The sequence below is a fragment of the Marinobacter sp. SS8-8 genome, assembly GCF_030540945.1.
Lineage (GTDB): Bacteria > Pseudomonadota > Gammaproteobacteria > Pseudomonadales > Oleiphilaceae > Marinobacter.
The window spans coordinates 287,858-345,528 of sequence record NZ_JASSVN010000003.1; the positions used below are offsets into that span (position 1 = coordinate 287,858).

50 protein-coding genes and 1 pseudogene (2 of these 51 running past the window's edge) are annotated in these 57,671 nt (G+C 59.5%); 18 read left to right on the plus strand and 33 right to left on the minus strand.

All coding sequences use genetic code 11. The annotated features are described in order from the left end of the window. The 4 genes from QPL96_RS05165 to ald all read right to left on the minus strand — a co-directional run. A protein-coding gene (locus tag QPL96_RS05165) for an alkaline phosphatase (RefSeq protein WP_303286032.1) crosses the window boundary here: on the minus strand, positions 1–1,230 show its 5' portion. It extends 516 nt beyond the left edge of the window; 1,230 of the gene's 1,746 nt are visible here — the first part of the coding sequence; it begins with the start codon at positions 1,228–1,230; the stop codon falls past the left edge of the window. Between the two features lie 479 nt (positions 1,231–1,709). After that, on the minus strand, positions 1,710–2,321 hold the full coding sequence (locus QPL96_RS05170; protein WP_303286034.1) for a Yip1 family protein: 612 nt from the start codon (positions 2,319–2,321) through the stop codon (positions 1,710–1,712). Between the two features lie 185 nt (positions 2,322–2,506). Then, complete coding sequence (locus tag QPL96_RS05175) at positions 2,507–3,079, minus strand: glutathione S-transferase family protein (RefSeq protein WP_303286035.1); 573 nt, start codon at positions 3,077–3,079, stop codon at positions 2,507–2,509. A 22-nt stretch (positions 3,080–3,101) separates the two neighbouring features. Further along, the gene (gene ald, locus QPL96_RS05180; RefSeq protein WP_303286036.1) at positions 3,102–4,220 is read right to left on the minus strand and encodes an alanine dehydrogenase; all 1,119 of its coding nucleotides are present in this window, start codon (positions 4,218–4,220) and stop codon (positions 3,102–3,104) included. Positions 4,221–4,377: 157 nt separating this feature from the next. Here ald and QPL96_RS05185 point away from each other — a divergent pair, with 157 nt between their 5' ends. Continuing rightward, the gene (locus QPL96_RS05185; RefSeq protein WP_303286037.1) at positions 4,378–5,181 is read left to right on the plus strand and encodes a dienelactone hydrolase family protein; all 804 of its coding nucleotides are present in this window, start codon (positions 4,378–4,380) and stop codon (positions 5,179–5,181) included. A 58-nt stretch (positions 5,182–5,239) separates the two neighbouring features. Here the strand turns inward: QPL96_RS05185 and QPL96_RS05190 are convergent, their stop codons facing one another. The 6 genes from QPL96_RS05190 to cysZ all read right to left on the minus strand — a co-directional run bounded on the left by QPL96_RS05190 (position 5,240) and on the right by cysZ (position 13,158). Further along, on the minus strand, positions 5,240–5,935 hold the full coding sequence (locus tag QPL96_RS05190; RefSeq protein WP_303286038.1) for a lysophospholipid acyltransferase family protein: 696 nt from the start codon (positions 5,933–5,935) through the stop codon (positions 5,240–5,242). Between the two features lie 169 nt (positions 5,936–6,104). Then, the gene (locus QPL96_RS05195; protein ID WP_044389091.1) at positions 6,105–6,311 is read right to left on the minus strand and encodes a cold-shock protein; all 207 of its coding nucleotides are present in this window, start codon (positions 6,309–6,311) and stop codon (positions 6,105–6,107) included. Positions 6,312–6,550: 239 nt separating this feature from the next. Beyond that, positions 6,551–6,931: a fluoride efflux transporter CrcB gene (gene crcB / locus QPL96_RS05200; protein ID WP_303286041.1), complete on the minus strand. Its 381-nt coding sequence runs from the start codon at positions 6,929–6,931 to the stop codon at positions 6,551–6,553. Positions 6,932–6,949: 18 nt separating this feature from the next. Continuing rightward, positions 6,950–9,400: an acyl-CoA dehydrogenase gene (locus QPL96_RS05205; RefSeq protein ID WP_303286043.1), complete on the minus strand. Its 2,451-nt coding sequence runs from the start codon at positions 9,398–9,400 to the stop codon at positions 6,950–6,952. A gap of 130 nt (positions 9,401–9,530) precedes the next feature. Continuing rightward, positions 9,531–12,392: an RNA polymerase-associated protein RapA gene (rapA, locus tag QPL96_RS05210; protein WP_303286044.1), complete on the minus strand. Its 2,862-nt coding sequence runs from the start codon at positions 12,390–12,392 to the stop codon at positions 9,531–9,533. Between the two features lie 16 nt (positions 12,393–12,408). Then, a complete protein-coding gene (cysZ, locus tag QPL96_RS05215; RefSeq protein ID WP_303286145.1) occupies positions 12,409–13,158 on the minus strand; it encodes a sulfate transporter CysZ in 750 nt (249 codons plus the stop codon). Between the two features lie 97 nt (positions 13,159–13,255). Between cysZ and QPL96_RS05220 the strand changes: the two genes are divergently transcribed. The 6 genes from QPL96_RS05220 to QPL96_RS05245 all read left to right on the plus strand — a co-directional run bounded on the left by QPL96_RS05220 (position 13,256) and on the right by QPL96_RS05245 (position 18,751). Next, positions 13,256–13,660 (plus strand): VanZ family protein, encoded by a 405-nt coding sequence (locus tag QPL96_RS05220; protein ID WP_303286046.1) that lies wholly within the window; start codon positions 13,256–13,258, stop codon positions 13,658–13,660. Positions 13,661–14,169: 509 nt separating this feature from the next. After that, on the plus strand, positions 14,170–15,273 hold the full coding sequence (mnmH, locus tag QPL96_RS05225) for a tRNA 2-selenouridine(34) synthase MnmH (RefSeq protein WP_303286048.1): 1,104 nt from the start codon (positions 14,170–14,172) through the stop codon (positions 15,271–15,273). Between the two features lie 140 nt (positions 15,274–15,413). After that, positions 15,414–16,247, plus strand: coding sequence for a mechanosensitive ion channel family protein (locus tag QPL96_RS05230; RefSeq protein ID WP_303286049.1), 834 nt, complete (start codon positions 15,414–15,416; stop codon positions 16,245–16,247). Positions 16,248–16,408: 161 nt separating this feature from the next. Continuing rightward, positions 16,409–16,966, plus strand: coding sequence for an aminoacyl-tRNA deacylase (locus tag QPL96_RS05235; RefSeq protein ID WP_303286050.1), 558 nt, complete (start codon positions 16,409–16,411; stop codon positions 16,964–16,966). A gap of 82 nt (positions 16,967–17,048) precedes the next feature. Then, the gene (locus QPL96_RS05240) at positions 17,049–18,344 is read left to right on the plus strand and encodes an FAD-dependent monooxygenase (protein WP_303286051.1); all 1,296 of its coding nucleotides are present in this window, start codon (positions 17,049–17,051) and stop codon (positions 18,342–18,344) included. Positions 18,345–18,385: 41 nt separating this feature from the next. Then, positions 18,386–18,751, plus strand: coding sequence for a histidine triad nucleotide-binding protein (locus QPL96_RS05245; protein ID WP_303286052.1), 366 nt, complete (start codon positions 18,386–18,388; stop codon positions 18,749–18,751). A gap of 105 nt (positions 18,752–18,856) precedes the next feature. On the opposite strand, the gene phoU is transcribed toward QPL96_RS05245, so the two are convergent. From phoU to QPL96_RS05270, 5 genes are all read right to left on the minus strand, one after another. Further along, positions 18,857–19,579, minus strand: coding sequence for a phosphate signaling complex protein PhoU (phoU, locus tag QPL96_RS05250; RefSeq protein WP_303286053.1), 723 nt, complete (start codon positions 19,577–19,579; stop codon positions 18,857–18,859). Between the two features lie 33 nt (positions 19,580–19,612). After that, positions 19,613–20,500, minus strand: coding sequence for a phosphate ABC transporter ATP-binding protein PstB (gene pstB, locus QPL96_RS05255; RefSeq protein WP_303286055.1), 888 nt, complete (start codon positions 20,498–20,500; stop codon positions 19,613–19,615). Positions 20,501–20,510: 10 nt separating this feature from the next. Continuing rightward, positions 20,511–21,785, minus strand: coding sequence for a phosphate ABC transporter permease PstA (gene pstA / locus QPL96_RS05260; RefSeq protein ID WP_303286057.1), 1,275 nt, complete (start codon positions 21,783–21,785; stop codon positions 20,511–20,513). Further along, positions 21,778–23,166 carry a phosphate ABC transporter permease subunit PstC gene (gene pstC / locus QPL96_RS05265; protein ID WP_303286058.1) on the minus strand — a complete coding sequence of 463 codons (1,389 nt, stop codon included), beginning with the start codon at positions 23,164–23,166 and terminating at the stop codon, positions 21,778–21,780. The genes pstA and pstC overlap by 8 nt, the downstream gene beginning before the upstream one ends. Before the next feature lie 135 nt (positions 23,167–23,301). Further along, entirely contained in the window at positions 23,302–24,345 is a 1,044-nt protein-coding gene (locus tag QPL96_RS05270; protein WP_303286059.1) for a substrate-binding domain-containing protein, read from the minus strand. A gap of 193 nt (positions 24,346–24,538) precedes the next feature. Here QPL96_RS05270 and QPL96_RS05275 point away from each other — a divergent pair, with 193 nt between their 5' ends. Then, positions 24,539–24,943 carry an acyl-CoA thioesterase gene (locus QPL96_RS05275; protein WP_303286060.1) on the plus strand — a complete coding sequence of 135 codons (405 nt, stop codon included), beginning with the start codon at positions 24,539–24,541 and terminating at the stop codon, positions 24,941–24,943. A gap of 35 nt (positions 24,944–24,978) precedes the next feature. Here QPL96_RS05275 and QPL96_RS05280 read toward each other — a convergent pair whose 3' ends face one another. The 8 genes from QPL96_RS05280 to QPL96_RS05315 form a co-directional block, all read right to left on the minus strand. Further along, positions 24,979–25,143, minus strand: coding sequence for a hypothetical protein (locus QPL96_RS05280; RefSeq protein WP_303286061.1), 165 nt, complete (start codon positions 25,141–25,143; stop codon positions 24,979–24,981). Positions 25,144–25,330: 187 nt separating this feature from the next. Next, a complete protein-coding gene (corA, locus tag QPL96_RS05285; protein ID WP_303286062.1) occupies positions 25,331–26,404 on the minus strand; it encodes a magnesium/cobalt transporter CorA in 1,074 nt (357 codons plus the stop codon). 83 nt (positions 26,405–26,487) lie between these two features. Continuing rightward, positions 26,488–27,657 carry an MFS transporter gene (locus QPL96_RS05290; RefSeq protein ID WP_303286063.1) on the minus strand — a complete coding sequence of 390 codons (1,170 nt, stop codon included), beginning with the start codon at positions 27,655–27,657 and terminating at the stop codon, positions 26,488–26,490. 23 nt (positions 27,658–27,680) lie between these two features. After that, positions 27,681–28,478: an iron export ABC transporter permease subunit FetB gene (gene fetB, locus QPL96_RS05295; RefSeq protein WP_117618687.1), complete on the minus strand. Its 798-nt coding sequence runs from the start codon at positions 28,476–28,478 to the stop codon at positions 27,681–27,683. After that, positions 28,465–29,103: an ATP-binding cassette domain-containing protein gene (locus tag QPL96_RS05300; protein WP_303286066.1), complete on the minus strand. Its 639-nt coding sequence runs from the start codon at positions 29,101–29,103 to the stop codon at positions 28,465–28,467. The genes fetB and QPL96_RS05300 overlap by 14 nt, the downstream gene beginning before the upstream one ends. Positions 29,104–29,122: 19 nt before the next feature. Beyond that, positions 29,123–30,340 (minus strand): organoarsenical effux MFS transporter ArsJ, encoded by a 1,218-nt coding sequence (gene arsJ, locus QPL96_RS05305; RefSeq protein ID WP_117618689.1) that lies wholly within the window; start codon positions 30,338–30,340, stop codon positions 29,123–29,125. A gap of 1 nt (position 30,341) precedes the next feature. After that, positions 30,342–31,346 carry an ArsJ-associated glyceraldehyde-3-phosphate dehydrogenase gene (locus tag QPL96_RS05310; protein WP_303286068.1) on the minus strand — a complete coding sequence of 335 codons (1,005 nt, stop codon included), beginning with the start codon at positions 31,344–31,346 and terminating at the stop codon, positions 30,342–30,344. Between the two features lie 46 nt (positions 31,347–31,392). Beyond that, positions 31,393–32,157 (minus strand): metalloregulator ArsR/SmtB family transcription factor, encoded by a 765-nt coding sequence (locus tag QPL96_RS05315; RefSeq protein ID WP_303286070.1) that lies wholly within the window; start codon positions 32,155–32,157, stop codon positions 31,393–31,395. Positions 32,158–32,250: 93 nt separating this feature from the next. Between QPL96_RS05315 and arsB the strand changes: the two genes are divergently transcribed. Next, entirely contained in the window at positions 32,251–33,318 is a 1,068-nt protein-coding gene (gene arsB, locus QPL96_RS05320; RefSeq protein ID WP_303286071.1) for an ACR3 family arsenite efflux transporter, read from the plus strand. Positions 33,319–33,446: 128 nt separating this feature from the next. After that, positions 33,447–34,244, plus strand: coding sequence for an undecaprenyl-diphosphate phosphatase (locus tag QPL96_RS05325; protein ID WP_303286072.1), 798 nt, complete (start codon positions 33,447–33,449; stop codon positions 34,242–34,244). A gap of 71 nt (positions 34,245–34,315) precedes the next feature. On the opposite strand, the gene uvrD is transcribed toward QPL96_RS05325, so the two are convergent. Together uvrD and QPL96_RS05335 are read right to left on the minus strand one after the other, a co-directional pair. Beyond that, the gene (gene uvrD / locus QPL96_RS05330) at positions 34,316–36,481 is read right to left on the minus strand and encodes a DNA helicase II (RefSeq protein ID WP_303286073.1); all 2,166 of its coding nucleotides are present in this window, start codon (positions 36,479–36,481) and stop codon (positions 34,316–34,318) included. 239 nt (positions 36,482–36,720) lie between these two features. Next, a complete protein-coding gene (locus tag QPL96_RS05335) occupies positions 36,721–38,172 on the minus strand; it encodes an NAD-dependent succinate-semialdehyde dehydrogenase (RefSeq protein ID WP_303286074.1) in 1,452 nt (483 codons plus the stop codon). Positions 38,173–38,367: 195 nt separating this feature from the next. Between QPL96_RS05335 and QPL96_RS05340 the strand changes: the two genes are divergently transcribed. Then, positions 38,368–39,381, plus strand: coding sequence for a histone deacetylase family protein (locus QPL96_RS05340; protein ID WP_303286075.1), 1,014 nt, complete (start codon positions 38,368–38,370; stop codon positions 39,379–39,381). Between the two features lie 3 nt (positions 39,382–39,384). Here QPL96_RS05340 and thiI read toward each other — a convergent pair whose 3' ends face one another. Continuing rightward, positions 39,385–40,839 carry a tRNA uracil 4-sulfurtransferase ThiI gene (gene thiI / locus QPL96_RS05345; protein ID WP_303286077.1) on the minus strand — a complete coding sequence of 485 codons (1,455 nt, stop codon included), beginning with the start codon at positions 40,837–40,839 and terminating at the stop codon, positions 39,385–39,387. Positions 40,840–40,949: 110 nt separating this feature from the next. On the opposite strand from thiI, the gene ppnN reads away from it, so the two are divergent. Next, on the plus strand, positions 40,950–42,332 hold the full coding sequence (gene ppnN / locus QPL96_RS05350) for a nucleotide 5'-monophosphate nucleosidase PpnN (RefSeq protein WP_303286078.1): 1,383 nt from the start codon (positions 40,950–40,952) through the stop codon (positions 42,330–42,332). 26 nt (positions 42,333–42,358) lie between these two features. Here the strand turns inward: ppnN and QPL96_RS05355 are convergent, their stop codons facing one another. Then, positions 42,359–42,694 carry a c-type cytochrome gene (locus tag QPL96_RS05355; RefSeq protein WP_303286079.1) on the minus strand — a complete coding sequence of 112 codons (336 nt, stop codon included), beginning with the start codon at positions 42,692–42,694 and terminating at the stop codon, positions 42,359–42,361. 233 nt (positions 42,695–42,927) lie between these two features. Between QPL96_RS05355 and QPL96_RS05360 the strand changes: the two genes are divergently transcribed. Beyond that, entirely contained in the window at positions 42,928–44,031 is a 1,104-nt protein-coding gene (locus tag QPL96_RS05360; protein ID WP_303286081.1) for an enoyl-CoA hydratase/isomerase family protein, read from the plus strand. A gap of 16 nt (positions 44,032–44,047) precedes the next feature. Here the strand turns inward: QPL96_RS05360 and QPL96_RS05365 are convergent, their stop codons facing one another. The 3 genes from QPL96_RS05365 to QPL96_RS05375 all read right to left on the minus strand — a co-directional run bounded on the left by QPL96_RS05365 (position 44,048) and on the right by QPL96_RS05375 (position 47,166). Then, on the minus strand, positions 44,048–44,545 hold the full coding sequence (locus tag QPL96_RS05365; protein ID WP_303286083.1) for an ankyrin repeat domain-containing protein: 498 nt from the start codon (positions 44,543–44,545) through the stop codon (positions 44,048–44,050). 72 nt (positions 44,546–44,617) lie between these two features. After that, complete coding sequence (locus tag QPL96_RS05370) at positions 44,618–46,789, minus strand: tRNA(Met) cytidine acetyltransferase TmcA (RefSeq protein ID WP_303286085.1); 2,172 nt, start codon at positions 46,787–46,789, stop codon at positions 44,618–44,620. Beyond that, complete coding sequence (locus QPL96_RS05375; protein ID WP_368388904.1) at positions 46,789–47,166, minus strand: DUF2237 family protein; 378 nt, start codon at positions 47,164–47,166, stop codon at positions 46,789–46,791. The genes QPL96_RS05370 and QPL96_RS05375 overlap by 1 nt, the downstream gene beginning before the upstream one ends. 250 nt (positions 47,167–47,416) lie before the next feature. On the opposite strand from QPL96_RS05375, the gene QPL96_RS05380 reads away from it, so the two are divergent. Together QPL96_RS05380 and QPL96_RS05385 are read left to right on the plus strand one after the other, a co-directional pair. Next, entirely contained in the window at positions 47,417–49,690 is a 2,274-nt protein-coding gene (locus QPL96_RS05380) for an ATP-dependent helicase (RefSeq protein ID WP_303286089.1), read from the plus strand. 159 nt (positions 49,691–49,849) lie between these two features. Beyond that, entirely contained in the window at positions 49,850–51,058 is a 1,209-nt protein-coding gene (locus QPL96_RS05385) for an OmpA family protein (protein WP_303286090.1), read from the plus strand. Between the two features lie 691 nt (positions 51,059–51,749). Here the strand turns inward: QPL96_RS05385 and QPL96_RS05390 are convergent. Continuing rightward, entirely contained in the window at positions 51,750–53,021 is a 1,272-nt protein-coding gene (locus QPL96_RS05390; protein WP_303286091.1) for a D-amino acid dehydrogenase, read from the minus strand. Positions 53,022–53,332: 311 nt separating this feature from the next. On the opposite strand from QPL96_RS05390, the gene QPL96_RS05395 reads away from it, so the two are divergent. From QPL96_RS05395 to QPL96_RS05405, 3 genes are all read left to right on the plus strand, one after another. Then, the gene (locus QPL96_RS05395) at positions 53,333–54,142 is read left to right on the plus strand and encodes a TatD family hydrolase (protein WP_303286092.1); all 810 of its coding nucleotides are present in this window, start codon (positions 53,333–53,335) and stop codon (positions 54,140–54,142) included. After that, on the plus strand, positions 54,139–55,347 hold the full coding sequence (locus QPL96_RS05400) for an HD-GYP domain-containing protein (protein ID WP_303286094.1): 1,209 nt from the start codon (positions 54,139–54,141) through the stop codon (positions 55,345–55,347). The genes QPL96_RS05395 and QPL96_RS05400 overlap by 4 nt, the downstream gene beginning before the upstream one ends. A gap of 70 nt (positions 55,348–55,417) precedes the next feature. Continuing rightward, complete coding sequence (locus QPL96_RS05405; protein ID WP_303286096.1) at positions 55,418–57,034, plus strand: Na/Pi cotransporter family protein; 1,617 nt, start codon at positions 55,418–55,420, stop codon at positions 57,032–57,034. Between the two features lie 163 nt (positions 57,035–57,197). On the opposite strand, the pseudogene QPL96_RS05410 reads toward QPL96_RS05405, so the two are convergent. Together QPL96_RS05410 and QPL96_RS05415 are read right to left on the minus strand one after the other, a co-directional pair. Next, positions 57,198–57,401 (minus strand): annotated as a pseudogene (locus QPL96_RS05410) (hypothetical protein); the annotation flags it as partial. Beyond that, on the minus strand, positions 57,395–57,671 hold the 3' portion of the coding sequence (locus QPL96_RS05415; RefSeq protein WP_303286098.1) for a hypothetical protein. 95 nt of this gene lie beyond the right edge of the window; 277 of the gene's 372 nt are visible here — the last part of the coding sequence; its start codon lies off the right edge, out of view; the stop codon is at positions 57,395–57,397. The pseudogene QPL96_RS05410 and the gene QPL96_RS05415, both read right to left, overlap by 7 nt.

Consider the following 57,671-nt stretch of genomic DNA (forward strand, 5'->3'; position numbering starts at 1 on the left):
CGCCCGCAGCTTGAGCTGCGCCAGTGCCGCGAGGTTTTCCGGCAGGCCTTCAAACTGTTCGTTGGCAATCGCCACCAGCAACTCGGCGGGCAGATTCATCCGGCCCATCAGTACCTGCTGGCCCAGCACCTGCCAGGTGGCACTGGAATAGCCCAGGGAAGCCTGCAGCCAGAGCAGCTGCTCGGCGCCAAGCAGGGTTCGGTTCTGGCTGCCGACATCGGCAGTAAACCGGGCTGCATCCAGTCCTTCACCCGTAAAGTAATCCAGGTAGTCCAGTTGCTGATCACGGCCGATGATACGGGTATCCAGCATATGCAGGTCCACCAGGTTACCAAACCGGAAGGTACGGAAAATGGCCTCGTCGCTGCCCTCAATCACCGGGCGGATCGGCAGCCATTCGAAATACGCCTTCAGGGCACTGAGTTTGCGCTCGGCAAAGTCTCCTTCCCCGTCATTGTGATTCTCTGCCCCTTCCTTCCAGGCGTCGTTGGCGACTTCGTGGTCATCCCAGACCACGATGAACGGCACCCTGGCGTGCAGCGACTGAAGGTCCTCATCCGCCCGGTAAATGGCATAGCGCCGGCGGTAGTCCTCCAGTTCAATCAGCTCCAGGTTGTTGTTATCCGGAAAGGTTCTGCCCAGGGCGTCGGCATCGCCGGCGCCGTAGCTGCTGCTCTCGGAGCTGTATTCGTAGATGTAGTCACCCAGATGCACCACGGCATCGAGATCACTCAGTTTGCTGACCTCCCGGTAGACGTTGAAGTAACCAGCCGGGTAGTTGGCACAGGAGACTACCGCAAGGCGGACAGATTCAACGCTACCTTCCGGAAGTGTCCGGGTCATACCAACCGCGGAACGGCTGTCAGTGGTCTGAAAACGGTAGTAGTAGATCTGCCCGGGCGCCAGTCCGCGGACATCCACCTTGACGGTAAAGTCATTGGCCTTTGCAGCGTCCGCCGTACCTGAACGGACAAGGTCCTCAAAGGCCTCATCCGTGGCCACTTCCCAAGTCACCCCCACCGGGCGCTCCTGCCCCGTCGCTGGCACCGCGCGGGTCCAGAGCACGACGCTGTCGGCGAGCGGATCACCACTTGCCACACCGTGAGTAAAACTGGTGGCCCGTTCATCGGAGCTGTCCAGCACACAGCCTGCCAGGCCGGTTGAAACCACCACCGCCCCCATGCCCATGGCCGATGCCTTCAGAAAATCCCGTCGTGTCAGTCGTTTCATTGTTATGTCATCCCCTGCCTTAGTCCTGTGTAGCCTCGGCTTCCTGTGATAACTGCCGTTACTACTCCAGCAGAAGAACCTAGTCGGGCTTCGTTAACAATGCATTGCCAAATTACGACAGGGGGATGGCAAATAACGACAAGAGCGCAGTATGTGAACAAAACCACAAAAACATTGGCTTGTCTGCTGGCCGGCGGGTGATTTTATGGGCCAAAGTAAATGGCCATTGACAAATGCCGTGTCTGCCTACAAAACGCCCGGAAAGACTTTGTCGTGGTACCGATCAAACCGAGGGTGGCTGCCCCGCGTAATCACCGCATTGCTGTAGCACTCGTTCTTGAACTGGCGGTACTTCTGGTGAGTTGAGCGCCACGAACAGTGTTGGCGTCGTTGGCATTGGTGAAAGTCCCATTATATCAATGAGATAGGCAAGGCTCGCCTTTTCTACTTATGAATAATTCGGGCTGGGCTGAACCGGACTATCCGCTGATGAAGACCGGCCCTACGCCAAAGTTCCAGAGAATGACCGAACCCACCCGGGTGGACACAAGGATCACCAGGGCAACGGTCAGCAACGCGCCGCCGTACATCACCGCCCGTTCCTTTTCGATACCCATGACAATCGGCAGGCCATCGTACATGAGCCAGGCGCCATAGCAGGCGGCAATCAGGAACACGATGGCGTTGAACCAGGGCACCGGATACAGCAGGGCGAAACCCGCCAGGAACAGCGGTGTGCAGGAGTACGCCGCCAGGGCAATGCCGTTGGACGGCACGTGCTCTTCCCTGGCGCCATAGGTTTTCGCCATCCAGTTGATGGCGTACCCCAGCGCAAAGACACCGACGAGCATGGCCAGATAGGTCAGCACGCTCAGTTGCAATGCGCTGATTTCCGTCAGCTTGATCAGCCTCTCGTTGCCTACCGTCCAGCCGAAATAGGCCGTCGATATATAGGCACTGACAGGCGCAATGGCCGCCAGGATCAGGACATAGGCAACATAGACCCGGCGCGGTGTTTCATGTTCTTTTCGTATGGAAGCCCACTCTTCACCAGGATGGGTAAAGAGACCGAATGCATGTGACAGGAGCATGGACACCCCCCTTTCCTTGCCTTTGTTGGTATTTTGAGATACGAAAACCGGAAACGGTCGGATCAGCGACCGCCCCCTGTTCTTAACTATAGTCAAGAATGAAAGAGTGCAAAGGAGAATTGACGAAAAAATCGGCCTGGTGATCAGGCCAGTCGGGGCGACCAGCAGGCACCGGCCGCCGGACATCAGGAATTGCGAGGGTCGGTCTCGGCAACCCAGGGGTAATCCTTGCGGCTGTCGCGGAACGCCAGGAGGCCTTCAACGCCCGTGAAATCCACAAGATCACGGAAATCCAGCCAGTCCACCATGCAGTAGAGGCAGATCGCCGGGTAGTTCCAGGTCTCGAACTGACCGTCTTCCACCATCGCCGCCAGAGTGCGAAGCGTGGTCATGATCCGCTCGCGCTGGAGGTTGTAGAACATCAGGTCCTGACTGGTATCAATCCCGGAACGTTCAGACAGAAGCATGGTAACCGCGGAGTCATTGGCGCCGTCGATCATGGTCAGCTGGTTCTGCTGATCCCAGGTCAGCGGATCCCGGCCCTGCCTGGCACTGATGTAGCGGGCGATGATCCGGGAATCGTAGACTTCCTGGTCACCGTCTTCGAGAACCGGAATTCTCAGGGTCGGGTTGCGGCGTCTGAGTTCGTCCCGGTCTTCACCATAGATGTCGAGATTCAGGAATTCATAGCGCTCTTCATCCAGCAGAATCCGGATGCGCCTGACATAGGGCGAGGTGGTGGAGCCGATCAGTTTCATGGTTTCTCCGAGTGTTTCCCGCTCAGGATCCCAGCAGGGATTCGGGGTTTGTGTATGAGTGCCCGGTAGCTTCAGCCACTTCCCTGTAGGTCACCTTGCCTGCCGCCACGTTGAGCCCGGCCCTCAGGTGCGGATCTTCCTTCATTGCCCGGTCCGGGCCCTTGTTGGCCAGCGCCGCTACGAACGGCAGGGTCACATTATTCAGGGCCAGGGTCGACGTACGCGCCACGGCGCCGGGCATGTTAGCCACGCAGTAATGTACCACACCATCAACGATATACGTGGGGTCATCGTGGGTTGTTGCCCTGGAGGTTTCGGCGCAGCCACCCTGGTCTATGGCCACATCCACGATCACGCTGCCCTCCGGCATACGCCGGATCATATCGCGGGTAATCAGCTTGGGCGCCGAGGCACCGGGGATAAGAACACTGCCGATAACCAGATCCGATTCCGTCACCGCCAGGTCCAGCGTCTGTGCCGTGGAAAACAGGGTGGTTATCCGGTTGCCATAGAGACGATCCAGAAGCCGCAACACCTCCATGTTGCGATCCAGCACCGTGACCTGGGCACCGAGCCCGACGGCCATGGCCACTGCATTCTCGCCAACAACGCCACCACCTACGACCGCAACCCGTGCCGGGCCGACCCCGGGTACGCCACCGAGCAGCACACCCCGGCCTCCCATGGCTTTTTCCAGGCAGTGAGCCCCGGCCTGAATCGACATCCGGCCCGCCACTTCCGACATGGGCGCCAGCAAGGGTAAATGGCCGGCGTGGTCGGTCACGGTTTCATAGGCAATGCAGGTGGCGCCGGATTGCACCAGATCATCGGTCTGTGGCTTGTCCGGGGCCAGGTGCAGGTAGGTAAACAGTGTGTGATCCGGGCACAACATCGCCCGTTCTTCGGCCTGGGGTTCCTTGACCTTGACGATCAGTTCCGCGGTATCGAAGACGTCCTTTGCGGTATCCAGAATCCTGGCCCCCGCCTGCCGGTAGTCGTCATCGGTAAACCCGATCGCAATGCCGGCCCCGGTCTCCACGAAGACCTCATGGTTATGGCCGCAAAGCTCATGCACCGCTGCTGGCGTCATGCCTACCCGGTATTCACGATTCTTGATTTCCTTCGGCACACCGATTTTCATGCACTGCCTCCAACGCATCCGCCGATTTGCACGTGTGTGCATGTAGTGTAGTCAAAAGATCCTATACTGGTTTGGCAACTGATTGCATCGGTTTACCGGTTCCAGGCGTAGAACTCCGGACAAAAACCAACCCGATCCACAAGGAGCAGGAAACATCATGATTACTCTGAAAAAAGCGGCCGCAGCCGCAACCCTGTCACTGACTCTCGCAAACACGCAGGCACTGGCGGAAATGCAGACCAAAACCGTCGAATACGAGGTCGGTGACACCACCTTCACCGGTTACATGGCCTGGGACGATGAGTTCGAACAGAAGCGCCCCGGGATTCTGGTGGTTCACGAATGGTGGGGCCATAACGAGTTCGCCCGTGACCAGGCAGAAAGACTGGCTGCGGCAGGCTACACCGCATTTGCCCTGGACCTGTATGGCTCCGGCAAGCAGGCGGACCACCCGGATACCGCCCAGAAGTTCATGCAAGAAGCCACCAGGGACATGGACCAGGTCAAAGCCCGTTTCATGAAAGCCATGGAGATTCTGCAGAACCATGAAAGCGTTGATGCCTCACGCATTGCCGCACAGGGCTATTGCTTTGGCGGCGCTGTGGTCCTGAACATGGCCCGGATGGGCGTGGATCTGGATGGCGTCGTCAGCCTTCACGGCGCTCTTGGCAGTCCTATTACCGCTGAGCCCGGAGTGGTGAAGGCACGGGTTCAGGTCTACACCGGTGGCGCTGACCGGATGGTGCCCTCCGAGCAGGTCGCCGCCCTGGTCAAGGAAATGCAGGATGCGCAAGTTGACCTCACGCTGGTGACTTTTCCCGGCGTTCTGCACTCGTTCACCAATCCTGGCGCAGATAGGATCGCCGAAGAGTTTGGCATGCCGATTGGCTATGACGAAGAGGCCGCTACCCGCTCCTGGAAAGGTACCATGGCGTTTTACGAGGAGATTTTCGCCCTGTAAATCACAGATACCCCTTCGGGAGCTCAAAACCCGGCAAAGTTGTCGGGTTTTTTATGGCTCAGAGTGACGACGCGATGCTGTTTCGAACATCCGTCATCAGGTCATCGAGGGGCAGATCCCCGGTGGCCACCGGAGGATGGATCACGATTTCAATCTCACCGGGAGTGAAAGTAGCATGCCCCTTGGGAAGCCGTTGGTGAGAGCCCCGGATGGTGACAGGGAGAATCGGAAGCTGACCATCCTTGGCGATCACAAAGCCACCTTTCTTGAACGGCAGCAGCTTCCCGTCCAGGGAGCGTGTGCCCTCCGGAAAAATCAGGATGCCGGTGCCATTGGGCAGTTGGGCAACACCCCGCTTGATACTCTCCAGCGCATCAGCGCCCCTGGACCTGTCGATAAACAGGTTGCGGGACGTTTCCAGTGCCAGCCCGAACAGGGGCACCTTGCGCAATTCCTTCTTGATTACCCAGCGGTACTGCAACCGCAGCGCCAGCACCAGGGCCGGAGGATCAAAGTAGGAGGCATGATTGCTCAGAATCACATAACGCTGGCCGGGCTGAATGTTTTCCCTGCCACGGACCCGCAGCCGGATACCGCAGACTTTCAGAATCCCCCAGGCAAAGATCTGGGTACCGTGAAACGCCGCATCACCGCGTTTTCCGCACAGAGCAGCGATCACGATCGGCAAAAACAGAATCAGGGTGAGCAATATGGCCCAGAACAGAATCCAGGCAGCTTTGAGCATTCGGAGCATGAAACGATTCCTGTAGGTCTCGACTTCCGTTTTAACGAGCAACAGGGAAACAAAGATTACACAGCGCGGGGAAAATCACAAAACGGATAGCCGCGGAAGGACGATTTCAAGGATCAAAAAAGGCAGCCGAAGCTGCCTTTCTGGCGATTATTCCCGAATCCCTCAGGGATTACAGCGGAACAACATTCTCCGCCTGGGGACCTTTCTGGCCCTGGGTAACGGTGAACTCAACCTGCTGGCCTTCTGCCAGAGTCTTGAAACCGCTGCCCTGAATAGCGCTGTAGTGAACAAAAACGTCCGGGCCGCCTTCACGAGTGATAAAGCCAAAGCCTTTTGCTTCGTTGAAGAACTTAACAGTACCGGTAGTAGTAGACATACTTAAACTTCCTGAAATCAATCATATTATCTGCCGCCGCACACTCTCGTGGTGCAAGGTCGGCGTTTTGCGGAAATACAGAACTCGCGGAATCAAAAACAGGACGGTCACTACGAACTGCGGAGGTACGTCTTATTCATGAAATGCTTTGCTGAATCTTTCCTACCAGCCCAACTCTACTCCTGAATCCGAAGCTTGCCAAGGGTATTTTCGAGATTTTATGTAGGTAGTGGTACCCATCACCCCTTCAACAGGCTAAAGGTGTAAATTCCCAGCGCAGTCATGAGGATGGAGCCGACCACATGAGCCAGGATACCGATGATGGCCATGGCCCATTTACCGTCCTGAATCGCGGCAAACATCTCGAGAGAAAAAGTGGAAAAAGTCGTCAGTGCACCACACAGACCGGTGATGGCGAACAGCCGCCATTCCGGCGCCAATGTGGTGCCATGACTGAAGTAGCCAATCATCAGGCCGATCAGCCAGCCACCACTGAGGTTGGCGACCAGCGTACCGTAAGGAATTGCATGGTAGGTGGTATTCAGCCACAACCCCAGGGCCCAACGAAGGTTGGCGCCGATCACGGCGCCAACACTTACTGCAAAAAAAGACAACCACATGTCAGGGCATGTCTCCGGTCAGGCAGGGTTGTGGTCAATCACAGACTTCTTGTTGTGCGCAAAGGCATCAAACGGGAAGTCGTCCACAGTCAGCATTTCCAGCACCACGGCTTCGTACTGGCGCATGAAGTCGGCCTCTTCCCCGGTGTAGACACCGGCTTCCAGGGCGGCTTCAAACCGCTCTTCGGGGTGCAGCGCCGTCATAGGCAGCTCGCCCCTGGCGTAGGCCTTGGTCACCTTCCGGTACAACTGCTCTGCCTTGTCGTAGTCCTTCAACAGACCATTGTAGCGGGCAACCGGGTTTTCCACGGTACCCTCACCATTGCTGGTCCATACGCCCGCTATCAGCTTGTTACGGATCGGCGTGTCAGTTGAGATTGCCCGGGCCAGCTTGCGGGAGAGGTCGTCATGGGGGCTATCCCAACGGCGACCCAGCGGCATGGTGACGCCCCGCAGAACCAACGCCACTGCGCGATTCGGCAGGTTCTGCAGAAACTCATCCAGAGCGTTTTCAGTACGGTGCATCAGCAGACTGAGGCTGTACTCCATCACTTCCCTCTCGCCCTGCACCGGCTGAGTCTCGTGCCAGCTCTTCAGCACCATGGAGGCCAGGTACAGGTTGGACAACATATCTCCCAGCCGTGCCGAGATCAGTTCGCGCATTTTCAGCTCGCCGCCCAGGGTGGTCATGGCGGCATCGGAGCAAAGGCCGAAGGCTGCACTGAAGCGGGCCACCGCCTGGGCGTATTTGCGGCTGGCAGTGTCGAACGGCACATCCGCACGACCAAGACCCAGCGCCTGGGTAAAGGCGCGGGCGGCATTGCCGAAAATCAGGCCGGCATGGCCGAAGATAGCATCGTCAAACGCCTTGATATCATCGTTATCCTTGGCCGCCAGCTCCCTGAGCACGTAGGGATGACAGCGGACCGCACCCTGCCCGAAGATCATCAGGCTGCGGGTCATGATGTTGGCACCCTCAACGGTGATCGAAACGGCTGCACCGCTGAAACCGATACCCAGATAGTTGCGGGGGCCGAGGGTCACCGTCTTGCCGCCGTGGACATCCATGGCATCAGTTAGGACACTCCTCTGGAATTCGGTCAGGTGATACTTGAGAATTGCAGACGGCACCGCCGGCTTCTCTCCTTTATCGATCATGTTGGCGGTGTGGTTAACCGCCGCCTGAGCGATATAGGTCTTGGCGGCAATGCGGGCCAGAGGCTCCTGCACACCTTCCATATCCGCAACCGGCGCGTTGAACTGGCGGCGGATCCGGGTAAAGCCACCGGCGGTTCCGACCGAGTAGGCAGCCGCACCGGCGGCACCGGAAGGCAGGGTAATACAGCGGCCAACCGACAGGCACTCAACCAGCATGCGCCAGCCCTGGCCCGCCATCTCCACGCCGCCGATGATATAGTCCAGTGGGATGAATACGTCAGCACCCTTGATCGGTCCGTTCAGGAACGGGCTGCCGATCGGGCAGTGGCGGCGTCCGATTTCCATACCCTTGGTGTCCCGGGGGATCAGGGCGCAGGTAATACCATAGTCTTTGGTGTCGCCCAGCAACCCGTCCGGATCAAACATCCGGAAGGCCAGGCCGACAACCGTGGCGATGGGTGCCAGGGTAATCCAGCGCTTCTCGAAATTGAGCCGGATTCCCACCACTTCCTTGCCGTCCACTTCCTGCTTGCACACGATGCCAGTGTCCGGCAGTGAGGTTGCATCGGAGCCGGCGCGGGGGCCGGTCAGGCCGAAACAGGGAATCTCACGGCCATCGGCCAGGCGAGGCAGGTAATGCGTCTTCTGTTCGTCGGTCCCGTACTTGACCAGCAACTCACCCGGGCCGAGAGAGTTGGGTACGCCTACCGACACCATCAGGGATTCGTTCGCAGCCAGTTTTTGCAGAACCGCTGTCTGGGCCTTGGCCGAGAATTCCAGGCCGCCGTATTCCTTCGGGATAATCATGCCGAAGAACTTTTCCTTCTTGAGGAAATCCCACAGCTCCTTCGGCAGGTCTGCCCTTTCAAAGGCCACATCCCAGGCGTTGCACATGGAGATTGCCTGGGTGCACTGATTGTCCACGAAAGCCTGCTCTTCCTCGCTCAGGCCGGTATAGCGGTTAACCAGCAGGTTGTGCCAGTCCGGACGACCGGTAAACAGTTCGCCATCCCAGCCCACAGTGCCCGCTTCCAGGGCGACTTTCTCGGTATCCGAAACCTTGGGCGCGACTTTCTTGAACATCGCGAAAATGCGGGGTGTCAGCCAGCTCTGGCGGAAGCCTGGCAAGCCTGCGGCCGCTGTTGCCGCAGCACCGATAAACAGCACCAGCGCCAGCCAACCGGAGGCAAGGATCAGGGACAGCAAACCAACCCCTGCCATCACACCAATGGCGGACGTTGCACCGGACTCGCGCCGCATCACAATCAACAGGCCGGCCAGTGCCACTACAAGCAGAATGAAAGTCATCATAGGTTCTCTCTGTCATCCATGGTTCAGGAATGTTGAAGACTACAATTTGTTAGGTTCACCGTACCGCATCAGCGGATGGCTGACCAGCAAATGCCGCACAGTCAGCCAGTTACGCCTGTCACAGGCTGACTCAGGCGGTTACGATCACCCGAATACCTTCCAGCGCCAGGCTGGCATGGCCTATGGCATCCCTCGCCGCCCCGAACTGGTTTCGGAAAAAGTCGATTTCCTCTGCCCGGATCGCCGGATTCACTTTCTGCAACGCTTCCAATCTGCGGATTTCCGGCCCGAAGCTGGCGGCGAGCTGCTCAAGCGCCTGGGCCTTCAGGGGTTCCAGATGAGGCTCCGAAAGCCGTTCCACATGATCCACCATGGTTTCAACCTGCGGACGAATCTGGGGCACGATGGCCTGGGCCGTGCGCCGGCGAATGTTTGAGCACAGGTCGTTCAACCGGTCGTGGGGCAGCGCACCCGACAGCTCCTTGCCGTTCACGTCCACCAGCAACCGCAATGGCGAGACCGGCAGATAGCGGGTCAGCTGCAGGGCTTCCGGTGCCGGACAGTGCACGGTAAACAGCGCCTCCATCAGCAGGGTACCCGCAGGCAGCGCCTTGACCGAAAGACTGGCGAGCGCTGCCTTGCCCAGGCCGGAACTGGTGACCGAATCCATCACTCCGGTCACCATCGGGTGTTCCCAGCTCATAAAGGCCAGATCTTCCCGTTCCAGGGCATTCCGGCGATCCCAGGTCACCGTTATGCCGTCTTCCGGCAGTTCGGCCACGTGACCGGCCTGATATTGCTCACCCGGGCGGAGAATGTCGGAATGATCAGCGTGGTCTTCCACATCCACCCCGAGAATGTCGAAGGCCTCCATCATGTAATCACGAACCCGGACCTCGCCTTCTTCTTCCTCAATGGCGGCAATCAGATCTTCAGCCACATCCCGGCGGCAGGAATTGAGTTCAATCAGCGCATCACGGCCGTTCTGGAGCAGCGTTTTCAGACGCTGCGACTCTTCAGCCGTGGCCCTGACCAGCTCATCAGTGGCATCGGTGTCACCCTCGATGGCCTTCTGCCATAGACTCCGGACAGCCTCCTGAACCGCCACGCCAACCGCACAGCTTTCGGCAAAGGCATTCAAACCTTCGTGGAACCACCGGAACTGAACTTCCTGGCTGGTCCCTTGCAGGTAAGGAATATGGATATCAATGGCGTCGGTCTGGCCGATCCGGTCCAGACGCCCGATGCGCTGTTCGAGCAGATCCGGATTGGCGGGCAGATCAAACAGCACCAGATGATGGGCGAACTGGAAGTTCCGGCCCTCACTGCCTATTTCGGAACAGATCAATACCTGGGCGCCCTGTTCACTGTCGGCAAAGTAGGCGGCCGCCCGGTCGCGCTCAATGAGGCTCAGATGTTGGTGGAAGGCGGCACTGCGGATACCAGCACGCAACTGAAGATAGCGCTCAAGGGCCATGGCGGTTTCGGCGCGGGCACAGATGACGACTGCCTTGGCGGGGCGCAGGCTGGCCAGTTTTTTCTCCAGCCAGGCCACCCGGGGATCGTTTGCCAGCCATCGTTCCTCAGACACCAACTGCTCGGGCGCCAGTCCCTGCATTCCGGAGACCTGACCCTCGTAGATATCCGGGCATGGCAATGGCGTAGGGGCCGGACGACGCTCGGGGAACCCTTGAATCGCCGCCCGGGTATTCCGGAACAGCACCCGGCCGGTGCCATGGCGATCCAGCAGGGCATCGATCACCGACTGGCGCGGATCGTCACCGGCCAGCAACTGGTCCAGTTCATCCCCCAGCCAGTTCCGCAGCCGCTTCCGATCCTCGGCACTGATATCAACCCCTTCGTCCTGAAGCCGACACACCACGCCGTTGATGGCCTCATACTGCTGCTCTTCCTTCCGGAAGGCTTCCAGATCGTGAAATCGGGCGGGGTCCAGTAATCGCAACCGTGCAAAGTGACTGGCGACGCCAACCTGCTCCGGTGTCGCCGTCAGCAGCAACAGGCCACGACTGATCGCCGAAAGTTCTTCCACAATCTGGTATTCGGGGCTGGCTTGCCCTGGGGCCCAGGCCAGATGATGAGCCTCGTCCACCACCATCAGGTCCCATTCAGCCCGCAGGGCATCTTCCCGGGCCTGCGGGCTGTCCATCAGAAAGTCGAGACTGCACAGCACCAGTTGGTCGCTTTCGAAGGGATTGACAGGGTCATCGCCGCCGAAGATGTGGTTCACCAGCGCATCGACATCGCTTTCCTGCTCTTTCAAGGCATCGTAGCGGCCCTGGTCCACAATCGAAAAACGCAGATTGAAGCGCCGGAGCATTTCCACCAGCCACTGATGCGTCAGGGAGTCCGGCACTACGATGAGTGCGCGCTTTGCCCGCCCGGTGTGAAACTGGTAGTGCAGGATCAGGCCAGCTTCGATGGTTTTGCCGAGACCCACCTCGTCTGCCAGCATAACCCTCGGCGCATGGCGCCTCGCCACCTCATGGGCGATGTAGATCTGGTGCGGCAGATGCTGGGTACGGGCACCGATCAGCCCCCGGGCCGGGGACCCCCGCAGGCGATTCATATGCTGGAGTGTGGCGAACCTCAGACGAAAGGCGCCGTTTCGGTCGAACTGACCCGCAAACAGCCGCTGGTGCGGGGCCGAGAAGTTCACTGATCCGGCCAGCTTCACTTCGGAGATTCCGTGCACATCAGTGCCATTCTCCGCGTGATACATCAGCACACCGCCGAGATCCTCGACCGCGCGCACGATATAACGCTCACCCTCAAAGGTCTCAATTTCCTCCCCGACCTGATAAATGATGCGGGAAAGCGGCGCGTTATCAATTGCGTAGGTGCGCTCTTCATCGGCAGCAGGGAATCCCAGGGTAACCCTTCGGCCAGAGATGTCCGTGACAATCCCCAACCCCAGGCCGGTATCACTGTGGCTGACCCAACGCTGACCGATAACAAATTCCGATGTATCCAAGAAACCTCCAGACCAATTAATTTCTGGTCGCGCCGTTCTCGCGAACCCAGTAAGCCGCGGCCCCACACACCGCCGCCGGCACCACAAACAGGTTCAGAACCGGCACCATGGCCGCCAATGCCACCGGCAGGCCAAAGCCCAATGCCGTCAACCGGGTATCACCCAGTAAGCGGCGCAATGCCGGGAAACTGACCTTATGATTGTCTGCGGGATAGTCCACATACTGCAGCGCCATCATCCAGCTGTTGAAAAGAAACCACAGAACGGCTGCAATCAGGTTAACCACCGGGATCAGACCGATGATAAGCAGGCCGATGGCACGGGGCAGGTAGTAGAGAATTTTCTGTACCTCGCGCCAGAGCGTGCGTGGCACGTCTTTGATGATCGTCGCCCAACTGTCGTCGGTGTTGACCTCCTGACCGGTCAGGTGTTTTTCGGTCAGTTCGGCAAGGTATCCGTAGAATGGGGAGCCGATGAGGTTGGCAACAATCACAAAACCGTACGCCAGCATTAACAGAATGACAGCGCCATACAGAATCCAGAACAGCCAGTCCATTGCCTGGAGCCAGGCCCAGTCCGGCAGCCAACCCATGGCGGTGGCAACCAGGCCGGCAAAAAGCTCGCCCAGGAAGAAGAACAGCAACCCAAAGAGCAGGATATTGATAACCAGTGGAATAATGACAAATAGCCGCAGGCCGGGCTGACGAATCAGGCGGAAACCTTCACCCAGGTAGCCCAGTCCACGAAAAAAATTACCCTTGAGCATCGCTGGCAGGACCTCCGCTTCCATGACAATGACGGGGCGCAAAGCATATCATGTTGGCAACATTCCCACAGCCCGGCAACTCCCAGGGACTTCCCCGATGGCAACACTGAAACACCGACTGACCAGCCTGCTGAACTATCGCGCACTGTGGCGGGTAGCCTTTGTGATATCCGTGCTGGCCATCGGATTCCTGGCGACAACGGATGACCCTTACCCCGTGCCCTCTTCCTCCAGCGACAAGGTGAACCACCTGATCGCCTTCCTTGAGCTCACCATCCTGACCCGCCTCTCCTGGCCGGGTCTTCGGGCCATCTGGTTTGCGCCGGCACTGCTGGGCTTTGGCCTGGGCATCGAAATCATCCAGGCACACCTGCCATACCGGGAATTTTCCCTGGCCGATCTGGCTGCGGACGCCGCCGGCATCGCCATCGGGCTCTTCCCCTGGCCCGGCATCCGGAAGGCTGGAAAACCGGATTTGAGAAATTCACCCGAATCGTTGTGAGATATTTCCTACAGGCGCGTGCGATCTTGCAGTGGCATCGCGTGCGCGGGGGCATTAGCCGACCCTCTGGGAAAACCTAACCCACTGATAAACATATTTTATTGCCGAACACCCTTCCCGAGCCATTTATCGCGGGTTATCGCGGGCGCGCAGTTCACACGATTGTCATCATTCAATTGGTATAGTCTTTTCTTCAAGGATGACAGGGAAAGGGATGGCGCACCGGATGCACCCCGGCATGGAATGCAGGGAGAGGCAAGGACACAGGGACGCCTCGCTTAAGGGATAATTATTCGGATAGCTGGCTCGGATGCCGGCACCATGGAGTGGCGCAGGGATCTGGCAACACGGTTGTTGTCCAATGCGCAAGGATGCGCCGACCTGTTCCGAGAAAGGGCAGCCCCAGGGTTGCCCTTTATTTTTGTGGGCCGGAAACAGGGCCCGACAAGCAGAAAACACCCACTTCCGCTATACTGCCGCCTCCATTCGACAACTGACTTATCGCTGAAATGGCAAGCAGACCCGACACCGACGACTACCTTTCCCTGTTCCTGAATGACCTGCCCCTGATGGACGTCCGGGCACCGGTGGAGTTCGCCCGGGGCAGCTTTCCGAATGCGGAAAATGCGCCTCTGATGAATGACGAGGAGCGCCATCGGGTCGGCATCTGTTACAAGGAAAAGGGCCAGGGCAAGGCCATTGAACTGGGACATCAATTGGTCTCAGGTGACACCAGGGCTCAGCGCATTGAAACCTGGAAACACTTTGTCGCCCGCCACCCTGAGGGCTACCTGTTCTGCTTCCGGGGCGGCCTGCGCTCCCGGCTTACCCAGCAATGGATCCGCGAGGCCGGCATTGACTACCCTCTGGTAAAAGGCGGCTACAAGGCCCTGCGCCGCTTCCTGATCGACAGCCTGGAAGCCCGGATCGAATCCAGCGAATTCCGCATCCTCAGCGGTCGTACAGGGACCGGCAAGACCCGGGTTCTGAAGCAGCTCTCCAATCCGGTGGACCTTGAAGGCCTGGCCAACCATCGAGGCTCCAGTTTTGGGGGGCAGGTTACTGCGCAACCCTCCCAGATCGACTTTGAGAACCGGCTCACCGTGGCCATGCTTAAGGCTCATCATCTCATTGGCGGGTCTGTTTATCTGGAAGACGAGAGCCGTCTGGTCGGTCGCTGCGCCCTGCCCGAATCGCTCAGGGCAAGGATGGCCGAATCCCCCCTGATGATCCTGGAGCAACCGCTGGAGGAGCGCATTACCATCATCCGCGAAGACTATGTTGAGGGTATGGTCGCGGATTACGTCAACCGGGATGGCGCCGAGGCCGGCTGGCTGAATTTCCGGGACTATCTGCTCAGCGCCCTTGATCGCATCCGTAAACGTCTGGGAGGCGAGCGACACCAGCAGCTTCGCAGCCTGATGGAACAGGCGCTTGCAGAACAGCAAGCCAGTGGCCGGACAGAAGCCCACAATGCCTGGATTCAGGCGTTGCTGCAGGATTACTACGACCCCATGTATGACTACCAGCTAAGCCGGAAAGAGGGTCGAATTCTTGTCCGCGGGGGCCCGGAAACAATTCTGGACTGGGCCAGAGCCGGTTCGGTTGCGTAACCCTCTACCAGAAAAGGCCGGTTGCGATACACGCCCGCCCGGTTTTTCTGTCATGTGAGATACAGACGAATCAGGTTGTCGCCGGATTTTTCCGATAATCCGACACTTGTGAAAAACTACCAATGAACAAGGAGTCCACTATGGAAGACCTGCTTGGGGCTGATGGACGCGCTGCAGAGCTGATCAATCAGGCGATGACCCTGATTATGACTTATGCACCAAAAGTGGTGCTGGCCATCATCACCCTGGTGGTCGGCCTCTGGCTGATCAACCGGTTTGTCGGTGTGCTCGACAACAAACTGGGCAAAAAGGATCCGACACTTAATAAATTCCTTTGCGGCCTGATTGGCGCGATCCTCAAGATTCTGCTGTTCATCTCTGTTGCCTCCATGGTCGGCATCGCCACGACCTCGTTCATTGCCATCATCGGTGCGGCCGGCCTGGCGGTGGGTCTGGCCCTTCAGGGCAGCCTTGGCAACTTCGCCGGCGGCGTGCTGATCCTGATCTTCAAACCGTTCAAGGTTGGAGACACCATTGATGCTCAGGGATATCTCGGTGCCGTGCGGGAAATTACCATCCTCTACACGATTGTCGACACCTTCGATAATCGCCGCATCGTCATTCCCAACGGCAGCCTGTCCAACGCTACGCTGGTGAACGTCAGCTACTACGACACCCGCCGTTGCGACATGACCTTTGGCATTGCCTACGGCGATGACATCGATAAGGCCCGGGCCGTGATCAAGCAGCTTCTGGACGAGGACGAACGGGTACTGCCTGAGCCGGAGCCGAGAATATCGGTGGGTTCGCTGGGCGACAACTCGGTCAATATCATCGTCCGGCCCTGGACCAAAACCGACGACCTCTGGCCGGTTTACTGGGACATGCACGAGCGGGTGAAGAAAGCCTTTGACAGGGAAGGCCTGACAATCCCATTCCCACAGCGCGACGTTCATCTCTACAAGAACGAGTGAACCGGTTCGCACTGATACATCCGGTTACTCGCAAACTGCGCAGCCTCAACTAAGCTGACCATTAATGGCGGGGTTTTCCGGCCCCGCCAGGCCATCGGGGCCCGGCAAGCCAACAACCGCAGGCTCCGGAACGCTGTCATTGCTGGTAGGAGGTGGTCACTATGCCGGTACAGCAGTTGAAGGAGTTCCTTGATGTGGCAGGCGTGGAATATATGTGCCTCTCCCACCCCCCTGCGTTTACCGCCCAGGAACTGTCCCATCACGTAAGGATTGCCGGCGACCGTGTCGTCAAAACCGTGATTATCGAGCTGGATGGCAAAATGGCCATGCTGGTCATGCCGGCTACCTGGCGCATCCGCTGGGACAGGCTGTCCCGGATTCTTGAGACCGACTTTCTTGATCTTGCCGGTGAACAGGAATTCCAGGACCGGTTTCCGGATTGTGAAGTGGGCGCCATGCCGCCGTTTGGCAACCTGTTCGGCATGACCGTGTACTGCGCCGAGGCCCTGACCGAACAGCCCGAACTCGCTTTCGCGGCCGGCAGCCATACCGAATCGGTTCATATGAAAACAGCGGATTTTCTGACTCTGGTTCAGCCAATGATCCTGAACCAGGGCTTTACCAAACCCGGAGCCCAGAAGCCCGCCTGGCTGGTCAAAAATCGCCGCCGGCCCGACCACGCCGCGAAACAACGGGTGTCCGGGATGGCTGGGTACTGACACGTTTCATGCCGGCTTGATCCAGGCCTCTTGTCTGACCACCGTCATCGCGTAAACTGAGGGCATCAGACAGGAAACCGATATGACTCAAGCCTTTGATATTGTAGTTGTTGGCGCCGGCATGGTCGGTGCCGCCCTGGCCACTGGCCTCGGCCAGAGTGGCTTCAGTGTCGCCCTGGTTGATCGTGCTCCCCCGCCGGTCTTCGATCCGCAAGCCAGCCCGGATATCCGGGTATCCGCCCTGAGCGCCGGTAGTGAGCGCTACCTCCGGAGCATCCATGCCTGGAACAAAATCCTGAACATGCGGGCAACGCCCTACCAGCGGCTTGCGGTCTGGGATGAAACCCGGTATCCGCTTCAAAACCTCGTGCCCCGGAAACTGATTGCAGTTGAATTCGACGCGACGGAACTGGGCGCCCAGCATCTCGGCCATATCGTCGAGAACCCGGTAACCCAGCAGGCGCTCCGGCAGACTGCGGAGGCGGAACCGCGGGTGACCCTGATTTACGGACACGGCATTTCATCGCTGGGCCAGGCCGGCGAATCGGCCACCGTTACCCTGGATGACGGTCGCGAACTCACCGCAGCCCTGGTGATCGGCGCTGATGGCGCCCAGTCCCGGGTCCGGGATCTCGCCGGCATCGGCACCACCCGGAACCAGTATGGCCAGCAGGCCATGGTGATCTCCGTGCGCTATCAGGGTCCGGTTGAGGACATTACCTGGCAGGGCTTCCACCCCTCCGGTCCCCGGGCCTTCCTGCCGCTGCACAGTGCGGGCCCGGCGCACCCAGGCGAAAGCTGGGGCTCGCTGGTCTGGTACGATGCACCCGATGAACTGGCCCGCCTGAAGGCACTGGAGGACGACGAACTGATGGCCGAAATTCAGTCGGCCTTCCCATCGCGCCTGCCACCGCTGACCCACATCGACGCCCGGGCCTCTTTTCCCATTGCCCGGCAGCACGCCCGGCACTATTTCGCGGGCAGGGTGGTTCTGGCCGGTGACTCGGCCCACACCATCAATCCCTTGGCGGGCCAGGGCGTAAACCTCGGCTTCCAGGACGCCCAGGCACTGCAAGGCGTGCTCAGGGAAGCCAGGCGCGCCGGCGACGACCTGGCTGACCGGAAATGGCTGGATCAGTACGAGCAGCAGCGCCGTCCGGCCAACCGCCGGATGATGCTGACCATGGATATGTTCTACCATCTGTTCAGCAACCGGGTTCCGCCTGTGCACCTGCTCCGGAACCTCGGCCTCGGCGCCGCCCGCGCCCTGCCCTTCGCCCGTAACCGGGTTGCCCGCTACGCCATGGGTATCGATGAAGAGTTGCCGCCTATGCTAAAACAGGTCACCGCCCGGATTCCGGGCCTGAACCGGCTTTAAAACCCGAACGCGAAAATCCGTACAACCAGAAAGGAGCCACCATGTCAGAGACGATTTTCACCAAGATCATCAACCGGGAAATCCCCGCCGACATTATTTACGAGGACGACATCAGCCTGGCGTTCAATGACATCAACCCCCAGGCGCCGGTGCATTTTCTGGTGATCCCGAAAAAGGCCATCGCCACCATCAACGACCTGACGGAAGCCGACCGCGAACTGGTCGGGCATCTGTATCTGGTGGCAGCGAAGATAGCCAGGGAACAGGGTTTTGCGAATGACGGCTATCGGGTGGTCATGAACTGCGGGGAGAATTCCGGGCAGACGGTGTTCCACATTCACCTGCACGTCCTGGCCGGCAAGCCGCTGGGGTGGCCGCCGTATACCGACAAGATGAAGCAGGCCTGAATGAACACGGGGTCATGAACACGGGGTCAGATGAAAGCTTTCATCTGACCCCAATTTCGACCCCAGCTTTGACTGGACGAAGTCCTAACTCCGATGTTTAACCGATCAGCGACCGACGACTCTTTCGGCCTCTTCCACCGGCGTATGACGAACGTCCTCGCCCTTGACCATGAAGATCACGTTCTCGGCGATGTTGCAGGCGTGGTCACCGATCCGCTCCAGGGCACGAAGCACCCACATGACCGACATGCACCGTGAGATGTTGCGGGTATCTTCCATCATGAAGGTCAGCAGGGTGCGGGCCGCCGCCTGATACTCCTCGTCGACCCGCTTGTCTTCCTTCATGATCCGCAGGGCCTGCCCGGAGTCCAGACGTGCGAAGGCATCCAGGGCTTCGTGGAGCATGCTGAGCACGTGGGCGCCGATATGACGGACTTCCACGTAGCCGCGGGGGGCCTGCCCTTCCTCGGTCAGTTTGATGGCCAGTTTGGCGATCTTCTTGGCCTCATCGCCCACACGCTCCAGATCAGCCACCATCTTGATGACCGAGATCACCAGGCGCAGGTCCCGGGCGGTAGGCTGACGGCGGGCGATAATCAGTGTCGCCTCTTCGTCGATCTCCACTTCCATCCGGTCGACTTTCTTGTCGTTGGCGCGGATTTCGTCGGCCAGATGGCCGTCGCCATCCACCAGGGCCTGAATGGCATTCTCAACCTGGGCTTCAACCATGCCGCCCATTTTCAGGAACTCGGTTTTGAGCGCCATCAGTTCGTCATTGAACTTGTTGGAGATGTGATCTCCGTAAACGTCGTCCTTCTTCGTAGGCATACTGTTGTTCTCCAATATTCCCCAGGTCCGGAATCAGCCGAAACGGCCGGTGATGTAGGACTCGGTCAGTTCATGTTCCGGCGAGGTAAATACCTTGTTGGTCTCGTTCACCTCCACCAGGTGCCCGAGGTGGAAGTAAGCCGTGCGATGGGATACCCGGGCCGCCTGCTGCATGGAGTGCGTCACAATAACAATTGTGTAGCTCTCCGACATCTCTGCGATCAGCTCTTCCACCTTGGCGGTCGCGATGGGGTCCAGCGCGGAGCAGGGCTCATCCATCAGGATCACCTCCGGGCTGACAGCAATGGCCCTGGCGATACACAGGCGCTGCTGCTGGCCACCGGACATACCGGTTGCGGTCGCGTCCAGGCGATCCTTTGCTTCTTCCCACAGGCCCGCTTTGCGCAGGCTGTTCTCGACAATCTCGTCCAGATCGGACTTGCGGTTGGCAAGGCCGTGAATGCGCGGGCCGTAGGCTACGTTGTCGTAAATCGACTTCGGGAAGGGGTTCGGCTTCTGGAACACCATGCCAACCCGGGCGCGCAGCTCAACCACATCCCGCTTGGGGTCGTAGATGTCATGATCGTCCAGCTGCAAGGACCCCTTCACACGACAGATATCAATACTGTCGTTCATGCGGTTCAGGCAACGCAGGAAAGTGGATTTACCACAGCCTGAAGGCCCGATAAAGGCGATGACCTCATTGCGGGAAATATCCAGACTGATTTTCTTGATCGCACGGGTGTCACCATAGAATACGTCAACATCCCGAAGTTTGAACTTCGGATCGCCAGAGAACGGTTTGCCGACGGTTTTGCCTTCCTCGATGATGGTTTCCGCCGGTTTCTCTTCCTGAACCGGGATGGCCGCCCCTTCGGGCTGAGACGCCTCACCGGTAATCGTCGGGTTAATGCTATTCATTGGAATCTCCTCACCACCGGCGTTCAAGACGCTTGCGCATCCAGATCGCCAGTGCATTCATACTGATCAGGAAGGTCAACAGCACCATAATGGCGGCTGATGCACGCTCAATAAAGGCCAGCTCGGGGCTGCCTGCCCACAGGAACACCTGCACGGGCAATACGGTTGCGGAGTCGAAGAAGCCGTCCGGCACGTCGACGATGAACGCGACCATACCAATCAGCAGCAGCGGCGCGGTCTCTCCGAGCGCCTGGGCCATACCGATGATTGAGCCGGTGAGCATACCCGGCATGGCCAAAGGCAATACATGGTGCAGAACCACCTGCATCCGGGAGGCGCCGATGCCTTCAGCCGCCTCCCGGATCGATGGCGGCACACTCTTAATCGCGGCGCGGCTCGATATGATGATGGTCGGCAGTGTCATCAGGGTCAGTACCAGGCCACCGACCGCCGGAACAGACCGCGGCATGCCGAAAAGGTTGATGAACACCGCCAGACCCAGCAGACCGAAAATAATTGACGGGACAGCCGCCAGGTTGTTGATGTTGACCTCAATAAAATCGGTGAACCTGTTTTGCGGGGCAAACTCTTCCAGATAGATAGCCGCTGCCACGCCGATCGGGAAGGAAAGTATCAGGGTCACGAACATCGTCAGCATAGACCCGACAATGGCACCGAGAATACCCGCTTTGGACGGATCCCGGGAGTCGCCCCCACTGAAGAACACATCGTTGAAAGAAGTCTCGATGACATCCCTTTCCAGTAGCTCATCCACCCAGGCCCTCTGCTGCTCATCCAGCTTGATCGAGTAGGCCTCATCCCCGGCGTGTTTCACATAAACATCGACATCAGTGTGGGTGAGGAAGCTCATGGTCTGAGTAGTACCCAGCCACCCAGGATTTGCCTTAATCGCATCACGAAGGGTCACGGACGCGTAGGGGTTGATCAGATCGCGAACGCCGTCCCGATCTTCTTCCGTCGCCCCGGGGATCTCCTGGATGAGCGCCTGTATCAGCGGCTCCACAAAGTCCGCCATTTTCATCTGGCGCTCATCCGTGGGGTCATCCAGGTACATCATCTCGCGGTCAAGATTCACCTCAAGCGTGATGGTGGTTTTGACGAAGCCGGTGTACCCCTTCGCGATGATGTCGGTAAAGAGGGTTAGCAGAGCCCCCAGGGCAATGGCGATGGCCAGTATGCCGTAGGCGCGGAACCTGCGTTCCTTGCGGTAGCGGCGCTTGAGCGACTGGCGGACAATCTCCGCCTGTGAACGTTGATCAGTCATACTGTTCCCGATATTTACGGACAATTTTCAGGGCAATTACGTTGAGCAACAGGGTTGCCAGGAAGAGCATGGCGCCAAGTGCGAAGGCGGCCAGCGTCTTGGCGCTGTCAAATTCCTGGTCACCCGTGAGCAGGGTGACAATCTGAACGGTGACGGTTGTGACCGTTTCCAGTGGGTTAGCAGTCAGATTCGCAGCCAGGCCAGCGGCCATTACCACGATCATTGTCTCGCCAATGGCCCGGGAAACCGCCAGCAGAATGCCACCCATGATTCCCGGCAACGCCGCGGGAAAGATAACCTTCTTCATGGTCTCCGACTGGGTCGCTCCCAGGGCAAGGGAGCCATCACGCATCGCCTGGGGTACGGCGTTGATCACGTCGTCTGACAGGGAAGAGACGAATGGGATGATCATGATGCCCATGACAGCACCGGCCGCCAGCGCGCTTTGCGACGACGCCTCGATGCCAAGGGAAGCGGCCAGGTCGCTGATAAAGGGAGCAACCGTCAAGGCGGCAAAAAAGCCATAAACCACCGTGGGAATGCCTGCCAGCATTTCCAGCAGCGGCTTGACCACACCACGAACTGTCTTGTTCGCGTATTCAGACAGGTAAATAGCAGACAGCAAGCCGACCGGCACCGCCACCACCATGGCAATGGCAGAAATAAGCAGCGTACCGGTAAACAGGGGAATCATCCCGAAGGCACCCTCTGCAGCTACCTGATCCGCCCGAAGTGCAGTCTGCGGACTCCACTGGCTACCGAAGAAAAACTCGGAAAACGGCACCTTTTCAAAGAAGCGGAAGGTTTCCAGTGCGACCGAAAAGATGATGCCAACAGTGGTCAGGATGGCCAGGGCGGCACAGGAGAAAAAGAGCCACTTGAGGATGGATTCCACCTGGGCCCGGGCGTTCAGGCGTGGCCGGATTCTCAGCCACCCCAGGAAACCCGCGAGAACAGCGACCGCGATCACAAGGGCCGACATCAGAAACTGACTTTGGGAGCGCAAGGCCTTCAGACGCTCCGCCGCCTCCGCGATGGGCGCTTCCGCAAACGCCGGCGACAAGGCGCCGCTGGCAACGTTACTGATCTTGCTGAGCAGCAGGCTGGCCTCGCCTTCACTTGCTGGTATCATGCCTTCCGGCAACCCGCCAATCACGATCAACTGGATGACTTTTCCCTGAAAGGCCGCCCAAAGGGCCAGCACAATCAGCGCAGGAATACCGCTCCAGAGTGCCGCACGGGCCCCATAATAGAAAGGCAGGGACTTGAGGTGACGAATACCCCCCAATGGCATGGCCAATGACCGGGACCGCGCATACCCAAGCCCGTAGGCGACGACGGCCAGCACCAGGGTCAGCAAAAGAAGATTAGCCGGTTGCATGAAAATTCCTGTCTTCGACTTCAGATAGGCGCACAGTTTACAGATTCAGCTCTGTGCTGGCACCAGATCGTCCAAACGTACAAAAGGGCGCGGATCCCGTTTGGGACCCGCACCCCTGCTTTACCGGACGGCTGATTACTTGAGTTCATCCAGCGTCAGGTTCGGCATAGCCTCTGCCTTGTCCATCAGGTCCATCAGAGCGGCACGCGGCGGGACGATCAGGCCAACGTCTTTCAGGTAGCCGTTCGGGCCCATGGCCGCGCCGCTGATAAACTCATCAACGTAATCCTTGATGCCCGGAACCACACCGATGTGAGCCTTCTTCACATAGAAGAACAGTGAGCGTGCAACCGGGTATTCATCGGCGGCAATCGCCTCAGCGGTCGGAACCCTGCCGTTCAGAGTGGCTGCCTGCAGACGGTCTGAGTTTTCTTCCAGGAAGCTGTAACCAAACACACCGTACATGGCGGCATCGCCAATCAGCTTCTGAACAATCAGGTTGTCGTTCTCACCGGCTTCGATGAAGGCACCGTCTTCACGGACGCTTTCGCAGATGGCGCTGTGCTCGTCTTTGCTCAGGCTCTTCGCCTCAGGCAGCGCGTCGCAACCGGCGGCCAGGGCCAGCTCGTTGAAGGAGTCCCGGGTACCGGAGGTCGGAGGCGGGCCCATCACTCGGATCGGCTTGTTCGGCAGGCTGGAGTCCACGTCGCTCCAGCTTTTGTTCGGGTTGGCAACCCATTTGCCGTCAACGGGAACCTTGGAACCCAGAGCCAGGAACAGCTGCTCAAGGGTGATATCGAGGTTCTCGGCATCCTTGGAGCTGGCAATAACGATGCCGTCCGAGCCGATGCGGAACTCCGTGATGTCGGTAACACCGTTGCTCTGGCACAGCTCGAACTCGGAGGTCTTCATGCGGCGTGAAGCGTTGGTGATGTCAGGGTACTGGGTACCGATGCCCTGACAGAACAGCTTCATACCACCGCCGGAGCCAGTGGACTCAAGCTTCGGCGTGCTGAAGTCGGTTTTGGTGCCAAAGCGCTCGGCCACCACGGTAGCGAACGGATAAACAGTGGAGGAACCCACGATGCTGATGGTGTCACGGGCCATGGCCGGTGCGGACAGGGCGGCCACGGAGCCGGCCAGCGCAACAGTCACGAGTGCTTTGTTCAGTTTCATCACGTCAAGTCTCCATTATTCGGTTTGGACGTTGTGTCGGATGTGTTTTCCCGATGGATGCAGACTAATGGCACTCTGTGACAGCTTTGTTACAGCATCTGAAATATAGTCCGGAATGTTCAAATTTGCTTGCAGCGGCGCCTCAGGCCGCTACCATGCGGGTTACAACAACTCCAGGCTCGCTAAAGGCAGTACTATGACCGCGCATGACGATGACAAACCCACACCTCGTGGTGAACTGACGCTTCAGGTAATTCCCCTTCCCGTCGATACCAACGCCAATGGTGACGTGTTCGCCGGCTGGCTGGTCAAACAGATGGATATCGCCGCCGCCACCATGGCCGGTCGTATTTCCCAGGGCCGCAATGCCACCGTGGCCATGGACCGGATGGAGTTTCTGTCGCCGTTACGGGTTGGTTCACAGGTGGGCTGTTATTGCGAGCTGGTCGATATCGGTCGCAGTTCCATGAAGATCAACGTCGAAGTCTGGACTCTGGACCGCACCGCGAAGAATCCCCGCAAGGTAACCGAAGGCCTTTTCGTTTATGTAGCCATCGATGAACACGGCCGGATCCGGGAAGTTCCCGAGCAAAGCCTTTGAACTTCATCTCCAACCATGTAACAGGCGGGCGTAGTTCAGCCGCTCCCAGATTTGAGCGTTCGGGCGTTTTCCATGGAAAGGACACCCCGGGCTTCGGCCAGTGAGTCGTAGCCCATTCCGGACAGTCTGCGCGCCATCTCTTCGGTGATCCTGGCAAGAGCCTTGGGTCCCTCAGCCAGCAAGGCTGAGACAACCTGCACAGCAGTGGCGCCAGACAGGATCGCCTTAGCAGCATCTCAAGGCCTTCCAGCTCCGGGGCATGGAAGGCCATCAACACCACGCCTTGTGAAAACCGTCCGACTGCTTTGAGTCCAGGTGGGTCTCCTGACAGTCACAAGCGCCTTGAAGTCGACCTGGAAACACTCTATTGCATCGGATAAATGGAGACTACATCCATCCCCTGCGTTTGAAAAACCACAACAGGCCTGCGGTGAGGGCAATCATCACGCCCCAGACCATGGGGTACCCGAAGTACCAACCCAGCTCCGGCATCGCCCAGGGGCTGTCCGGATTCGTGAAATTCATGCCGTACACACCTGCCACGAAGGTCAGCGGAATGAAGATGGTGGCAATGATGGTCAGCACGCGCATGGTTTCGTTGGTACGCTGGCTGATGCTGGAGAGATAGATATCGAGCATGCTGGTCGCCATTTCCCGGAAGCTCTCCAGCAGTTCGATGATCTGCACGCTGTGGTCGTGGCAATCCCGGAAATAGACTTGCGTGTTCGCATGGATTAATGGGTCTTCCGTGCGCATCAGGCTGGTCAGCAGCTCCCGTTGCGGCCAGAGCACCCGTCGGAGCACCAGCAACTCCCGCTTCAGACTGTGGATCTGGGCCAGTGTCCGCTGATTCGGGTTCTCGAGCAGATCTGTCTCCATCTCCTCCAGCTGGTAACCAAACTTCTCCAGCACGGGAAACGCGGAATCGGTGACCAGATCCAGTAAGGCATAAAGCAGGTAGTCGATTCCCCGGGTTGCAAATCTCCGGTTATTGGGCAGCCGCATGCGCTTTCGGACCGGCTCAAAGGGGTCTTCATCAAGCGGACAAAGGCAGATCAGGTAGTTTTTGCCAATGAACAGGCTGACCTGGACGATGTCCAGATTCTCGCCATCGTAAAACGGCATGGCAGCAATGATAAACAACTGATCATCGTATAGCTCGAGCTTGGGGCGCTGGCCGGTATTGAGCACATCTTCAAGGGCCAGATCGTGAAGACCGAAGAGATCGCCCAGGTTTCTGAGTGTCTCCGGATCGGCCTGGCCATTCACCTGAATCCAGGTTCTTGATTCTCTCACCAGATAATCACGGCAGTCAGCGGCGCTCGCCAGCCTGACTTCCTCAAGGCGGTCCTCGGTGTAGTCGATCAGGTGAATGGTCACCGGCCGCCTGCGGTCACTCTTGGCAACGAGAGTGCCGGGCGCGGTGCCGGGGTTGTGGTAATGCTTGCTGAAATAGGCCATGTCGTGTTCCTGTGCGCCTTACCGGTTGCTGATCACTACCCTTGCCCAAGAGCATAACAGTTTGCGGCTCAGACAGAACCGGCCTACGCCCCGGCCCGGGCCAGCGACCAGAGCCCGAACACCGGGCCGGGCACCAACAGCAGCGCCACCCAGACCCCCAGATCACCCCACAAGCCGCTGGTCAGCCAGATGGCCGGCAAGGTGAGGCCGAACCCCACGGCATTCATTACCGCCAGCGACGAGCCTACCGATTCCCGCGGCGCCGTGGCCGCCGCCAGGGCGGAGAACTGCGGCGAATCCGCGACTACCGCGAGCCCCCAGACAAACAGCAAGGCAATCAGGAGCAACGGCGACAGCCCGCTTAACCAGGGGTACACCAGGCAAACAGTTCCTGACAGCATCAGGGCCCGCCAGGCCACCCATTCGCTCCCCCTGGTACGGCTCAGTCTGCCTCCACCGATACAACCGGCCGCCCCTATTCCAATTACGGCAAAAGCCAGCCAGGGAATGAGTCCGTCATCAGCACCCAAACGCTGCAACTCCCGGCCAATCAACAAGGGCGTCAGCGTCCAGAAGGCGTAAAGCTCCCACATGTGCCCGAAGTAGCCACCGGCGACCGCCCGAAACCTGGGTATACGCAATGCCGCCAGACCCTGACTGAGGGGTATGGGACCACTGCTTTTAGGCAGATGCGGCCCGTCACCCAACAGAAACACCATGGCACCTCCAGCCAGCGCCAACACAGAGGCCACCAGTAACGGCAACTCCCAGGGCAGGCCGAATGTCGCGCCGCGCATAAGGTGAGGCAATGCCGTGCCGAGTGTCAGCATGCCCACCAACCACGCCAGGGCCGCCCCGGCGTACTTCGGTGTCCAGGCAATGACCATTTTCATGCCGAGCGGATAGATACCGGCCAGGCACAGGCCTGTGGCAAACCGCAGCAGGAAATCCAGGGGTGGCAGATGGGCGGCAAAAACAAATCCACCGTTCACCAATGCCCCCAGCAGGCTCGACACCGCAAAAATCCGGCTGGCGCCAAACCGGTCCGCCAGCCCGGTTACAGCGATGGTCAGAGTGCCCACGATAAAGCCGGCCTGGACCGCCAGCGTCAGCCGGCCCAGATCGGTCTCCGTGAGGCCCAGCTCGCCGGAGAGCGATAACCAGACGCCGTTAACGCTGAACCACAGGGAAGTACCGAACAACTGGGCCAGCACGATAACAGGCAGGGGGTAACGTCTTAGCAGGTCGATCATTATTGTTGTCTTTTCTCCCTGGCTCAGGACTTTACCAACCGGTCCAGACGCAAACGTTCTCGATCATCAAACAGCCTGCGGCCACCCCAGGAGACCGCCATCACTGCACCAAAACCGGTGCCTGCCGTGATGATGAGCATCACCAGAATCTGGTATTTCACCGCCACCGCAGGCGGACTGCCCGCCAGAATCTGACCGGTCATCATGCCCGGCAAACTGACAATACCGGCAACCGCCATAGCGTTGATCGAAGGCATCATGCCACTGCGCATGGCCTCCCGCCGGATATCCTCCAGTGCCTGCTGCCAGGTTTGCCCCAGCATCAGCCGGTTCTCGATGACCGCCCGTTGCCGCCAGACCGACTCGTTCAGCCGGTCCAGTGCCAGGCTGACACCGGTCATGGTGTTGCCGAGCATCATACCCAGCAACGGAATGGCGTATTGAGGGGCATACCAGGGGGTTGGGCCGATCACCACGCTCAGCGCCAGCACCGTGACAGTAAAGGAGGACACGAACATAGCCCCGGTACCAATACCAAAGGCCCACCCTCCCTGCAGCCGCCGGCTCTGGCGCGCTACCACTTCCCTGCCCGCGACCAGCAGCATGACCAATGCCATCAGGGCAATCCAGTAGAACCCGGAGGAGGCGAACAGGACCTCCAGCACCAGTCCGATCAGGGCTAACTGGATGACCGTGCGCAAAGCGGCAACCAGCAGGTTGCGGGTAATGCCCAGTCGGGCCAGATACCCGGTCACCGCCAGGGCCAGAATCAGCAGAGCTGCCAGCCCGAGTTTCCACCAGACCAGATCAATCACGTCCATGGACAGGCTCCAGTCTGGCTCCGTAAATCCGGTAGTGTGCATTGGCGACGCGGTGGATCTGCGCCGGGTCGTGGGCAACCCAGAGGGTGGCAATCTGCCGCCGTCGAATCTCCTCAAGCAGCCAGATTTCAATGGTTTCCGTGGTCTCGCCATCCAGATTGGCAGTAGGTTCATCCAGCAACAGCGCTTCCGGTTGCATGGCAAGGGCACGCCAGAGCGCCAGACGCTGCCGCTCCCCGGAAGACAGCCGGCTGACCGACCAGCCCATCACCTCTGGAGGAAAACCCAGCGCCGGTGGTAGCAGGTCACCAGTCGTACCAGGGAAGTGAGCAGCCACATCATCAAACCACCATTGGCTGTCCGCCGGCACCATCACCACACGCCTGCGCCACTGGTGCGCTGGCAGGGAAAGCTGATCGGTGCCATTGAGCGAGATGCTGCCGCCATGGGGCTCCAGGTCTGCAACGGCACGCAGCAACCGGCTTTTACCGCTGCCGGAAGGCCCGGACAAGCAGACCACTTGCCCTCCGGGCACAGCCATCGATACCTCATCCAGGCTGCCGACACGGACGCCTTCCAGCAATAGTGCCTTCAAAACCGGCTCGCCCGGGCAACTCTGAACCATTCACAAGCCTCCAGGCCGGTCACGACGCTGGTCGTCCGGTTTGCGAGACAGCCACGGCGCGACGATCTGGCAACAGGAGCGACAACATCGCTGCCATTACCACCAACACTGAGGATATCCACAAGCATGCTTCCAGGCCATAAGCCTGATAGACCCAACCGGACAAAATCGTTCCCAGCAGTCGTCCGGCGGCGTTGGACATGTAGTAAAAGCCCACATCCAGGGACACGCCATCACCCCTGGCGTAGGAGACTATCAGGTAGCTGTGCAGGGAGGAATTGATGGCAAACAGCACCCCGAACAGCAGCAGACCGCCGATGACGACAAACTGAGGCGACCAGCCAGCCAGCAGGCCACTGGCAATGGCGGCGGGAATCAACGCCAGGGCAGCCGCCCAGAGCACGGCCGGCTGCTTGCCTTCCCTATTCCCGGTAATCCGGGGCGCGATGGCCTGGATAAAACCATAGCCGATAATCCAGATGGCCATGAAACCGCCCACTTGCCAGAAATCCCAGCCAAATACCGTGTGCAGATACACCGGCAGGGCCACCACAAACCAGACATCCCGGGCCCCGAACAGGAACATGCGCGCGGCGGACAGTACGTTGATCGCCCGGCTCTTGGACAGGATTTCACGGAACTTCGGCTTCGCCTTGCTCTTGCCCAGCTCCCGCCTGAGCAGGAACAGGCTCGCCAGCCACACAAGGCCCAGCGCCACTGCCATGATCACGACCGCACCTTTAAAGCCAGCGGCCACCAGCAACACGCCACCCAGGAAGAACCCCACACCCTTGAGGGTGTTCTTGGAGCCGGTAAGAATCGCCACCCACTTGTACAGGGTGCCCTGCTGCTCATCCGGCACCAGCAACTTGATGCCGCTCTTGGCGGACATCTTGTTCAGGTCCTTGGCGATACCGGAGAGTGCCTGTGCGGCCATCACCCAGGGCACGGTGAGCATGGCCGCCGGCACCGCCAGCATGGCCAGCGCGACAATCTGCAGGCCCAGCCCGATATTCATGGTACGGTTCAGGCCCACGCGGGCGCCCAGGTAGCCGCCCACCAGGTTGGTCACCACCCCGAAAAACTCGTAGAAGATGAACAGCAGGGCGATTTCCAGCGGCGAATAGCCCAACTGGTAGAAATGCAGCACCACCAGCATCCGCAGGGCACCATCGGTGAGGGTGAAAGCCCAGTAGTTACCGGTGATAATCAGGTACTGTCGGATGGCGGCCGTCATATCACGCCGAGCCCACCCGGCGCGCCAGTTCGGCGGTGCGGTTGGCGTAGCCCCACTCGTTGTCGTACCAGGCATAGATTTTTACCTGGGTACCGTTGACCACCAGGGTGGACAGGGCATCGACGATGGAGGAACGCGGGTCGGTCTTGTAGTCGATGGACACCAGCGGGCGTTCCTCATATCCCAGAACGTCTTTCAATTCACCCTCTGCCGCTGCTTTCAACAGCTGGTTCACGGTGTCGCGATCCGTGGGCGTTTCCACTTCAAACACGCAATCGGTCAGCGACGCATTGGTTAAAGGCACTCGCACCGCGTGGCCATCCAGCCGCCCTTTCAGTTCCGGAAAGATCTCGATAATCGCCGTCGCGGAACCGGTGCTGGTCGGGATCAGTGAACTGCCGCAGGCCCTGGCCCGGCGCAGATCCTTGTGAGGCGCATCGATGATGGTCTGGGTGTTGGTGAGGCTGTGAATGGTGGTGATCGAACCGTGCCTGATGCCCAGTTTCTCATGAATCACCTTTACCACCGGCGCCAGGCAGTTGGTGGTGCAGGAGGCCGCCGTGACGATGCGGTCGTTGGCAGGGTCAAAGATGTCGTCGTTTACGCCGACCACGATATTCCTGGCACCTGCTTCCTTCACCGGTGCGGTAACCACCACCCGCTTCACGCCCTGGTCCAGGTACGCCTGCAAGGCACTGACTTTCCTGTTGACGCCACTGGCCTCAATCACCAGATCGCAGCCGGACCAATCGGTTTCGCCGATGGTCTTGTTATGGGTCACGCGGAGTCGCCGCCCTTCGATAACAATCTCCGTACCATCGGCAGAGGCGTCATGGCGCCAGCGGCCATGGATGCTGTCAAAATTGAGCAGGTGGGCCAGGGTGCCGGCATCCGCACCCGGATCGTTGATGGCGACAAATTCCATCTCCGGCCACCCCCAGGCAGCCCGCAAGGCCAGGCGACCGATGCGGCCAAATCCGTTAATTCCGATTCTGATCTTGCTCATGACGTGCTCCTGAAGGGTCTGGTCAATCCACTAAACAACGTAATGACTACAGGCACTGGACAGCCGGCCGATCCGCCATGGCCTGCAGCCGCTCCAGCGGGCTCTTAATCAATGCGGTATTGCCGGTGGCCGTTTCGTCCAGCACCCGAACCAGCCACGAAGGCAACTGCGGATTCAGCGAATAGTAAATCCACTGCCCCCGGCGCTCCGTTGTCAGCATGCCAGCCTCCCGCAGGGTCGCCAGGTGCCGGCTGACTTTGGGCTGGGAGACGCCAAAGGCTTCGGTCAGCTCGCAGACACAGAGTTGTTCCTGGTTCCGGATAAGCAGCAGCGCAGCCAGGCGGAAGTCATCGGCCAATGCCTTGAACACCGCCACCGGGTCATAGCTGAACGGTTTTGACCCGGTTTCTTTCTGATGGACGAGGGCAAAAAGCGCGATACGCTCTTTGATTTCCTTGAGCGTCAGGGCAAAGGTCCCGTGGCGGTTTGCCGGAACCGGGTCGGCAAAATCCCAGGCAATCGGCTGGGCCGGCTGGCACAGGGTGCCGCATTCGTGGGCGGCTTTCTCGCAGAGGGTAATGACGTAATCCCAGTAGCTCCCCTGCACATCCGCCAACCGCTTGCTGTGCAGACCGTCCGTGGAGATGCCGGCTCCCTGCAGAACCTGCAATGCCATAGGGTGCGGACTGGTGGGCTCGGTACCGGCGCTGGCCACCTCAAACCGGTCCCCCGCCACGTCCCGGAGCAACGCTTCCGCCATCAGTGAGCGGGCACTGTTGGCGGTGCAGACGAACAAAACGCGGCGCTTCATATCTTTAATCCCGTATATTTGAGTTGCCACATATATATTTTAATGCATAATAGAATCTCCAGCGCACCGAGTAAAGGGGGACCTCACATTAAAATGGACAACACCAGGGAAGTTAGTGTAACGCCGTCCTCCGAAGGCATGGACCTTTTCGGGCGGTACCTGTCAGTCTGGGTGGCCCTGGCGATCATCGCCGGCGTGGCCCTGGGTCAGCTGACACCGTCGGTACCAGAGACCTTGTCCCGCTTTGAATACGCCCAGGTGTCCATCCCCATCGCCATCCTGATCTGGGCGATGATTTTTCCGATGATGGCGCAGATCGATTTCAGTGCCGTGGTCGGCGTGCGCAAAGAGCCCAAAGGATTGGCCATTACCACCATCGTGAACTGGCTGATCAAACCGTTCACCATGTTTGCCATCGCCTGGTTCTTCCTGACGGTGGTGTTCGAGCCGTTTATTGCCCCGCAACTGGCCAGCGAATACCTGGCCGGCGCGATTCTGCTGGGTGCCGCGCCCTGCACCGCGATGGTGTTCGTCTGGAGCTACCTGACCAAAGGCGATGCCGCCTACACCCTGGTGCAGGTGTCACTGAACGACCTCATCATGCTGTTCGCCTTTGCACCCATTGTGGTGTTCCTGCTTGGCATTTCCGATATTCAGGTGCCCTGGGATACCGTGTTCCTGTCGGTGGTGCTGTACATTGTAATACCGCTGACCGCCGGCTACCTGACCCGCCGCACGCTGATTGCCCGCCACGGCCAGCGCTGGTACGACGAGGTGTTCATGAAGCGCCTTGGGCCGGTCACGCCAGCAGCGCTGATCGTCACCCTGGTATTGCTGTTTGCCTTCCAGGGCGAAGTGATTCTGAACAACCCCCTTCACATTGTGCTGATTGCCGTGCCGCTGATCGTACAGACCTTCCTGATCTTCTTCCTGGCCTACGTCTGGGCCAGACTGTGGAAAGTGCGCCACTGCATTGCGGCACCCGGCGCGATGATCGGCGCCAGCAACTTCTTCGAACTGGCCGTAGCCGCCGCCATCGCGCTGTTCGGCCTGCAGTCCGGGGCTGCCCTGGCAACAGTGGTCGGGGTTCTCGTTGAGGTGCCGCTGATGCTGGTTTTGGTGGGTATTGCCAACAGCACCCGGGACCGGTTTCCGGCCTGATACCCGGGTACCGGCGCTCCGAGAGGTATCGGGTGCCGGTATCCGACCGGTCATCTGTTCAGCAAACGGCCACCCTGCTAATATCCCGCTCACATTTCTGACGCACTGAACCGAACGGAACCTACCGAATGGACGTTTTCCAGGCCCTTTTCCTTGGCCTTCTCCAGGGACTGACCGAATTCCTGCCCATATCCAGCTCGGCCCACCTGATCCTGACACCGGTGTTCTTTGGCTGGGATGATCAGGGCGTAGGCTTCGACCTGTCAGTGCATTTCGGCACCCTGCTGGCCGTGGTGTTCTATTTCCGGGAGGACGTCTTCGGCATCGCCCGGGACGGGCTGATTTCCGTCAGCCGCCGCAAAATCGTCGGCCAGGGTGCCCTGGCCTGGTACCTGGTTATCGGCACCATTCCGGCGGGTCTGGCTGGCCTGGCCTTGCTGGACATGATCGACAACGAGCTTCGGGCCGTGGAGGTCATCTTCTTTACCACGCTGTTCTTCGGCCTTTTGCTGGGCATTGCCGACTGGCTACCCAAACGCCAGCGTACGCTCGACAAGCTCAACTGGAAAGACGCGCTTCTGGTCGGCATCGCCCAGGCCTTGGCCCTGGTGCCAGGCACCTCCCGCTCCGGCGTCACCATCACCGCCGGCCTGTTCCTGGGCATGGCCCGGGAAACCGCCTCCCGGTTCTCCTTCCTGCTAGCCATCCCGATTATCGTGCTAGCATCTGCCGTGAAGCTGCTGGAAGTGGCAACCTCGGATGTTATCGTGGACTGGAGCGGTTTCCTGATCGGCGGCGTGACATCCTTCCTGATGGCCATCACCGCGATCCACTTCTTCCTGAAGTGGCTCAACACAGTGGGTATGTGGCCGTATGTGATCTACCGGATTATTCTGGCTGGCGTGATTTACGCGGCGCTGATGTGAGCGGCGGGGTTGAACATGGGGTCAGATGAACGCGTTCATCTGACCCCGGCTATGGCTGTTCCCTCCAGCCTTCAGCAGGCTTCCAACGGGGCATAAGCCAACACCAGCCACTTGGTGCCCTCATCAAAGTTCACCTGCACCCGTGTATGGTGCCCGGTTCCCTCTGAATTCATAACGATACCCTCGCCGAACTTCGGATGGCGCACCCTCTGCCCCAGGCTGAAGCCGGACTGCTGCGCCGAGTCCTGGGCGAACAGACTTTGGTTTGGCCGCTCAACCATGGCCGGGCGGGTGACGGTGTTGCGTAAGCGCACTTCCTGCAGACAATCACCCGGAATTTCACGGACAAACCGGGAGAGAGCGTTGAACTTTTCCTGACCATACAGGCGGCGGGATTCCGCGTAGGTGAGCACCAGCTTTTTCATAGCCCGGGTAATACCCACATAGGCCAGGCGCCGCTCTTCTTCCATGCGGCCGGGTTCTTCCAGGGACATACCGTGGGGAAACAGGCCTTCCTCCACGCCGGCCAGGAACACCAGCGGAAATTCAAGGCCTTTGGCGGAGTGAAGGGTCATCAGCTGGACACTGTCTTCATGGTCGTCGGCCTGGGATTCACCAGCGTCCAGAGCCGCCTGGGCGATAAATTCCGCCAAGGGATCAACGCCATCCTCTACGTCATAATCAGACAGTGCGTTGACCAGTTCCTCCAGGTTTTCCACCCTGGCCTGGCCTTTCTCGCCTTTTTCGCTGGCGTGATAGTCTTTCAGCCCACTGTTTTCGATGGTCTGTTTCATCAGGCCCTGAAGCGAAGCATCGCCCACCATTTCAGACAGACCCTCGATGATGGCGATAAACGACTGCAGCCCGGTTTTGGCCCGACCTTTCACCTGCCCGGCTTCCAGCAGACGCTCAGCGGATTCCCACAGGGAGAGGCTCTGTTCCGTGGCATATTCCCGAAGCTCGGCCAGACTCTTGGCGCCGATGCCCCGGGGCGGAACGTTCACAACCCGTTCAAAGGCTGCGTCATCGCGCCGATACTGTACCAATCGCAGGTACGCCAGCGCATTGCGGATTTCCTGGCGATCATAGAACCGCAGGCCGCCGTATACCCGGTAGGGAATGCCCTGGCGCATCAATGATTCTTCCAGCACCCGGGACTGGGCGTTGGAGCGGTAGAGAATGGCGGATTCACTGCGCAGGTTGCCGTCCTGGACCCAGGCAGAGATGCTGTCGGCAATGTAGTTGGCTTCGTCCTGTTCATTGAACGCCGCGTACAGGCTGATTGGCTCGCCCTGCTGGCCGTCGGTCCACAGTTCCTTGCCCAACCGGCCCTGGTTGTTGGCAATCACCGCGTTGGCCGCCTTCAGGATCATCTGGGTGGAGCGGTAGTTCTGCTCCAGCCGCACCAGCCGGGCATTGGAGAAGTCCCGCTGGTATTGCTGGATATTCTCGACCTTGGCGCCCCGCCAGCCATAGATGGACTGGTCGTCGTCCCCCACCACCGTCATCGGCACCCGGTTACCGGCCAGCACTTGCAGCCAGGCGTACTGAATGGTGTTGGTGTCCTGGAACTCGTCCACCAGGATATGCTGGAACCGGCCCTGGTAATGGGCCAGCAGCTCGGGCCGGTGCAGCCAAAGTTCGTGGGAGCGCAGCAGCAGTTCACCGAAATCCACCAGACCACCCTGCTGACAGAGCTTTTCGTACTGACGGTAGATTTTCAGCATGATCGACTGGAAATGATCACCCGGATTCTCCTGGATATGATCCGCCCGCAGCCCCTCGTCTTTCTGACTGTTGATAAACCACTGGGCCTGCTTCGGCGGCCATTTACTCTCATCGATCTGGTTTTCCCGCATCACCCGCTTGATCAGCCGCAGCTGATCGTCGCTGTCCAGCACCTGGAAGCTCTCCGGCAGGCCGGCGTCTTTCCAGTGTGAGCGCAACAGACGGTGGGCAATGCCATGGAAGGTGCCGAACCAGAGACCGCGGGCAGGAATCTGCATCATCTGCTCGATGCGGTAGCGCATTTCCCTGGCGGCCTTGTTGGTAAACGTCACCGCCAGGATGCCAGTGGGCGGCACCCGATCAACGGTCATCAGCCAGGCGATCCGATGAACCAGAACCCGGGTTTTTCCGCTTCCAGCGCCGGCCAGAACCAGCAAGTGGTCATTCTGGGCAGTGACGGCCTCGCGCTGGGCGTCATTCAGGGGATCGATGATGTGGGAGATGTCCATAGAAAATCGGTTCGCTACTGGTTAAATAAACAGGTCTGAGAGTATAACAGGAGAAATGCGGGATTTCTTTTGGGCCTGGGTTAGCCCTTATCCGGGGAGGAACGCTCGAGGGCAGGTCTCTGTTCAGGACACGCTACGAGCACATCCATGTGCGCTTGGCTGTGGCCATCCTTGGCCACAGACAGTCCTGAACAGAGACCCGCCCCCGCGCTTATCTCACTTCAGAGATGGCTTCTCTACTAGAAACCTCTCGGAACTGTCTGAGCTTCCACAAACTCGAACAGACCTTCCAGGCCGCCTTCCCGGCCGATGCCGGAGGCCTTCATGCCACCAAATGGCGCTTCCGGCGTGGGGCCGGTGCCGGTGTTCCAGCCGCAGTGGCCAAAGCGAAGACCGGCAGCCACCCGCTGTGCCCGCTCGGCATCAGCCGTAAACACATAGGACGCCAGACCAAACTCAGTATCGTTACCGGCTTCGATGACTTCCTCTTCGGTGCGGAACAGGGCCATGGGCACCAGCGGGCCGAAGGTTTCTTCCTGATAGCATAGCATGTCCCGGTTCACGCCATGCACCACTGTGGGCGGGAAGAACAGGCCCCCGCTGAGTTCGCCGGGCTCCTTGCCTGCAACCAGTTTCGCGCCTTTTTCGAGGGCATCTTCCAGGTGACGCTTCACTTTGTCGAAGCCGGCCTGGTTGATCAGCGGGCCGAGATCGACATCACCGTTGATGCCATCACCCACGGTCATCCTGTTCACGCGCTCTGCAAGCTTCTGGCCAAAGACATCGGCCACTTTCTCGTGAACGAAGATGCGGTTGGCACAGACGCAGGTCTGACCGCCGCCGCGGAACTTGTTGGCGATCAGGTTGTCGGCGGCCGCGTCCAGGTCGGCGTCGTCGAAGACGATGAACGGGGCATTACCGCCCAGCTCCAGGGCCAGTTTCTTGACCTGTTCGGCGGTGTCGATAATCAGCTTGCGACCCACTTCGGTGGAGCCGGTGAAGCTGAGCATGGGTACGTCGGGGCTCTGGCACAGCACCTTGCCAATGACGCTGGCCTTGCCCATAACCAGGTTGACCATGCCATCGGGTATGTCGGTGTGTTTGTCCATCAGGCTGAACAGGGCAATCATGGTCAGCGGGGTTTCGCTGGCTGGCTTGATCACCGACGGGCAGCCTGCCGCCAGGGCGGCGGAGAGCTTCTTGGCGATCATGCCAATGGGGAAGTTCCAGGGTGTGATCAGGCCAGCCACACCGACAGGCCGGTAATGGACGGTCCAGGTGCAGTCCTTGGGCTTCTCGGGAATGGTATGGGCGTCCAGGGCCTGGATGTGCTTGGAGCAGTAGTCGAAGAAGCCGGCGGCGTAATCCACTTCACCCTGGGCTTCCTGCAGCGGTTTGCCGTGCTCCATGCAGAGAATCCGGCCGACTTCCTCCCTGTTGGCTTTCAGGGTGTCCCGGATATCTTCCAGCCATTTGCGGCGGGTTTCGATGGGGTACGGACTGGTCAGTTTCAGGGCCGATTTGCCGGCGGCTACGGCCGCCAGGATATCCTGCTCAGGCATTAACGGCACTTGCGCGATGACTTTACCGGTGGCGGGATTGTAGACATCAAAGGTGTTGCCTTCGGCGTTGTCTGTCCAGCGACCGCCAATGTAGCCCGTCATCTTTTCCAACAGGGGTGACTTGATCATCTTGGCTCCTTTTCGGTATTTGGGTCGGTATTTGGCCTGGTATTCGGCGGCGCCCCTTACGGGACGGCATTGCGTCAGTAGCTTATGTCTCCCATAGTGAGTGTTGTAGCGAAGCCTGTAAAGTCAAGGGCAGGCTATTGATCATCCTCCGACTGTGCCTATACTCGGAGAACCAGACACTCAAGAGGCCGGACAATGAAAGCATTTTTCCATCCCGCGCAGGACCAGCACATTCCACAGACTTACTTTACCCGGGGCCAGATGCGTCAACCCCAGGAAGTGCCTGATCGTACCGGGCAGATGCTGGATGGCCTGAAGGAGATGGGCGTTTCAGTGCTTCAGCCGGCGGATCAGGGCGCCGGCCCAATCTCGAAGGTTCACGATCTGGGTTACCTGCGCTTTCTGGAATCCGCCCATCGTCGCTGGAAACAGATGGATGACTGGGGTGACGAGGTCATCTCCAATATATTCGTCCGCGCTCCCAATCACCTGACCGGCATTCTCGCCGAGGCCGCCCGTTACCAGGCCGATGGCAGTTGCCCGATTGGCGAGCATACCTGGCATGCCGCCTACTGGTCCGCCCAAAGTGCCCTCGGTGCCGCCGATGCGCTGATTGCGGGTGACCGGACCTCTTACGCCGTGTGTCGCCCACCCGGCCATCACGCGCGGAGAGATGCCGCAGGCGGCTTCTGCTACCTGAACAATGCCGCCATTGCCGCGGAGCACATGAAAACCCGGTTCCCGAAAATTGTGATTCTCGACACCGACATGCACCACGGCCAGGGCATTCAGGAGATCTTCTACGACCGCAGCGACGTGCTCTATATCTCGATCCATGGCGACCCCACCAACTTCTATCCGGTAGTCACCGGCTTCGAAACCGAACGGGGAGAAGGCGAAGGTTTCGGTTACAACATCAATATGCCAATGCCCCACGGTTCATCCGAGGACGATTTCTTTGCGAAGTTGGACGAAGCCCTGGCCGCCATCAAGCTGTTCCAGCCGGATGCCCTGATCCTCGCCCTCGGCTTTGATATCTACAAGGACGACCCCCAGGCCAAGGTATCTGTGTCTTCAGAAGGCTTCTGCAAGCTCAGCACCCACGTGCGAAAGCTGGGGCTACCGACGCTGGTGGTTCAGGAAGGGGGCTATGATCTGGACACGCTCAGTGACAATGTCCGGCAGTTCTTCAAAGGCCTGGAGGGCTGACTTTCAGGCGGCGGGCGCGTAAACCTTCACGTTTTCGTGCCCTTCGGCTTTCAGGTGCCCCGCGTGCATGCGGCTCATGGTGCCACGATCACAGTACAGCAGATACTGCCGATTCCCCGGCAGGTCCGCCATCTGCCGGTTAAGTTCGTAGAATGGAATCCGCAGGATTTCATTGCTGGTCAACTCCAGCGGTGCCTGCTCCCCCTCTGAGGGATGGCGCACGTCGATAATCACGTCATCCACCGCTGGCGTCTGCACCAGTTCCACCTTCTCCGGCGTAACCGTCGTTTCCAGCAACCGGTCTACCGGGGTTTCCTCCCGGGCGTCAATGGCGCTCGCCAGAACGGCTGCGTCCATCCGGGCTTCATCTTCTTCCACCCGATGCAGTTTGGCACGGGTTGCCGGCTTCCGGGAGATCACGCCACAGTATTCCGGCATGGTGCGGGCGTAAGATTCGGTGCCAATTTCCCGGGCGATCCGGATGATGGATTCCTTATCCATGGACACCAGCGGGCGCAGGACCACTTCATCAGTGGCACGGTCCACTACATTCAGGTTGCTCAGGGTCTGGCTGGACACCTGGGCCACGGCATCGCCGGTCACCAGGCCAATGGCATTGTTCTTCCGGGCAATCTCGGCTGCGGCCACCAGCATCTGCCGCTTCAGTACCACACCCCAGTGTCGGTGGCTGACCGAACGCATGATCTCGGCCACCACTCCCTCGAACGGCACGGCGATAAACTTGGCGCTGTGGGAGGCGCCGTAACGGTCCCAGAGGTAATGCACCACCTGGCGCACGCCAACTTCGTGGGCGGCGCCACCCAGGCTGAAAAACAGAAAGTGACTGCGAAGCCCCCGCCGCATCATCAGGTAGGCCGCAACCGAGGAGTCGTAACCACCAGACATCAGGGTCAGAACGTTCTCGACGCTGCCCATCGGATAGCCACCCAGGCCCCGGTGCCTGCGGTGGGCAATATGGAACTGATCGCCCTGAACTTCGATGCGCACCTCAACCTGGGGTGACTTCAGATCAACTCCGGTGGCGCCGGATGCCTGCATCAGTGCAGCGCCGACCGTCCGCTCCAGATCAATGGAGCGGAAGCTGTGCTCGCCATGGCGGCGGGCCCTGACTGCGAAGGTCTTGCCATTCAAGCGCTCGGAGAAGGCCTCAACGGCCTTTTCGGCAACATCCTCAAGGCTGACAAGTGGAAACGCCGCGATTTCCTGGATGGTAGAGATGCCCGGAATGCGCAGAAGCGCTTCAACGACCGGGCCGGACAGGCGGCGGCCATCCGGCACCTCCACATCCACCCGGTCCCAGCGGCCTTCAACCCGGATTTCCGGATCCACCCGGACAAGGAGCCTGCGTATGTTCTGCCCCAGATGACGCATCTGTTGGCGGCGGACGGGCTTGCTTTTGATGGCGACTTCCGGGGCGGGACGAATCAACAGTTTCATAAATCAGAATTTTGTCGGGTGGCGTATGAAAGGGAAAGCGCTTAGTGTACCGTTTTGACTCCGTGCCTCAAAATCCGGCATTGCCGCAACATTCAGGAGCTTCACCGTTAATGCAGGAAATGACCATCAATGCCCTGGTCTCCCCCGAGGGCAGCCTTGAAATTCTTTCCAACCACGAGGTCAACCGACTCAAGGACCGCAGCGAAGGCGGCCTGTATCGCTTGTTCCGCCAGTGCGCACTGGCGGTTCTGAACACCGGCATACAAACGGATGACTGCAAGGCGCTGATGGAATCCCGTGGGGATTTCGATGTCCGGCTGGTACCGCAACCACGTGGCCTGAAGCTTGAGCTGATCAATGCCCCCTGCCACGCCTTTGTCGACGGCCAGATGCTCAGGGCAATCCGGGAGCATCTGTTTTCGGTGCTCAGGGATATTGTCTATTCGCATTCGATCCCCCAGTCCGCCGCCGGTTTTCGCCGGGACGACCCAGAGGACATCACCAATTACGTATTCCACATCCTGCGCAACGCCCGTGTCATGCAGGCGGGGCGGCAGCCGGATCTTGTCGTTTGCTGGGGCGGCCACTCCATCGGCCACGCGGAATACCAGTACAGCAAGGAAGTGGGCCATCAGTTGGGCCTGAGAGCCCTGAGCATCTGCACCGGTTGCGGGCCAGGCGCCATGAAGGGCCCGATGAAGGGCGCCACCATCGGCCACGCCAAGCAGCGGGTAAAAAACGGCCGCTATATTGGCATTACCGAGCCCGGTATCATTGGCGCGGAGGCGCCGAATCCCATCGTCAATGAGCTGGTGATCATGCCGGATATCGAAAAACGCCTGGAGGCGTTCGTCCGCTGCGGCCATGGGGTGATTGTGTTCCCGGGCGGTGTCGGCACCGCCGAGGAAATTCTCTACCTGCTGGGTATTCTGCTGCACCCGGACAACGCCGACCTGCCCTTCCCGGTGGTGTTTACCGGCGAGAAGGAGAATGCCGAGTATTTCGAGATGATCGACAAGTTCATCCGCAACGCCCTGGGCGATGAAGCGGCGAGCAAGTATGAAATCATCATCGACGATCCGGTGCGTGTGGCGCAAACCATGAAAAAAGGCATGAAGGAGGTGGAAACCTTCCGTCGCGCCATGCAGGACGCCTATTATTTCAACTGGATGCTGAAGATCGATCCGGTGTTCCAGTTACCCTTCGAGCCGAATCACGACAACATGCGCGCTCTTGAGCTGCACCGGGACCAACCGGCACATCTGATTGCCGCCAATCTGCGCAAGGCCTTCAGCGGCATTGTCGCCGGGAACGTCAAGGAGGGAGGAATACGTCAGGTTCAGGAGAAGGGGCCGTTCGAAATTGCCGGCGACCCGAACCTGATCAAGCCGCTTGAAGCAATGCTGGAACAGTTCGTGGCGCAAAACCGGATGAAGTTGCCGGGCTCTTCGGCCTATCGACCCAGCTACCGGATTGTCAGCGGGGCGGCCTGAGCCACACCGCTGATGCGGCAGATGGCTTACTTGCCGCCGTCTGCCGGCAGGCTGGCATAGTATGCCGCCAGGTTTGCGATGTCAGTGTCGCTCAGGGCCGCAGCCTGGCCCTGCATGATGGCCGCCTGGCCACCGGAGCGTTCCTTGTTCTTGTAGGCCTTCAGTGCCGATACAAGGTATTGCTCGTTCTGGCCCGCCAGGTTCGGATAGGTGGGGATCTGTGCCAGACCGTTCTGGCCGTGACACGCAGCACAGACTGCTGCCTTGGCCTTGCCTGCCGCGGCGTCTGCCGCAGAAACTACAGCAGGAACTGCAGCGCTGAACGCAAAGATTCCCGCAATAGCGTAGTGTTTCAGATTCATTGGGATTAACCTCTTCTCATCGTTTTTCATCATCGTTTTCAGATTTTTCGACCGGCACCTTGAACAGGACGGCAAACTGACTAGCATTTATAGCACAGAGCCCCGGAACGTCAAATGCGATAGGTCAAGGGCCTTCCTCCGACGTTGGTCCTCTTTAACTGCCCTGGCTATCGAGGTGACAGTACGACTGATTCCGTGCCAACGATTATTTTCTTTTTCCGGAGATACCCTCGATGTCTGTAGAGGCCCAGGAACTTGCCTGTCGCGAAGGTCACATAGGCCTGCTGACACTGAATTCACCCGGCACTCTCAATGCGCTTTCCGACCGCATGATCGAACAGGCCCAGAGCACCCTGGACCGCTGGGCCAGGGACAACCGGATCTGCCTTGTTGTCCTGCAGGGCGCCGGTGACCGGGCGTTTTGTGCCGGCGGCGATATCCGGCAACTCTACGCTGCCATCATTGACCCCGCTGATCCCGAAAAGCCGGCCCGCTTCTTTGCCCGCGAATACCGGCTGGATTACAGCGTTCACCGTTTCCCGAAACCGGTGGTTGGCATTGCCCAGGGCGTGGTTATGGGAGGCGGCCTTGGCCTGTTTTCCGGCTGCCGTTATCGCCTGGTGACTCCGGACATTACGCTGGCCATGCCGGAAATCGCCATTGGCCTGTTCCCGGACGTGGGCGCCAGCTGGTTCCTGAACCGGCTTCCCGGACGCCTTGGCCTGTTCATGGGATTGACCGGCGCTCGCCTGAATGCCACGGACACCCTCCGTGTAGGCCTCGCCGATCTGGCAATCCTGCCGGAAGACCGTGACACCCTGCTGGCGCGGTTACAGGAAGAACGTTGGTCCGGCAAGGCCGCCGCCGATGACAACCGTTTGTTCCGGCTGCTCAACCGGATCCAGTCTCCCGACTACCGGGCACTGCCAGCCGGCCAGCTGGAGCAGCACGAGCAATACATCGCCCGGCTGAGTTCCGGCGACGAACTGCCGGAGATCGTCGATCAACTCTTGTCGGCAAAGGTCGGCAGCCAGTGGTGGAATACCTGCGTGAACACCCTCAGGACTGGCTGCCCGGTATCGGCATGGCTGGTGTGGACACAGTTGAAGAAGGCCCAGCAGATGTCACTCAGGGATATTTTCCGGATGGAACTGGCGATGGCATCGGAATGCACCCGCAGACCTGACCTGAAGGAGGGCATCCGGGCCCTGGCCATCGACAAGGACCGCAACCCGCGGTGGTCCTGCGAGCGGATTGCCGATGTGCCCGAGGAGGTGGTTGCGGCCCACTTCGTGCCGGAATGGAACGATGAAACCGATCCGATGAGGCTGGAATAGCCATGCCAGACATCGGCTAGAGCGCAGCGCCCGCCTGCACCAGCAGCATTTCCAGATCCCGGTTGTTGGTAGCGCGGGCAATGTCCAGTGCCGTCTTGCCGCTGTCAGCCCGGTAATTCACATCGGCACCGGCGGCCACCAGCATTTCAGCCGTCAGCAAATCACCCCTGGCGACAATCTTCATGAGCAGGGATTCTCCGCCCTGGCTGACATTGACATTGGCACCAGCCGACAGCAATACCCTGACCACAGACAGATGCCCGTTCTCAGCGGCGCGCATCACCGGGGTATAGCCCTCATGATCGCTGGTGTTCACATCGGCACCGGCCGACAGCAACAACTGTACACGTCTTTTTTCGCCATTACCGGCGGCTGAAACCAGAAGTATATCGGCCTCGGCCAAGGCCTGCGGGGTGAGATTTACCGGCTGGCTTTGGGAGGCGCAGGCAGATAAGAAGCTGAGCAGTGTGAGCAAAATCAGCAAAGAACGGGGAGAGCCGGTTCCCTTGGCCATAACAAACAATCTCTGTGGAAGGATAGGTGCGCCTATTCTGGTCAGCCAAGGCCGGGAATTAAATCGAGCGGTTCACAACTCCGGCCCCTTCTCAAGGAGATCGTCAAAAAGATCGCGAAGCAGTTGCCGCAAACGGTCTTCACCATCCTTTTGCCCCCGGCAAAGTTTCTCAGCCTGAAGTGAGGACCATGACCGGCCCTGAAGCACCGCCCGACACCACAAGGCCAGTGACTCCTGATCTGCCAGCCACGCCATGACCCCCGGTGTCCGGCTCAGTGTCCGCAACACCGGGACGGTCATCTGGAATCCGCGATGACCGTTGGCGAAATTGTGCAGATCCCGCAGGTCGTCGTTATCGGGCTCCGGCCCCGATGGCAGATCGGCGGTGATGCCGGCGAGTAACCGCGGCCCAAGCGCCGGCCAGTTGGCCGGCAACAGCGTCAGCCAGTGCGCTCCCAGCCGCTGACGGATACGCTCCGCCAATTCCGAGCCTGCCGGACTGATACCCCGAATCATCTGCAACGGGTATTCACCGCTTGACGCCTCCTGCTGCAGGCCCGCCCGCACCACCTGTAAGCCACAACTCTGCCAGAAGGCCAGCAGATCGCTGCTGCCGCCAAAGCTGGTGCCGAGATAATCCAGTCCCTGCTCGCTGGCAAAAGCCTTTGCTGCCTCAACCAGACGGCTCCCGATACCCAGCCGCCTCGACTCGTCCGATACCGCGATGCGGACCACCCGGAGACACCTCAGGGAGGCTGCTTCCGGATAACCGCTGTGGCTGGCCAGTGACTGGGGCAACAGATGGCCGCGGATACGACGGGTACCGAGACTGACCTGTTCCGCCAGTGCCGGCTCAAGCCCGCCTTCCAGCGCGCACCAGAGCACGCCCACCGTCTGGTCGCCGAACCGCGCCCGCCAGCTTCGGGCCGCCGGATCGTCCAGCCATTGCCGAAGATCGGCAGGGGCAGTCCGATAATGGGCATCCACCAGCAGGCCGAAGGCGTCGGACAGCTCCGGATCCGGTGCCTCGGCCGGCTGCCACGGCTGAATGATCAGTTCATCCGAACTGGCAGCAGGACCTGAGGATTTACCATCACCGTCCGCCGCAAGCATGAACAATTCCGAGACCAGGGCTTCCAGCGGATCACCCTGGGCCCAGCGCACCGGCTCGGTCAGGCCAAGGGCTTGCCAGTGGGGCGTTGACTTCTCCAGCACCTGACGGAAACGTATGGAAAACCCCCTTCCCGCGCCCTCATAGCCGTGAACCGTGGTGGAAAACGCCACCCGGGGCCAGCCCAGGAGAACCGCCTTGAGCAGGGGTGCGGGAAGGGCGGCGGCCTCATCCACCATGACCACCTCAGCCTCCGGGCGCGAGGCCAGCAGTTCCCGAATCGGGAGGTACCTGAGGCGTCCTCCGTCGCGAGTCGTCAGTGCCCCGGACCTGGCACTGGCCAGTTGCCCCCCCAGTGACTCGCGGGCATGTCGGAACAGGGCTTCCACGCTCTGTTCCGAGGGCGCAGAAACCAGGATGTCCTGCCTGCCCTGTTGCAGCAATTGCGCTGCTGCCATGCCCAGGGCCGCGGATTTACCCCGGCCCCGGTCCGCGGTCACGACCACTGGCCGGCGTCGGCGGCCGAGGCCAAAGCGAACCAGGCGCCGGACCAGGTGTTCCTGATCGGGCGTGGTTTTAATGGTAAAGGCAGTCTCCGGAATGGTGAGAGGGGGTAAAAGCGAGGAGGGCGCGCTGTCCGGCGTTATTCGGATCGCCGCCTCGTGATTCCTCAGAATTCTGGCCATGCGGGCAGCAAAGATGTGCCCGCCCTCATGGTCCAGGCCGGTTCTGGAATAATCCGGATCTGCAAAATGGCGCCACTGCTCAAGGGGCGGCATCAGCCAAAACAGCAAACCACCAGCGGTAAGTGCTCCCGAAAGCGCGGCGAAGGCATCCGGCGGATTGCCCTGCCAGCCGTCCCAGACAATCACCGGGAGTTCACCGCCAAGCCATTTCCGGGCCGCTGATGGTGCAAGCCGGGTCAGGCGATTGTCGGGCGTGTCCGCAGCCGGACCGGTCCAGACGCCGGCCTGGAAGTCCAGGCCTGGCAGCAAGCCGGCCAGCCACCGGATCGCGGCATCACGGGTGCCTTCCAGCAAAACAAGCCGGCGTTCGCCGCGGGCAGCGAGGCTTTGCTGGAGGTTGCACCAGGCTTTTGTGCACGGCGCGGTGTTGATGCCGGCATGTCTCATCAGCTGAGGTCAGCGCCCTGGGCCTTGAGGTCGTCGAGGGCGCATTTTTCCAGGGCGGCCTGGTGGGTGGCCCGCAGGCGCACTCTTGGTGCACAGCCGGCATCAAAGGCTTCCTGCCAGCGGGCGGCGCAAAGGCACCAGCTGTCTCCGGCTTTAAGGCCTTCGAAGCCGAATTCGGGTCTGGGGGTGCTGAGGTCGTTGCCCTGGGCTTTGGAGAATTCGAGGAATTCGTCGGTGACTACGGCGCAGACGGCGTGGAGGCCAAAGTCATCGGGGCCTACGTTGCAGCAGCCATCGCGGTAGAAGCCGGTAATCGGGTCTTTGCCGCAGGTTTCCAGTTTTTCGCCTAGTACGTTTACGGATTCTGACATTTCCATTATTCAGACCTTTTAGATTGGGAGTTAGCGGGGCCTCGGGGCAGCCAGTTGGTGAGCGGCCTTCCAAAACACGCTCCTTGCGGCACATCCATGTGGCGCTTGGGCTGCGCCATCCTTGGCTCCGCACAGTTTTGGAAGGCCGCTCACCAACTGTCTGTCATACCTGTGAGTCAGCGTCCCCGCGCCTCGAACTGTATCAATTATGCGGTAGCGGTATCCGCTCTACCAGCAGGCCGTTACAATACCGGCCATGCCAACCAAACCCCAAACTTCCGATACCACCAACCTTCCGGATTACCTCACCGATGAGCAGCGGGCGATTATTACTGCCGGCTATGAACATGCGGTGATCACCGCCGTGGCCGGGAGCGGCAAGACGTCGACGCTGGCGTGGCGGATACGGTATCTGCTTGAACAGGGGCATGACCCGGACCGGATGCTGGTGTTGATGTTCAATCGCAGTGCCCGGGTGGATTTCGAGCGGAAGTTGCAGGAGGTGGGCTGCCAGAGCGGTCTTACGTTGCCGGAGATCCGGACCTATCACGCCATGGGGCTGCGTTTGTACAGGCGGTTTGTCCGGGAGGGGTACCTGCCGGGGTTTTCGGAGAAGATCCTGACGGATCAGGAGATCAGTTTTCAGGCTTGGCAGCTGACACGGCGGCTGGCGCCGGAGGATCTGGCGGACGAGATCCGGCGGAGCAAGAAGGATTTTGTGGAGACGGCGACGGGCTTTATTGACCTGGTGAAGACGACGCTGTCGCCGGCGGAGGTTGTGTTTGAGGAGTTGGGGTATTCGGACAAGCACAAGTATCTGATTGATCTGTTCCACAGTTTTGAGCAGTGGCGTAAAGGCCAGGGGCGGATCAGTTATGCGGATATGCTGTATGAGCCGGTGATGGCGATTCATCAGAACCCGCCATTGCAGCGGCTGGTAGGCAACAAGATGGATCTGATTCTGGTGGATGAGTACCAGGACACCAATGAGATCCAGCATCTGTTGCTGAGGTACGTGGCCGGCGACCGGGCCCGGGTAACGGTGGTAGGGGACCCGGACCAGACGATTTACGAGTTTCGGGGCGCGAAGCCGGAGTTTATTCTCAAGCGCTTCAGCGATGAGTTCGAAAGCGCGCTGGAGCAGACACTCAGTTACACCTTCCGCTACGGCCACCGGGTAGCCCTGCTGGCGAATCATCTGATCTGTCATAACACCGGGCGCAAGGATGTACTGTGCCATTCCCACCCGTCCACGCCGCAAACGGAGATTACCCTGCACCGGGCGGAGAGTGATGCCGATACGGTGTTGCAGATTCTGCAAAACCAGACAGAGCCGGCCCTGGCCGGCACCGCCATTCTGTTCCGGGTGTGGAGCCAGAGTGTGCCGATTGAGCTCAAGCTGCTGGCCCAGCGGATTCCCTACCGGATTGATGCCGGCAAGGGCGCGCTGTTCAGCCGGGAGGTGCAGGCCATCACTGCGCTGTTGATGGTGGTGACCGGGAAGCTCGGAAAGCTGCCGGAGGAAGACCGACTGGAGCAGGCCCGGCAGTTGTTACGCTTTCCGCACGTTGGGTTGAAAGAACCGGAGCTGGAGCAACTGGCGCGGTTTCTTTCGAGCTCTTCCAGCGGCTGGCACGAGCGGTTGCTGGCGATGGATTTTGATGCCCTGGCGCCGATGGCGGCGCGCAAGCTGCGAAAACTGGGGGAGCTGCTGGCACAGCTCCGTGGTTACTCGGGTCCTGTGGCGGGGCTGATCAGCACTTACGCCGAGCATACAGACCTCTACGAAGGCATACGAAGCCTGGCGTTAACCTATGAGAGCGCTGAGGAGCGGATTGATACCATACAGGGGTTCCAGCAGTATCTGAAAAGCCTGGACGTTACCGCCGAAGGCGCCCTGGACCACCTGAAAACCCTGAGGCAGCAGGCCGGCGAAAAACAGCAGGGGGGCGTTCTGCTGTCCACCATTCACCGCACCAAGGGGCTGGAATGGCCGACGGTGATTATCCCCGGTCTGCGGGAGAAGTACCTGCCCTACAGCCCGCGCCCCCAAGACGATGCCCGGAGCTTTCTGGAGAGTGAGCGGCGGCTTCTGTATGTGGCCATGACCCGCACCCGCCAGCAGCTTCATCTGATCACCCGGCCTGCCAGCACGCAACCGTACCTGGATGGCGATCAGGGCCCCAGCCGGTTTGTGGAAGAATGCTGTTTTGAGCTGGCCAGGGAATTCGGGCGATGGCTGGATGAACGGAACCCGGCCGAAACCTCCAGTATCCGGCTGACCTCGCCCCTGACGCCGGTCAGCCAACGCTATGCCAACGGGGAAAGCGTCACCCTTGAGGGCCTGGCGGCAAAATCGGCGAGTTCGACGAAACCTCCCTGGCATCGGCTGCGCCTCAACCATGCGGTTTTTGGTTCCGGCTCGGTGATTGCGGAGGATGAAAGCTCGTTCGAAGTGCATTTCGACAACGGCGAAATACTCAATTTCAGCAAGAAGAGCGCACATCTTTATTTCACGGCTCTGGCCTGAAACGACTTCTGGCACGTAAAGGTCAACCGGGTACAATTGCGGACGTAATAATCCGTATCATTTTTTGTCTTTTTTGGCCTACTGGCCTAAATTCCGGGTATACAAGCACTTTTCATAACAAAGTGCGGTACCACAACGACAATGAACAGGAGGTTCTGCATGAACGTCATGCGTCCGATTTCCGCGGCTGTCCTGGCCGCCACTCTGGCAACTCCGGCCCTGGCCGAACGTCAGGAAACCATCTATATCAACCCGTTTGCTGGCTTCCAGCTGTTTGATGACAAGCGTGATCTGAGCGAAACCGGCACCTTTGGGGTGGGCCTGGAATACCGTTTCCGCCCCCACTGGTCCGTGGAAGCGCTCTACTCCCGGGCCGACGCGGACCGCAAGTATGTGCCCGGCCAGTCCGAGTTTGATGAAGTTCGGGTCGATGGCACCTATTACTTTGCAGGTCCGGACGAAGTCTGGAACCCGTATGTGTCCCTCGGTGCCGGCTATGCAGATTTCGGCTCTGACTCAAGTGGCGTACGAACAGCCGGCAGCAATCACGATGAAACCCGGGTCAACGTGGGTACCGGTTTCCGCTACAACGTCAGTGACGCGGTTTCTTTGCGTGGAGACCTCCGAGAGTTCCACGGCATTGACGAAAGCACCTTCGACACCCAGGTTTCCCTGGGCATCAGTTATGCCTTCACCCGCACCGTGGCCCAGGCCGCTCCGGCGCCCACCCGCCCGGCGGATGCAGACGGTGACGGTGTACCCGATTCCCAGGATCGGTGCCCGGGCACGCCCTCAGGAGCGACCGTTGACAACAGTGGCTGCGAACCGGATTCGGATCGCGACGGCGTTGCGGACAGCCGCGACCAATGCCCTGACACGCCGCGCGGTGCTGAAGTAAACAGCCGCGGTTGTGAACTGGACAGCGACAACGATGGCGTCGTTAACAGCCAGGATCAGTGCCCGAACACCGCTGCAGGCGCGGATGTGGATGCCGCCGGCTGTGAAGGGGTCACTGAAACCATCCAGACCTTCACCATCCAGGTGAATTTCCCGACCAACAGCTCTGTGATCGGCAACGCCTATGATGATGAGATCCGCCGTGTCGCAGACTTCATGCGGGAAAACCCGGAAACCGTCGTGGAGATTGCCGGCCATTCCGACAGCCGCGGTGACGCCAACTATAACCAGTTCCTGTCCCAGCGCCGCGCCGAAGCAGTTGCCGGTCGCCTGACCGGGCCCCTGGGTGTTGATCCGTCCCGCGTGAACGCCGTGGGTTACGGTGAAGCCCAGCCGGTCGCCTCCAATAACACAGCCGGCGGCCGCGCTGCCAACCGCCGCGTGGAAGCGCGCATTCAGGTTCGCCGTTAAGTACTGGCCGCTATCTGAATAGGCAGGCAAGGCGCTTTCGGGCGCCTTGCCTGTTTCAGGAAACCCTGACGGCATCGATCAGCAGGTTGCGGGGTGTCAAAGAGTCGCTTCTGCCACCATGGCGGCCATTTCCGGATAACGCCGGGTCCAGGCCGGTTCCGGAAAATGTCGGAGCGGCCGCCCGTGCCCGTTGCACCATGGGCTTCGGCGAGCTCTGGCTGGTCAACTCCGACCTGCTGACCGGCCTTCCCATGAAGGTGGCCTACCCCTCCCTGAACCTCGCCCAGTCGGTGATGCTCTATGCCTGGGAAATGTCAGGGCTTTCCGGGGCTTCTGATGTCCAGCACGAACACGCCGAAGAAAGCCGTCTCGGTGCGCTCAGGAGCCGACTTGAGTCGTTACTGCCTGAGCTGGACACACCGCCTGAGGGAAAGCTGTTCCAGTGGGCTTTCGAGCGGCTGCCGTTGCTGTCTGATCGGGATATCGGGTTTGTTCATACAATGTGTTCGAACATTGAGCGCGCTCTGCATCCGAGGCTCTGCATCCGAGAAAGAGCCAGACGGATAAGCCCTTCCGGGATACGCTGTGAATACGTCCATGTACGCTCGACGAAAACATCCATGTTTTCGACGATCCCGGGAGGGCTTATCCGTCCGGCTCCCGGCCTCTTGCGCGCACCGATTTACGGAAACTACTCCTGGAATCTTCCCGGGCGGAAAGCATCCAGGCAGATGATAGGTTCCTCGCCTTCTATTACCCGGGCAATGACGTCAGCACTGCCCGCAGACAGGGTCCAGCCGAACGTGCCGTGGCCGGTGTTGAGGTAAAGGTTGTCTCGGGGACCCCGCCCGATTATCGCTGGGCCATCCGGCGTCATCGGGCGGAAACCGGTCCAGGCTTCCGCCTCGTCGAGATTTGCACAACCGGGAAACCGTGACTCCACAGATTTCCGGATCGTTGCCAGTCGAACCTCGGGAATATCCCGATTGAAGTCCGCCAGCTCGACAAAACCGGTGGCCCGCAAACGATTGCCCAAACGGGTGGAAACAACTTTGTAATTGTCGTCATGGATGGTGGAAGCCGGACCTCGCTCCGAATTTTTCATCGCGACAGTGAGGCTGTAACCCTTGACCGGATAGATGGGCAGTTCCAGCCCGAGTGGCCGGAGCAGATGGCTGGACCAGCATCCGGCGCTGATCACAAAAGCGTCAGCTTCCAGGGCCTCCATAACGCCATCGACAGGCCTCACAGTGATAGCACTTACCTTGTGCTCATCGGCAATCAGTTTTTCAGCGTCCACGTTGTAGCGAACCACCACGCCATGTTCCTCACAGGCTTTCGCCAGCTCCCGGGAGAATTGGTGACAGTCGCCGGTGCCATCGGTGTCGTAGCTCAGGGCGCCGTAGAGGGGGCCATTACCGACCATGCCGGGTTCCGCTTCACGGACCTGCTCGGGAGTGAGCAAACGGGATGGGATGCCCAACTCGTTCAGCAAATCGTGGGTGGCCCGGTAGCCTTCCAGTGCCTCCGGCGTACTGGCCAGGTGCAGCAGGCCCTGGTGGGCGCCATCGAACGCCAGACCGAGTTCCTTCTCCAGTGTCAGAAAACGTTCCCGGCTGTGGATACCGAGACGTAACATGGCGCGCCGGTTCAGCCCGAACAGCCCCGGTGACCAGGCGTAACGAAGGGTGGCGAACATGAATCTGAGTGTTTCCACAGAAGGTGGCACCCGCAGTTTCAGGGGGCCATCCTGCTTGAATAGCCAGGGCAGCGCCTTGAATACCATGGCCGGATCTGCCCAGGGGTAGACCACACCGTAGGAACGCTGGGCCGCGTTGCCCTTGCTGGTTTCGTTTCCCGCAATGCTGTGACGCTCCAGTACCGTAACCTTGTGACCCCGGCGATTCAGCTCATAAGCGGTGGTCATTCCCACCACGCCACCACCGACAACAACAATGTGCATGTGCCTCTCCGTCTTGTTTTACTTCACGCCGTTTTTGGCCAACAGGCGCCGGTATTCGTTCAGCGCGGCTGCAAAGACGGCGCGGGAAGGCCCTCGCCATCATCCAATAGCGTCGGGTAATCCCGGAACCTGGGTTTGTTTGCGTCAAAAAGAAAGGAACTGGCCAACGCCGATAACGTCATCAAGATACTCCGTGGAACTCCCTATGAATCAACTACAGGTCGACAATCGTACAAACTGGTAAACTTGCATGACCTAATTCTCAGAATAGCAGCCTTAACACCGGTTGCGATGGAGTGTAGTACCCGGTAATGAGTAAAAAACGTCGCGAGATTCCCGTATTCGATCACCCGATCATCGAGACCCACTGCCACCTGGATTACCTCAGGGAACGCCCCCTGGAGGAGACCCTGGAGCAGGTGCAACAGGTCAACATCGAGAAAGTAATCACCATTGCCGTGTCCCCGGACAACCTTGCCCGGGTCCGTGAGCTCAGCCAGATTGCACCCTGGGTGTACGGCACGCAAGGGATTCACCCTCACGATGCCGAAAGTTATTGCGATGGGGTGGAAGCTGAAATACGCGCCCATGCCGGTGACGACAAAATCGTGGCGGTAGGCGAAATCGGGCTGGATTACTTCTATGACAACGCCGACCAGGAGGTTCAGCGCCAGGTGTTCCGGCGCCAGCTTCAGATTGCCTGCGATACCGACCGGCCTGTGGTTATCCACAGCCGGGAGGCAGACGAGGACACCATCGCCATCCTCAGTGAGTTCGAGGCCAGTCTCAGGCGCCGTGGCGTGATTCACAGCTTTACCTCCGGTCCGGGCCTGGCACGCTACTCGCTGGATCAGGGCTGGTGCCTCGGTTTTAACGGCATCACCACCTTCAACAAGGCGGAAAACGTGCGAGACATTGTCCGCATGGCGCCCCTGGACCAGATCCTGCTGGAAACCGACGCACCGTTCCTCACCCCGGTCCCATACCGTGGCAAGGAAAACGCCCCTTTTTACCTGCCGTTTGTCGCGGAAAAGATTGCCTTGGTTAAAGGTCTTCCCCTGGAGGAGGTGATCGCACGGACCTATCAGAACAGCCTGCGGACGTTTTTCCCCGGACAATGATCAAGCGCATTCCTATCTCGGCACTGAAGGTCGGCATGTACATCACCGACCTGAACAACGACTGGATTCCTCATAACACCCAGCGCAAGCGCGGCGTGATCAAAAAGGAGGAAACCATCGAGAAAATCCGCCGGATGGGGGTACAGTCTGTCTATATCGACGCCTCCAAAGGTGCCGATACCCAGGACTCCGAAACCGCCTCCGAAGTGGATCGCCGAAACGAATCCGCCCTCCAGCGTGCGGGCGAGCAGGCGCCAGGCCTGCGCCCGCATGTTCCGCTTACTGAAGAAATTGTGATTGCCCAGAAAATTCACAGCCAGGCCCAGGGGCTGGTGGGCGACTTCATGAACAACGTCAAGATGAGCGCCGCCATCGACATTGCCCCGATCCACCAGCTGGCGGATGAACTCCAGCGTTCGGTTTTTCGGAATGCCAACGCCCTGAGCTGTCTCGGTCGCATCCGGGAGAAAGACAATTATCTGCTGGAACACTCGGTCAATCTGAGTGTTCTGATGTCTTTGTTCGGAAATTACCGTGGCCTGCCAGCCGACGTTCTGCATCAGACCATTGTCGGAGCGCTGCTCCACGATCTGGGCAAGACCCTCACGCCCGATGAGATACTGCATAAACCCGGGCGCCTGACCCCTGAAGAATTCGAGGTCATGAAACTGCACGCACGGCATTCCCGGGATATTCTCGCCGCCACCGAGGGCATTGGCGAGCTGACCGTGATCACTGCCGCCCAGCATCATGAGCGACTCGATGGGAGCGGGTATCCGGAAGGCCTCAGGGGTGAGGATATTTCCGAATACGGCCGCATGGTTGCCATCACTGATGTCTATGACGCCATTACTGCTGACCGGGTCTACCACCAGGGAATGACTCCGACACAGGGCTTGAAAAAACTACTGGAGTGGAGCGGCGACCACCTGGACCCGGTGCTGGTCAAGCAGTTTATCCGCTGCATCGGCCTTTACCCGGTCGGATCCATGGTCCTTCTGGAGAGTGGGCGGTTGGGTGTGGTGGTGGAAACCAGCGAGGCGGACCAGAGACTGCCGGTGGTCAGAGTGATGTACCAGACCCGGTTCCGGATGCCGATCACGGTGGAAACCATCGACCTGGCCAAACCCGGCACCCAGGACCGCATATTGCGGGCTGTCGATCCTGACGAATATAAAATCGATGTCCGGAAGTTTCTTGCCTGACGACCGACAGAGCCTGTCCGGGGTCTGCTAAGCTCAACGAAATCTCACTTCAAAATTCAAGCATTCGTAAATGATAGCAACTATCTTTCAGATTCTCGGCGGCCTTGCCCTGTTCCTGCTGGCCATGGAAATGATGACCAACGGTCTCAAGAACGCGGCCGGACATCAACTGCGCCACATGCTGGGCCATTGGACCCGGACGCCGCTGAGGGGGTTCGGCGCAGGGGTCCTGATTACTGGCATCGTTCAGTCCTCCAGTGCTGTTGTGGTCGCAACCATCGGTTTTGTGAACGCCGGTTTACTGAACCTGGCGCAATCTCTTGGTGTGGTCTTCGGCGCCAATGTGGGCACCACCATGACCGGCTGGCTGGTCAGCCTGGTGGGGTTTGGCTTCAAGATTGAGGCTTTTGCCATGCCCATGCTGGCGGCAGGCATGGGCATGAAGCTGATCAGCCGTGAGCAGAGAAGCCAGTCTCTGGGGGAATCGCTGGCAGGATTTGCGCTGTTTTTCCTCGGTCTATCAGTCTTGAAGGACTCTCTCGGCCAACTGACCATCGGCCTTGACAGTGAAGACGTACTCGGCCAGGGGCTGGCGCTGCCGCTGTTCGTTCTGTTCGGGTTTCTGGCAACGCTTCTTACCCAGTCTTCCAGCGCTGCCCTGGCCATCATACTCAGTGCCGCAGCCAGCAATCTTCTGTCACTGCAGGATGCCGCCGCAGCGGTCATCGGCGCCAATCTGGGAACCACATCCACGGCCGCTATTGCTGTGCTCAAGGCAACGGCGAGCGCCAGGCGTCTCGCCCTGGGTCACGTCCTCTTCAACCTGGGAACCGGGACCATCGCGATACTGATACTGCCACTGATGCTTTGGCTGATTGCTGCCTTGACCAACTGGCTGGAACTGGACACCAACGCCGCCGTGTCACTGGCGATCTTCCATACGCTTTTCAATCTGCTCGGCGCCGTCATCATGCTGCCGCTACTGCAGCCAGTTGCGAGAATCCTGGGGCGCCTGTTCCGGAGCAGGGAGGAAGACAACGCCCAACCCCGCTTCCTTGACGACACACTGATCAACACCCCTGAACTCGCGGTTGGCGCCGTAGACCAGGAAATGAAACGGCTGATCAGTCTGACCCGCGGACTTTTGCGGGTCTGCCTGGACCGTGAGGACCTGGTACCAGAGCGGATTCACGCCCGGTCAGAGGCGGCACTCGGCCTCAACAGTGCGATTACCGAGTATATTTCCCGATTGCGCGCGGAAAAAATGCTGCCCCAGACGGTCGAAACCCTGACCCTGTCCATTCGAACCTGCCGATATCTTGCCGAAACAACAGAGCTGGCCCCGGCACTCCTGAAACTGCGGCAGGCCGCCAAACTGCCCCAGTTGGCCCCTCTGGCCCGGGAACTGGAAGGCTACAGGGAGTTGCTGCGCAATCTGGTGGCGTCTGAAGAACGCCTGTCAGAAACCTTCGGGGAAACCGAAAAGGTCTACCACCTTCTCAAATCCCGAATGCTTGCCATGATCGTGACACGCGAATTACCTGCAATTGCCGGGGAGCGAACCCTGGACGATCTGAGCTCGGTGCGACGGCTCTCTGACCAGTGGTACAAGTCCCAGGCCTGGCGCCCTTCGTCCGCTCTGCTCAACGGTGATCTTCAGCCAGAGGGGCCTGAAAACCGGACGTAACGGTTACGCCCCTCTGTTTGGCCTGCTACATGGCATGATCCGCCCGGCGCAGAACCACAATCTGCCCTGCACCGCATCAGTTTATCCCAGAGCCAGAAACACCCCCATCAGCACTGGCGACAGAAACGACAGCAGAAAGCCGGAGGCAATGGCCACTGGCACGCAGGCCAGCCATTACCGCCAGCAAGGGTTTCAGGCCGGCGAGAAACAGCCGGCGGTGCCCCGGACTGACCTCACCCTCCGGGCGCTCAACCGCCATCGGCTGCCAGCGGTGGAACAGCCAAAGGCCGCTCATGTTTGCGACAAACAGGACCAGCACCAGTGCCAAAACCTGTGCTGCCATGCCACCAAGCTGCGCCGTCAGGCCAGGGGATCGAACGGGTCGGAATCGGCGTCAGGTCTGCCTGCCTGCTCGTCCCCGGTCGTCCCGATCATTCGCGCCAATCGCTGGGCAGTAACCGACCAGACGGCATAATCGCCAGGGCGGGGCTCATAACCCTTGCCCATCATGGTGCCGGCAACACTGCGCAATACCGATTCGGCACGGGCCTGGGTTTTCCAGGGGCCACGGCGGAACTGGCCGTCGGGGCGACCACGGTCTGGCCCGGCTAAAGCCACCAGACCCCAGAGACCGCTG

Bases quoted from the DNA above. Each gene is read 5' to 3' on its own strand.
- QPL96_RS05195 (WP_044389091.1), bottom strand. From the start codon at position 6,311: ATGTCTACTACTACCGGTACTGTTAAGTTCTTCAACGAAGCAAAAGGC.
- arsB (WP_303286071.1), top strand. From the start codon at position 32,251: ATGGACAACACCAGGGAAGTTAGTGTAACGCCGTCCTCCGAAGGCATG.
- phoU (WP_303286053.1), bottom strand. From the start codon at position 19,579: ATGCCTACGAAGAAGGACGACGTTTACGGAGATCACATCTCCAACAAG.
- thiI (WP_303286077.1), bottom strand. From the start codon at position 40,839: ATGAAACTGTTGATTCGTCCCGCCCCGGAAGTCGCCATCAAAAGCAAG.
- QPL96_RS05355 (WP_303286079.1), bottom strand. From the start codon at position 42,694: ATGAATCTGAAACACTACGCTATTGCGGGAATCTTTGCGTTCAGCGCT.
- QPL96_RS05380 (WP_303286089.1), top strand. From the start codon at position 47,417: ATGCCAACCAAACCCCAAACTTCCGATACCACCAACCTTCCGGATTAC.
- pstA (WP_303286057.1), bottom strand. From the start codon at position 21,785: ATGACTGATCAACGTTCACAGGCGGAGATTGTCCGCCAGTCGCTCAAG.
- pstC (WP_303286058.1), bottom strand. From the start codon at position 23,166: ATGCAACCGGCTAATCTTCTTTTGCTGACCCTGGTGCTGGCCGTCGTC.
- pstB (WP_303286055.1), bottom strand. From the start codon at position 20,500: ATGAATAGCATTAACCCGACGATTACCGGTGAGGCGTCTCAGCCCGAA.
- QPL96_RS05175 (WP_303286035.1), bottom strand. From the start codon at position 3,079: ATGAAACTGATCGGCTCCACCACCTCGCCCTATGTCAGGCGCATCCGG.
- QPL96_RS05325 (WP_303286072.1), top strand. From the start codon at position 33,447: ATGGACGTTTTCCAGGCCCTTTTCCTTGGCCTTCTCCAGGGACTGACC.
- fetB (WP_117618687.1), bottom strand. From the start codon at position 28,478: ATGGACGTGATTGATCTGGTCTGGTGGAAACTCGGGCTGGCAGCTCTG.
- ppnN (WP_303286078.1), top strand. From the start codon at position 40,950: ATGCAGGAAATGACCATCAATGCCCTGGTCTCCCCCGAGGGCAGCCTT.
- QPL96_RS05170 (WP_303286034.1), bottom strand. From the start codon at position 2,321: ATGCTCCTGTCACATGCATTCGGTCTCTTTACCCATCCTGGTGAAGAG.
- QPL96_RS05235 (WP_303286050.1), top strand. From the start codon at position 16,409: ATGCCGGTACAGCAGTTGAAGGAGTTCCTTGATGTGGCAGGCGTGGAA.
- QPL96_RS05300 (WP_303286066.1), bottom strand. From the start codon at position 29,103: ATGGTTCAGAGTTGCCCGGGCGAGCCGGTTTTGAAGGCACTATTGCTG.
- QPL96_RS05315 (WP_303286070.1), bottom strand. From the start codon at position 32,157: ATGAAGCGCCGCGTTTTGTTCGTCTGCACCGCCAACAGTGCCCGCTCA.
- QPL96_RS05335 (WP_303286074.1), bottom strand. From the start codon at position 38,172: ATGATCAAGTCACCCCTGTTGGAAAAGATGACGGGCTACATTGGCGGT.
- QPL96_RS05385 (WP_303286090.1), top strand. From the start codon at position 49,850: ATGAACGTCATGCGTCCGATTTCCGCGGCTGTCCTGGCCGCCACTCTG.
- QPL96_RS05390 (WP_303286091.1), bottom strand. From the start codon at position 53,021: ATGCACATTGTTGTTGTCGGTGGTGGCGTGGTGGGAATGACCACCGCT.
- QPL96_RS05240 (WP_303286051.1), top strand. From the start codon at position 17,049: ATGACTCAAGCCTTTGATATTGTAGTTGTTGGCGCCGGCATGGTCGGT.
- QPL96_RS05220 (WP_303286046.1), top strand. From the start codon at position 13,256: ATGGCAACACTGAAACACCGACTGACCAGCCTGCTGAACTATCGCGCA.
- QPL96_RS05405 (WP_303286096.1), top strand. From the start codon at position 55,418: ATGATAGCAACTATCTTTCAGATTCTCGGCGGCCTTGCCCTGTTCCTG.
- QPL96_RS05245 (WP_303286052.1), top strand. From the start codon at position 18,386: ATGTCAGAGACGATTTTCACCAAGATCATCAACCGGGAAATCCCCGCC.
- QPL96_RS05340 (WP_303286075.1), top strand. From the start codon at position 38,368: ATGAAAGCATTTTTCCATCCCGCGCAGGACCAGCACATTCCACAGACT.
- uvrD (WP_303286073.1), bottom strand. From the start codon at position 36,481: ATGGACATCTCCCACATCATCGATCCCCTGAATGACGCCCAGCGCGAG.
- QPL96_RS05205 (WP_303286043.1), bottom strand. From the start codon at position 9,400: ATGATGACTTTCATTCTGCTTGTAGTGGCACTGGCCGGCCTGTTGATT.
- QPL96_RS05365 (WP_303286083.1), bottom strand. From the start codon at position 44,545: ATGGCCAAGGGAACCGGCTCTCCCCGTTCTTTGCTGATTTTGCTCACA.
- mnmH (WP_303286048.1), top strand. From the start codon at position 14,170: ATGGCAAGCAGACCCGACACCGACGACTACCTTTCCCTGTTCCTGAAT.
- QPL96_RS05185 (WP_303286037.1), top strand. From the start codon at position 4,378: ATGATTACTCTGAAAAAAGCGGCCGCAGCCGCAACCCTGTCACTGACT.
- cysZ (WP_303286145.1), bottom strand. From the start codon at position 13,158: ATGCTCAAGGGTAATTTTTTTCGTGGACTGGGCTACCTGGGTGAAGGT.
- QPL96_RS05230 (WP_303286049.1), top strand. From the start codon at position 15,414: ATGGAAGACCTGCTTGGGGCTGATGGACGCGCTGCAGAGCTGATCAAT.
- QPL96_RS05290 (WP_303286063.1), bottom strand. From the start codon at position 27,657: ATGATCGACCTGCTAAGACGTTACCCCCTGCCTGTTATCGTGCTGGCC.
- QPL96_RS05190 (WP_303286038.1), bottom strand. From the start codon at position 5,935: ATGCTCCGAATGCTCAAAGCTGCCTGGATTCTGTTCTGGGCCATATTG.
- crcB (WP_303286041.1), bottom strand. From the start codon at position 6,931: ATGTGGTTGTCTTTTTTTGCAGTAAGTGTTGGCGCCGTGATCGGCGCC.
- arsJ (WP_117618689.1), bottom strand. From the start codon at position 30,340: ATGACGGCCGCCATCCGACAGTACCTGATTATCACCGGTAACTACTGG.
- QPL96_RS05360 (WP_303286081.1), top strand. From the start codon at position 42,928: ATGTCTGTAGAGGCCCAGGAACTTGCCTGTCGCGAAGGTCACATAGGC.
- QPL96_RS05400 (WP_303286094.1), top strand. From the start codon at position 54,139: ATGATCAAGCGCATTCCTATCTCGGCACTGAAGGTCGGCATGTACATC.
- corA (WP_303286062.1), bottom strand. From the start codon at position 26,404: ATGGCCTATTTCAGCAAGCATTACCACAACCCCGGCACCGCGCCCGGC.
- QPL96_RS05310 (WP_303286068.1), bottom strand. From the start codon at position 31,346: ATGAGCAAGATCAGAATCGGAATTAACGGATTTGGCCGCATCGGTCGC.
- QPL96_RS05370 (WP_303286085.1), bottom strand. From the start codon at position 46,789: ATGAGACATGCCGGCATCAACACCGCGCCGTGCACAAAAGCCTGGTGC.
- ald (WP_303286036.1), bottom strand. From the start codon at position 4,220: ATGAAAATCGGTGTGCCGAAGGAAATCAAGAATCGTGAATACCGGGTA.
- QPL96_RS05275 (WP_303286060.1), top strand. From the start codon at position 24,539: ATGACCGCGCATGACGATGACAAACCCACACCTCGTGGTGAACTGACG.
- QPL96_RS05395 (WP_303286092.1), top strand. From the start codon at position 53,333: ATGAGTAAAAAACGTCGCGAGATTCCCGTATTCGATCACCCGATCATC.
- QPL96_RS05375 (WP_368388904.1), bottom strand. From the start codon at position 47,166: ATGGAAATGTCAGAATCCGTAAACGTACTAGGCGAAAAACTGGAAACC.